Source organism: Pseudarthrobacter sulfonivorans, from assembly GCF_031454915.1.
Taxonomy (GTDB): domain Bacteria; phylum Actinomycetota; class Actinomycetes; order Actinomycetales; family Micrococcaceae; genus Arthrobacter; species Arthrobacter sulfonivorans_C.
In genome coordinates, this window is sequence record NZ_JAVDRS010000002.1 from 228,629 (window position 1) to 286,299 (window position 57,671).

Annotated in this window: 53 protein-coding genes and 1 riboswitch (2 of these 54 running past the window's edge); of the genes, 14 read left to right on the plus strand and 39 right to left on the minus strand. The window is 64.5% G+C overall.

The annotated features are described in order from the left end of the window. The 3 genes from J2808_RS04930 to J2808_RS04940 form a co-directional block, all read right to left on the minus strand. Positions 1 to 120: the 5' end (the start) of an LLM class flavin-dependent oxidoreductase gene (locus J2808_RS04930; protein WP_309812490.1), read on the minus strand. 1,317 nt of this gene lie to the left of the window's left edge; the window shows 120 of its 1,437 coding nt (coding positions 1-120); the start codon lies at positions 118 to 120; its stop codon lies beyond the left edge, outside the window. Between the two features lie 47 nt (positions 121 to 167). Next, positions 168 to 503, minus strand: coding sequence for an ABC transporter permease subunit (locus J2808_RS04935; RefSeq protein WP_309812493.1), 336 nt, complete (start codon positions 501 to 503; stop codon positions 168 to 170). 323 nt (positions 504 to 826) lie between these two features. After that, entirely contained in the window at positions 827 to 1,627 is an 801-nt protein-coding gene (locus J2808_RS04940) for a methionine ABC transporter ATP-binding protein (protein ID WP_309812496.1), read from the minus strand. A gap of 135 nt (positions 1,628 to 1,762) precedes the next feature. Beyond that, positions 1,763 to 1,856, minus strand: a riboswitch (SAM riboswitch). A gap of 154 nt (positions 1,857 to 2,010) precedes the next feature. On the opposite strand from J2808_RS04940, the gene J2808_RS04945 reads away from it, so the two are divergent. Continuing rightward, positions 2,011 to 3,039 carry an isopenicillin N synthase family dioxygenase gene (locus J2808_RS04945; protein ID WP_309812500.1) on the plus strand — a complete coding sequence of 343 codons (1,029 nt, stop codon included), beginning with the start codon at positions 2,011 to 2,013 and terminating at the stop codon, positions 3,037 to 3,039. Positions 3,040 to 3,094: 55 nt separating this feature from the next. Here the strand turns inward: J2808_RS04945 and J2808_RS04950 are convergent, their stop codons facing one another. Next, positions 3,095 to 3,520, minus strand: a complete 426-nt coding sequence (locus tag J2808_RS04950) for a CoA-binding protein (protein WP_309812503.1) — start codon at positions 3,518 to 3,520, stop codon at positions 3,095 to 3,097. A 285-nt stretch (positions 3,521 to 3,805) separates the two neighbouring features. Here J2808_RS04950 and acs point away from each other — a divergent pair, with 285 nt between their 5' ends. From acs to J2808_RS04970, 4 genes are read left to right on the plus strand one after another with little or no spacing between them, the layout of a single operon-like run. Continuing rightward, on the plus strand, positions 3,806 to 6,037 hold the full coding sequence (acs, locus tag J2808_RS04955; protein WP_309812506.1) for an acetate--CoA ligase: 2,232 nt from the start codon (positions 3,806 to 3,808) through the stop codon (positions 6,035 to 6,037). Continuing rightward, a complete protein-coding gene (gene sfnG / locus J2808_RS04960; protein ID WP_309812508.1) occupies positions 6,034 to 7,233 on the plus strand; it encodes a dimethylsulfone monooxygenase SfnG in 1,200 nt (399 codons plus the stop codon). Before acs ends, sfnG begins: the two co-directional genes overlap by 4 nt. Continuing rightward, positions 7,233 to 8,594, plus strand: coding sequence for an O-acetylhomoserine aminocarboxypropyltransferase/cysteine synthase family protein (locus tag J2808_RS04965; protein ID WP_309812512.1), 1,362 nt, complete (start codon positions 7,233 to 7,235; stop codon positions 8,592 to 8,594). The genes sfnG and J2808_RS04965 overlap by 1 nt, the downstream gene beginning before the upstream one ends. After that, a complete protein-coding gene (locus J2808_RS04970; RefSeq protein WP_309812515.1) occupies positions 8,591 to 9,085 on the plus strand; it encodes a CoA-binding protein in 495 nt (164 codons plus the stop codon). The genes J2808_RS04965 and J2808_RS04970 overlap by 4 nt, the downstream gene beginning before the upstream one ends. Positions 9,086 to 9,133: 48 nt before the next feature. Here J2808_RS04970 and J2808_RS04975 read toward each other — a convergent pair whose 3' ends face one another. From J2808_RS04975 to J2808_RS04995, 5 genes are all read right to left on the minus strand, one after another. After that, the gene (locus J2808_RS04975; protein ID WP_309812517.1) at positions 9,134 to 9,970 is read right to left on the minus strand and encodes a hypothetical protein; all 837 of its coding nucleotides are present in this window, start codon (positions 9,968 to 9,970) and stop codon (positions 9,134 to 9,136) included. Next, positions 9,967 to 10,518 carry an RNA polymerase sigma factor gene (locus tag J2808_RS04980; RefSeq protein WP_309812520.1) on the minus strand — a complete coding sequence of 184 codons (552 nt, stop codon included), beginning with the start codon at positions 10,516 to 10,518 and terminating at the stop codon, positions 9,967 to 9,969. Before J2808_RS04980 ends, J2808_RS04975 begins: the two co-directional genes overlap by 4 nt. A gap of 258 nt (positions 10,519 to 10,776) precedes the next feature. Beyond that, positions 10,777 to 11,118: a YegP family protein gene (locus J2808_RS04985; RefSeq protein WP_309812524.1), complete on the minus strand. Its 342-nt coding sequence runs from the start codon at positions 11,116 to 11,118 to the stop codon at positions 10,777 to 10,779. Positions 11,119 to 11,409: 291 nt separating this feature from the next. Continuing rightward, positions 11,410 to 12,699, minus strand: a complete 1,290-nt coding sequence (locus J2808_RS04990) for an adenylosuccinate synthase (RefSeq protein WP_309812527.1) — start codon at positions 12,697 to 12,699, stop codon at positions 11,410 to 11,412. Positions 12,700 to 12,943: 244 nt separating this feature from the next. Then, positions 12,944 to 14,008, minus strand: a complete 1,065-nt coding sequence (locus tag J2808_RS04995) for a M14 family zinc carboxypeptidase (protein ID WP_309812530.1) — start codon at positions 14,006 to 14,008, stop codon at positions 12,944 to 12,946. A 307-nt stretch (positions 14,009 to 14,315) separates the two neighbouring features. Between J2808_RS04995 and J2808_RS05000 the strand changes: the two genes are divergently transcribed. Then, a complete protein-coding gene (locus J2808_RS05000) occupies positions 14,316 to 14,951 on the plus strand; it encodes a uracil-DNA glycosylase family protein (RefSeq protein WP_309812533.1) in 636 nt (211 codons plus the stop codon). A gap of 153 nt (positions 14,952 to 15,104) precedes the next feature. Here the strand turns inward: J2808_RS05000 and J2808_RS05005 are convergent, their stop codons facing one another. From J2808_RS05005 to J2808_RS05020, 4 genes are all read right to left on the minus strand, one after another. Beyond that, entirely contained in the window at positions 15,105 to 15,527 is a 423-nt protein-coding gene (locus J2808_RS05005; protein ID WP_309812539.1) for a DUF3151 domain-containing protein, read from the minus strand. Between the two features lies 1 nt (position 15,528). Beyond that, a complete protein-coding gene (gene fbaA / locus J2808_RS05010) occupies positions 15,529 to 16,548 on the minus strand; it encodes a class II fructose-bisphosphate aldolase (protein ID WP_309812541.1) in 1,020 nt (339 codons plus the stop codon). 159 nt (positions 16,549 to 16,707) lie between these two features. Continuing rightward, positions 16,708 to 17,385, minus strand: a complete 678-nt coding sequence (locus J2808_RS05015; RefSeq protein WP_397427986.1) for a TrmH family RNA methyltransferase — start codon at positions 17,383 to 17,385, stop codon at positions 16,708 to 16,710. Between the two features lie 19 nt (positions 17,386 to 17,404). Further along, positions 17,405 to 18,412: a hypothetical protein gene (locus J2808_RS05020; protein ID WP_309812544.1), complete on the minus strand. Its 1,008-nt coding sequence runs from the start codon at positions 18,410 to 18,412 to the stop codon at positions 17,405 to 17,407. A 280-nt stretch (positions 18,413 to 18,692) separates the two neighbouring features. Between J2808_RS05020 and J2808_RS05025 the strand changes: the two genes are divergently transcribed. Then, positions 18,693 to 19,535, plus strand: coding sequence for an HAD-IIA family hydrolase (locus J2808_RS05025; RefSeq protein ID WP_397427987.1), 843 nt, complete (start codon positions 18,693 to 18,695; stop codon positions 19,533 to 19,535). Here J2808_RS05025 and J2808_RS05030 read toward each other — a convergent pair. From J2808_RS05030 to J2808_RS05110, 17 genes are all read right to left on the minus strand, one after another. Continuing rightward, positions 19,532 to 20,581 carry a thioesterase domain-containing protein gene (locus J2808_RS05030; protein ID WP_309812552.1) on the minus strand — a complete coding sequence of 350 codons (1,050 nt, stop codon included), beginning with the start codon at positions 20,579 to 20,581 and terminating at the stop codon, positions 19,532 to 19,534. The two genes, J2808_RS05025 and J2808_RS05030, sit on opposite strands and share 4 nt — an antisense overlap. 102 nt (positions 20,582 to 20,683) lie before the next feature. Continuing rightward, complete coding sequence (gene pyrE, locus J2808_RS05035) at positions 20,684 to 21,268, minus strand: orotate phosphoribosyltransferase (protein ID WP_309812555.1); 585 nt, start codon at positions 21,266 to 21,268, stop codon at positions 20,684 to 20,686. Beyond that, positions 21,265 to 22,596 carry an FAD-dependent oxidoreductase gene (locus J2808_RS05040; RefSeq protein ID WP_309812557.1) on the minus strand — a complete coding sequence of 444 codons (1,332 nt, stop codon included), beginning with the start codon at positions 22,594 to 22,596 and terminating at the stop codon, positions 21,265 to 21,267. The genes pyrE and J2808_RS05040 overlap by 4 nt, the downstream gene beginning before the upstream one ends. A gap of 56 nt (positions 22,597 to 22,652) precedes the next feature. Beyond that, positions 22,653 to 24,944: a gluconokinase, GntK/IdnK-type gene (locus J2808_RS05045; protein WP_309814154.1), complete on the minus strand. Its 2,292-nt coding sequence runs from the start codon at positions 24,942 to 24,944 to the stop codon at positions 22,653 to 22,655. Positions 24,945 to 25,014: 70 nt separating this feature from the next. Next, positions 25,015 to 26,244 (minus strand): D-mannonate dehydratase ManD, encoded by a 1,230-nt coding sequence (gene manD, locus J2808_RS05050; protein ID WP_108600586.1) that lies wholly within the window; start codon positions 26,242 to 26,244, stop codon positions 25,015 to 25,017. 44 nt (positions 26,245 to 26,288) lie between these two features. Next, a complete protein-coding gene (gene uidB, locus J2808_RS05055; protein WP_309812568.1) occupies positions 26,289 to 27,752 on the minus strand; it encodes a glucuronide transporter in 1,464 nt (487 codons plus the stop codon). Positions 27,753 to 28,051: 299 nt separating this feature from the next. Then, the gene (locus J2808_RS05060; RefSeq protein WP_309812570.1) at positions 28,052 to 29,503 is read right to left on the minus strand and encodes a mannitol dehydrogenase family protein; all 1,452 of its coding nucleotides are present in this window, start codon (positions 29,501 to 29,503) and stop codon (positions 28,052 to 28,054) included. After that, positions 29,500 to 30,906 (minus strand): glucuronate isomerase, encoded by a 1,407-nt coding sequence (uxaC, locus tag J2808_RS05065; RefSeq protein ID WP_309812572.1) that lies wholly within the window; start codon positions 30,904 to 30,906, stop codon positions 29,500 to 29,502. The genes J2808_RS05060 and uxaC overlap by 4 nt, the downstream gene beginning before the upstream one ends. Positions 30,907 to 30,990: 84 nt before the next feature. Continuing rightward, complete coding sequence (locus J2808_RS05070; RefSeq protein ID WP_309812577.1) at positions 30,991 to 32,052, minus strand: LacI family DNA-binding transcriptional regulator; 1,062 nt, start codon at positions 32,050 to 32,052, stop codon at positions 30,991 to 30,993. A 105-nt stretch (positions 32,053 to 32,157) separates the two neighbouring features. Continuing rightward, positions 32,158 to 33,324 (minus strand): Gfo/Idh/MocA family protein, encoded by a 1,167-nt coding sequence (locus J2808_RS05075; protein ID WP_309812582.1) that lies wholly within the window; start codon positions 33,322 to 33,324, stop codon positions 32,158 to 32,160. Positions 33,325 to 33,382: 58 nt separating this feature from the next. Continuing rightward, positions 33,383 to 34,243: a sugar phosphate isomerase/epimerase family protein gene (locus tag J2808_RS05080; RefSeq protein ID WP_309812585.1), complete on the minus strand. Its 861-nt coding sequence runs from the start codon at positions 34,241 to 34,243 to the stop codon at positions 33,383 to 33,385. Between the two features lie 45 nt (positions 34,244 to 34,288). Then, positions 34,289 to 35,194, minus strand: coding sequence for an ATP-binding cassette domain-containing protein (locus J2808_RS05085; protein ID WP_309812588.1), 906 nt, complete (start codon positions 35,192 to 35,194; stop codon positions 34,289 to 34,291). Beyond that, on the minus strand, positions 35,191 to 37,065 hold the full coding sequence (locus J2808_RS05090) for a dipeptide/oligopeptide/nickel ABC transporter permease/ATP-binding protein (protein WP_309812591.1): 1,875 nt from the start codon (positions 37,063 to 37,065) through the stop codon (positions 35,191 to 35,193). The genes J2808_RS05085 and J2808_RS05090 overlap by 4 nt, the downstream gene beginning before the upstream one ends. Continuing rightward, positions 37,062 to 38,003, minus strand: coding sequence for an ABC transporter permease (locus J2808_RS05095; RefSeq protein WP_309812594.1), 942 nt, complete (start codon positions 38,001 to 38,003; stop codon positions 37,062 to 37,064). Before J2808_RS05095 ends, J2808_RS05090 begins: the two co-directional genes overlap by 4 nt. A 114-nt stretch (positions 38,004 to 38,117) precedes the next feature. After that, entirely contained in the window at positions 38,118 to 39,641 is a 1,524-nt protein-coding gene (locus tag J2808_RS05100) for an ABC transporter substrate-binding protein (protein WP_309812597.1), read from the minus strand. 194 nt (positions 39,642 to 39,835) lie between these two features. After that, positions 39,836 to 40,849, minus strand: coding sequence for a Gfo/Idh/MocA family protein (locus J2808_RS05105; RefSeq protein ID WP_309812602.1), 1,014 nt, complete (start codon positions 40,847 to 40,849; stop codon positions 39,836 to 39,838). Continuing rightward, positions 40,846 to 41,706, minus strand: coding sequence for a sugar phosphate isomerase/epimerase family protein (locus J2808_RS05110; RefSeq protein ID WP_309812605.1), 861 nt, complete (start codon positions 41,704 to 41,706; stop codon positions 40,846 to 40,848). Before J2808_RS05110 ends, J2808_RS05105 begins: the two co-directional genes overlap by 4 nt. Positions 41,707 to 41,926: 220 nt before the next feature. On the opposite strand from J2808_RS05110, the gene J2808_RS05115 reads away from it, so the two are divergent. The 3 genes from J2808_RS05115 (at position 41,927) to J2808_RS05125 (ending at position 44,480) form a co-directional block, all read left to right on the plus strand. Beyond that, on the plus strand, positions 41,927 to 42,943 hold the full coding sequence (locus J2808_RS05115) for a LacI family DNA-binding transcriptional regulator (RefSeq protein ID WP_309814157.1): 1,017 nt from the start codon (positions 41,927 to 41,929) through the stop codon (positions 42,941 to 42,943). A gap of 109 nt (positions 42,944 to 43,052) precedes the next feature. Next, positions 43,053 to 43,874, plus strand: coding sequence for an ammonia-dependent NAD(+) synthetase (nadE, locus tag J2808_RS05120; protein ID WP_309812608.1), 822 nt, complete (start codon positions 43,053 to 43,055; stop codon positions 43,872 to 43,874). 96 nt (positions 43,875 to 43,970) lie between these two features. Then, positions 43,971 to 44,480, plus strand: a complete 510-nt coding sequence (locus tag J2808_RS05125; protein WP_309812611.1) for a MarR family winged helix-turn-helix transcriptional regulator — start codon at positions 43,971 to 43,973, stop codon at positions 44,478 to 44,480. A 13-nt stretch (positions 44,481 to 44,493) separates the two neighbouring features. Here J2808_RS05125 and J2808_RS05130 read toward each other — a convergent pair whose 3' ends face one another. Beyond that, positions 44,494 to 45,228, minus strand: coding sequence for an SDR family NAD(P)-dependent oxidoreductase (locus J2808_RS05130; protein WP_309812613.1), 735 nt, complete (start codon positions 45,226 to 45,228; stop codon positions 44,494 to 44,496). A gap of 199 nt (positions 45,229 to 45,427) precedes the next feature. Further along, positions 45,428 to 46,303, minus strand: coding sequence for a universal stress protein (locus tag J2808_RS05135; protein ID WP_309812616.1), 876 nt, complete (start codon positions 46,301 to 46,303; stop codon positions 45,428 to 45,430). Between the two features lie 106 nt (positions 46,304 to 46,409). On the opposite strand from J2808_RS05135, the gene J2808_RS05140 reads away from it, so the two are divergent. Then, the gene (locus J2808_RS05140) at positions 46,410 to 47,075 is read left to right on the plus strand and encodes a TenA family protein (RefSeq protein WP_309812619.1); all 666 of its coding nucleotides are present in this window, start codon (positions 46,410 to 46,412) and stop codon (positions 47,073 to 47,075) included. Positions 47,076 to 48,073: 998 nt separating this feature from the next. Here J2808_RS05140 and J2808_RS05145 read toward each other — a convergent pair. From J2808_RS05145 to J2808_RS05170, 6 genes are all read right to left on the minus strand, one after another. After that, on the minus strand, positions 48,074 to 49,096 hold the full coding sequence (locus tag J2808_RS05145) for an alpha/beta hydrolase family protein (RefSeq protein ID WP_309812622.1): 1,023 nt from the start codon (positions 49,094 to 49,096) through the stop codon (positions 48,074 to 48,076). Between the two features lie 233 nt (positions 49,097 to 49,329). Next, positions 49,330 to 50,109 carry an enoyl-CoA hydratase gene (locus J2808_RS05150; protein ID WP_309812626.1) on the minus strand — a complete coding sequence of 260 codons (780 nt, stop codon included), beginning with the start codon at positions 50,107 to 50,109 and terminating at the stop codon, positions 49,330 to 49,332. A 48-nt stretch (positions 50,110 to 50,157) separates the two neighbouring features. Next, a complete protein-coding gene (gene mmsB, locus J2808_RS05155) occupies positions 50,158 to 51,081 on the minus strand; it encodes a 3-hydroxyisobutyrate dehydrogenase (RefSeq protein ID WP_309812629.1) in 924 nt (307 codons plus the stop codon). Further along, positions 51,074 to 52,147: an enoyl-CoA hydratase/isomerase family protein gene (locus J2808_RS05160; RefSeq protein WP_309812631.1), complete on the minus strand. Its 1,074-nt coding sequence runs from the start codon at positions 52,145 to 52,147 to the stop codon at positions 51,074 to 51,076. Before J2808_RS05160 ends, mmsB begins: the two co-directional genes overlap by 8 nt. Beyond that, complete coding sequence (locus J2808_RS05165; protein ID WP_309812634.1) at positions 52,147 to 53,646, minus strand: CoA-acylating methylmalonate-semialdehyde dehydrogenase; 1,500 nt, start codon at positions 53,644 to 53,646, stop codon at positions 52,147 to 52,149. The genes J2808_RS05160 and J2808_RS05165 overlap by 1 nt, the downstream gene beginning before the upstream one ends. A 95-nt stretch (positions 53,647 to 53,741) precedes the next feature. After that, a complete protein-coding gene (locus J2808_RS05170) occupies positions 53,742 to 54,530 on the minus strand; it encodes an IclR family transcriptional regulator (protein WP_309812638.1) in 789 nt (262 codons plus the stop codon). A 200-nt stretch (positions 54,531 to 54,730) separates the two neighbouring features. On the opposite strand from J2808_RS05170, the gene J2808_RS05175 reads away from it, so the two are divergent. From J2808_RS05175 to J2808_RS05185, 3 genes are all read left to right on the plus strand, one after another. Then, positions 54,731 to 55,450: a CoA transferase subunit A gene (locus tag J2808_RS05175; RefSeq protein ID WP_309812642.1), complete on the plus strand. Its 720-nt coding sequence runs from the start codon at positions 54,731 to 54,733 to the stop codon at positions 55,448 to 55,450. A gap of 79 nt (positions 55,451 to 55,529) precedes the next feature. Continuing rightward, positions 55,530 to 56,231: a CoA transferase subunit B gene (locus J2808_RS05180; RefSeq protein ID WP_309812645.1), complete on the plus strand. Its 702-nt coding sequence runs from the start codon at positions 55,530 to 55,532 to the stop codon at positions 56,229 to 56,231. Further along, positions 56,228 to 57,412: an acetyl-CoA acetyltransferase gene (locus J2808_RS05185; RefSeq protein WP_309812648.1), complete on the plus strand. Its 1,185-nt coding sequence runs from the start codon at positions 56,228 to 56,230 to the stop codon at positions 57,410 to 57,412. The genes J2808_RS05180 and J2808_RS05185 overlap by 4 nt, the downstream gene beginning before the upstream one ends. A gap of 81 nt (positions 57,413 to 57,493) precedes the next feature. Here the strand turns inward: J2808_RS05185 and J2808_RS05190 are convergent, their stop codons facing one another. Next, positions 57,494 to 57,671 carry the 3' end of an ankyrin repeat domain-containing protein gene (locus tag J2808_RS05190; RefSeq protein ID WP_309812651.1) on the minus strand. The gene runs 356 nt beyond the window's last position, so the window shows 178 of its 534 coding nt (coding positions 357-534); the start codon falls outside the window, past its right edge; it ends in the stop codon at positions 57,494 to 57,496.

The following is a 57,671-nucleotide window of genomic DNA, read 5'->3' on the forward strand; positions in this document are numbered from 1 at the left end:
CTGCGCTTCGGGGCGCCGCCACTGGCCGCCCATGATGTGGCTGCTGGTGTTCATCACGAAGGCGCTGATCAGCAGGCGGGGGCGGGGTCCGTCGAAGCGGGTACTGGGCGTTGAAGTCATGGGAGTGCTTTCCAGGGGTTGTGGTGGCGTGCGCGTGCTGGGCAGGGTCAGAGACGCTTGTCCAGGCGCCGTGCAATGTACGAGCCGCCCAGCTGGACGATGGTGACCAGCAGGATCATCAGCACAATGGCGGTAATCATCAGCGGGGTTTCGTAGCGGTAGTACCCGTAGCGGATGGCAAAGTCGCCGATCCCGCCGCCGCCTACAAGGCCGGCCATCGCCGAATAGGAGATGAAGCTGACGGTCATGATGGTGATGGAGCTGACCAGCCCGGGCTTCGCCTCCACAATCAGGACGTCCCGGACAATTTGGGACCGGCTGGCTCCCATGGACCGGGCCGCCTCCACCACGCCGCCACCGAGCTGGCTGAGGTTCTGTTCCACAAAGCGGGCGAAGTAAGGGAATGGCGTTGATGGTCAGCGGGACAATGACGGCGGCCGTGCCGATAGTGCTGCCCACAATGAACCGGGTGACGGGAATGATGGCAATCAGCAGGATCAGGAACGGAAACGACCGGATCAAATTGACGAGCCCGTCCAGGATGCGGTGCAGCTTGGGCCGGTGCTTCAGCCCATTGGGGCCGATGGTGTAGAGCAAAACGCCCAAGGGTGTACCGAGGAGCACCGCCAGCGGGATGGCGACCAGCAGCATAGTGAGGGTCTGCCCCATGGCAGCACCGATTTCGGGCAGGACTTCGAGGATGCGGTCAAACATTGAGCAGGCCTTCCGAAACGGCTTTCGCGTGGGCGGAGCGGTCGAGTTGGATCTCGTCGGAGATCAGGTACCGGCCACTCTGTGTCGCCGGGTGGAAGCCTGGCCGCTGCAGCTCGCTGAGGTCGAACTGCTCCACAACGCGGCCCTCTTCCATGACCGCAACGTTGTCAGCAATGGCCTTGATGACATTCATTTCGTGGGTGACCACCACAATCGTGATGCCGAATTTCGCATTGACGTCGGCCAGGTACTGCAGGACCGACGCCGTCGTCCGGGGGTCAACGGCCGACGTCGGCTCGTCACAGAGCAGTACTTTCGGCTCGGTAGCAAGAGCTCGGGCAATGGCCACCCGCTGCTTCTGGCCGCCGGAGAGTTTGGCCGGATACGCTCCCGCCTTGTCGCCGAGATCCACGATTTCCAAGGTTTCGGCAGCACGACGGCGGCGCTCCGCCTTCCCGACGCCGGCGAACTTCAGCGACAGCTCCACATTCTCCTGCGCCGTGAGGTTGTTGAGCAGGTTGAAGTGCTGGAAGATCATCCCGATGTCGTGCCGCTTCGTGCGAAGCTCAGCATCGGACAGCGTCAAGAGGTCGACGCCATCCACCAGGATGCGTCCCGACGTGGGGCGCTCGAGCAGATTGATGTTCCTGAGCAGGGTGGATTTGCCCGCTCCGGAAAACCCGATGATGCCTTGGATGGTGCCCCGCTTGATGTGCAGGCTGACATCATCAACGGCCGTGAAGCGGCCGCTTGGCGAGTCGAATGAGGTGCTGACGTTCTGGATCTCAATCACAGGTCATCACCTGATGGGGCTCCGGCGCGGCTGCCAGTCTGTGCGTTCATGAATTCCTCCGGGCTTACCCGAGGAAACCCCGCAGCCCGGAGTCGTGGCTCAGCTTGTGCCGCCCACGACCGGGAACATCGAGGTTCTCCATCGGTCCTGGCAGTAGCACCCGCCCACAGAAAGGAGGGGGTTGCTGCGGCGTCACAAAGCCAGGTCTCTCAGCCGCTCGAGATGGTTACATTAAGAATCTGGCACAGGCCCGCCCCGGGAGCGAAGCCGCACGTCACACGCGGTAACCGGAACGACACTGCAGCTCACGCAATGTAAAGCGGCGCAATCTGGCTCACCGTTTGGGGTCCCCACAGGGAGCCGGCCGGTGCTAGTCTGCGAACATGTCAGATGAACGGGCGACCATCCCAGTTCTGGACCTGAGTACCGCGCGCCAGCCCTACGGTTCCTTCAGCCCGGAATTTATCGACCAGCTGCGGGACGCCGCGCACAGCGTGGGGTTCTTCCAGATCACCGGCTACGGCGCCGCGCCCGGACAGGCCGAGGAGTTGTTGGACCTCCTCAAGCGCTTCTTCAACCTGCCCCTCGAGGAGCGGATGAAGCTGGACAACCGGCTGTCACCGCACTTCCGCGGATACACCCGGATGGGCACCGAAGTAACCCAGGGCAAGGCTGACGCCCGGGAACAAATCGACTACTCCCCGGAACGCGAACCCATCCACGACTACCCTGCCGACCAGCCCTACTGGCTGCTCCAGGGGCACAACCTTTGGCCTGACGAGGCCATGCCCGAGCTCAAGCCGGCAGCCATGGCCTGGGCTGACCTGATGTCCGATGTGGGAATGGAACTCCTGCGGGGCATTGCGGTGGCGCTGGAGCTGCCCGAGGACCATTTCGACGAACCTTTTGGCGACGAACCGGCATGGATGGGAAAGCTGGTGCACTACGTTGGCGGCGTGGTGGAAGCGGCCGGCGACCAGGGCGTGGGATCGCACGCGGACTACGGTTTTGTCACCCTCCTGCTCCAGGACGAGGTGGGCGGGCTGGAAGTGCTGCCACATGGAACCACCGAATGGGCAACCGTCGAGCCCATTCCCGGAGCGCTGGTGGTGAACCTTGGCGAGATGCTGGAGGTGGCAACGGAAGGCTACCTTGCCGCCACGATCCACCGGGTCAAGGCACCGCCGCCCGGCGTGGACCGCTATTCGGTGCCGTTCTTCTGGTCCCCGAGACTGGACGCCGTGATCGACCCCGTGCCGCTGCCGCCCAAGTTGAAGGCCCAGGCCCGGGGCCTCTCGGACGATCCGACCAACCCGATGCTCGCCTCTTTCGGCCTTAACATGCTCAAGGGCAGGATGCGCGCCCACCCGGATGTCACCGAGCGCCACTACCCGGAACTGATGCAACGCTGACGGCCCACCTTATTTAGGCACCTGTTATGCGAGCCGCCCGGCTGCCGGAGGCTAGTCAGAGGTTGTATTTCCACGCCTGCTGGGCGGGGCAGACGTTCATCACCACATCAAGCCCGGCGGCCTTCGCCCGATCGGCAGCGGCCTCGTCAATAACCCCCAGCTGCAGCCAGATGGCTTTGGCCCCGACGGCGATGGCCTGGTCAACCACCGCGCCGACCTTCTGCGAATTCACAAAGCAGTCCACGACGTCGATGGGCTGCTTTTCAGCGGGAATGTCGGCGAGTGTGCGGTAACCGGTTTCGCCGTGAACTGAGTCTCCCGGCAGGTTCACGGGGATGATCTGCATCCCCAGCCTGTCGCGGATAAAGAGCGAGGTGTCGTAGGCGGCGCGCCACTCATTGGTGGTCAGGCCCACGATGGCCCACCGCCCTTTGTTTCGCATAAGGCGCTCTATGACTGCAGGATCGTTGGCGTGGCCCATGATCCAAGCCTACATCGTTCCCACATTCGCCCCTCGTCGAATATTCGAACGACCGAGGCGCCCGCGTGGCGGCGTGAACGAATATTACGTTCCCCGGACCCCGATTTGGCGCAGGGCGTGCGGTTGGGCTGTAGTGGTAGTGACCATCCCGAGCGGCTAAGAGACCTGGATCGATGAAGCCGCAGCATCCCTGGCGGCTAGCCGCCGTCACAGCTGCATCCGTTGAGGCGACCATCCTCGGCACACAGCGAAGGGTGCTACTGCCAGGACCGATGGAGCACAGCCATGACATCAGCAACTTCTTCTGCCACGCCTTTTTCTACCCCGGGTCCCGCCAGTGCCGCATCAGCGGCTGCGTCGGACACCCACCAAGCCACTTCGAACGCGACGGCGATCGAAGCAGGGCTGCGTGACGCGCCCGGCCCTTCCAGCGGCTCATCGGGATGGTCCTCGACCGAGCCCAAGGACGTCGCCGTGCACGGCGCACCGTCCGGAGGGCCGGCGCGTCACAGCAGCACCAACACCGCGCAGCAACGGCAGACAGTGGCGCGGCGCCAGCCAGCAGAGCTGCGCGAAGCCCAGCCGGACAATGTGGCATTTTGGGAGCAGCAGGCGCTCCGTCTGGACTGGGAACAGCCCGCAGGCGCCCCTTACGGCAAGCCGTGGCATACCGCACACCGCCGCGTCCCTGCCGACGCCGCCGCCGGAAAAGGCCCTGAGATCACCTGGTTTGAAGGCGGCAAGCTCAACGTCGCCTACAACTGCGTGGACCGCCATGTAGAGGCCGGCCGCGGCGACAAGGTTGCGCTCTACTTCGAGGGTGAGCCTGGTGACCGCCGCGCCATCACCTACGCCGAACTCCAGCGGGAAGTCTCCAAGGCTGCCAACGCGCTCCTGGCGCTGGGCGTCACCAAGGGCGACCGCGTGGTCATCTACCTGCCGGTCATCCCCGAAACCGTCATCATCACCCTCGCCGTGGCACGGATCGGCGCCATCCACTCCCTCGTGTTCGGCGGCTTCTCCGCCGAGGCCCTGAAGTTCCGCGTAGAGGACACACAGGCCAAGCTGCTGGTGACCACGGACGGCCAGTTCCGCCGCGGCATTGCCGTGCCCGTTAAAGACAATGCAGACGCGGCTGTCGCCGGGGACAACGCCATCGAGCACGTCCTGGTGGTCAACCGCACCACCCCGGCTGACGGGCTCGCTGCCGTTTCCATGACTGAAGGCCGCGACGTCTGGTGGCATGACGCCGTCGGAAGCGCTCCGGACGTCCACGAACCGGAGGCCTTCGACGCCGAGACTCCCCTGTTCATCATGTACACCTCCGGGACCACCGGTAAGCCCAAGGGCCTGGTCCACACGTCCGGCGGTTACCTGACGCAGGCGTCCTGGAGCTACGAGCACCTGTTCAGTAACCCGGATCCGGCCCTCCGGGACCAGGATGTGCACTGGTGCACCGCGGACCTCGCCTGGGTCACTGCGCACACGTACGAGATCTACGGACCGCTCTCCAACGGCGTCACCCAGGTGATCTTCGAAGGCACCCCGAACACCCCGCACCCGGGCCGGCACTTTGAAATCATCGAGCGGTACGGCGTCACGCAGTACTACACGGCACCCACGCTGGTCCGCTCGCTGATGGGCTGGTTCCCGGACGGCGTGCCGGACACCTACGACCTCTCCTCGATTCGCATGCTCGGCACCGTGGGCGAAGCCGTCAACCCGGAGGCGTGGCGCTGGTTGCGCCACAACGTCGGCGCAGGCACCGCTCCCGTGGTGGACACGTGGTGGCAGTCCGAGACCGGGGCCACCATCCTCTCCCCCGCCCCGACGGACACTGACTTCAAACCCGGGTGCGCGGCCCGCCCGTTGCCCGGAGTCAGCACCAGGATCGTGGACGACGCCGGCAATGCAGTGCCGCCGGGCGTCCAGGGCTTCATTGTGGTGGACACCCCCGGACCCGCCATTGCACGCACAGTGTGGGGCAATCCCCGCCGCTACTACGACTCCTACTGGAGCAAGTACGTGGAGCAGGGCTGGTTCCTCGCCGGCGACGGGGCGAAGTACGACGCCGACGGCGACATCTGGATCCTGGGCCGCGTGGACGACACCCTCAACGTCTCCGGCCACTTGCTGTCCACCATCGAAATCGAGTCCGCGCTGGTATCCCACCCGGATGTGGTGGAGGCCGGCGTGTGTCCGGTCGCCGACCCCAAGACCGGGCACGCGATTGTCGCCTTCGTCGTACTGAAGACCGGGGTTTCGACAAGCTCAACCACCGGGGACCAGCTCAAAGCACACGTCGCGAAGGCGATCGGCCCGATCGCCAAGCCGCGCGACGTCGTCGTTGTTCCTGACGTGCCCAAGACCCGCAGCGGCAAGATCATGCGCCGGCTGCTGACCCAACTTTTTGAGGGGACCGCCCTGGGCGACACCACCTCACTCCAGAACGAGCCGGCCATAGCCGGAATCCAGGACGTCCTGCGCGAGCGGACCCTAGCAAAGGAAAATTCATGACAGACATCAGCAACGTGGCCCGTCTTTCTGAGCCGCTGAAGTTCGCCTACTGGGTGCCGAACGTTTCCGGCGGCCTGGTGGTATCCACTATCGAACAGCGGACCGGCTGGGACTTCGACTACAACAAGAAGCTGGCGCAGATCGCCGAGAACTCCGGCTTCGAGTACGCGCTGACGCAGACCCGGTACGCAGCCTCGTACGGTGCGGACAAGCAGCACGAGGCAACCTCGTTCAGCCTGGCCCTGCTGGCCGCGACCGAGCGCCTCAAGGTCATCGCTGCGGTCCACCCGGGAATGTGGCACCCGGGCGTACTGGCCAAATTCATCATCACCGCGGACCACATCTCCAACGGCCGCGCCGCCGTCAACATCGTCTCCGGCTGGCTCAAGAACGAGTTCACCAACTTCGGCCTGGACTGGCTGGAGCACGACGAACGCTATGTCCGCACCGAGGAGTTTATCAAGGTCCTGCGCGGCCTGTGGACCGAGCAGGAGTACAGCCAGTCCGGCAAGTACTACAACATCACCGATTTCACGCTGAACCCGGCACCGGTTGACGTTCCCGGCCGTGCCCACCCGGAGATCTTCTTCGGCGGCAATTCCACCGCAGCCCAGGCCACGGCCGGCCGCGTGGCTGACTGGTACTTCTCCAACGGCAAGGACCTGGAAGGCTTCAAGGAAAACATTGCAGGTGTGGTTGCAGCGTCCGGCGAGACCCGCCGCGGCACTGAAGGTTCACTCCCCGCCCCACGTTTCGGTTTGAACGGGTTCGTCATCGCCCGCGACTCCGAGAAGGAGGCCCGTGACACCCTCCGCGAAGTCGTGGAGAAGGCACACAAGCCCGCAGTCCAGGGCTTCCGCGACGCCGTGCAGGAAGCCGGCGCGTCCACCAAGGACGGCAAGGGCATGTGGGCTGATTCCAGCTTCGAGGACCTGGTCCAGTACAACGACGGCTTCAAGACCCAGCTGATCGGTACCCCGGAGCAGATCGCCGAGCGGATCGTCGAGTACAAGAAGATCGGTGTGAACCTGTTCCTCACCGGTTACCTGCACTTCCAGGAGGAAGTGGCAGCGTTCGGCCAGGACATCCTGCCGATCGTCCGCGAACTCGAGGCCGACCTCGCACGCAAGAACGGCACGGAACTGGACTTGTCCGGAACCCCGGCGAGCACCACGGCAGGGCTGGTGACCGCGTAATGTCTGACCGCAAATTTGGCTTCCGCACCCGCGCCCTCCATGCCGGCGGCACTCCCGACGCCGAGCACGGCGCCCGCGCGGTGCCCATCTACCAGACCACCTCCTTCGTATTCAAGGACACCCAGGACGCCGCCAACCTGTTCGCGCTGCAGAAGTACGGCAACATCTACTCCCGCATCGGCAACCCCACCGTGGCGGCGTTCGAAGAGCGCATCGCCTCGCTGGAGGGCGGCATCGGAGCGGTGGCAACGTCCTCGGGCATGGCTGCGGAGTTCATCACCTTCGCCGCGCTGACCCAGTCCGGTGACCACATTGTGGCCGCCTCCCAGCTGTACGGCGGAACCGTCACCCAGCTGGATGTGACGCTCCGCCGCTTCGGCGTGGACACCACGTTTGTTCCCGGCACCGATCCCGCGGACTATGCCGCGGCGGTCCAGGAAAACACCAAGGCGATCTTCGTCGAGGTGGTGGCCAACCCGTCGTCGGAGGTCCAGGACCTTGCCGGGCTGGCAAAGGTAGCGCGCGACGCCGGGATCCCCCTGGTGGTCGACGCCACCCTGAGCACGCCGTACCTCGTGCGGCCGATCGAACACGGCGCCGACATTGTGATCCACTCCGCCACCAAATTCCTGGGCGGGCACGGCACCACCCTGGGCGGCGTGATTGTCGAAAGCGGCCGGTTCAACTGGGGCAACGGCAAGTTCCCCACCATGACCGAACCGGTGGCCTCCTACGGCAACGTCTCCTGGTGGGGCAACTTCGGGGAGTACGGCTTCCTGACCAAGCTCCGCTGCGAGCAGCTGCGGGATATCGGCCCGGCACTGTCCCCGCAGTCCGCGTTTCAGCTGCTGCAGGGCGTGGAAACCCTCCCGCAGCGCCTGGACGAGCACCTGAAGAACGCGCAGGCCGTGGCCGAATGGCTCGAGGCTGATCCCCGCGTAGCGTACGTGAACTTCTCCGGCCTGCCTTCCCACCCGCACTTCGAGCGGGCGAAGAAGTACCTGCCGCTGGGCCCCGGCTCGGTGTTCTCCTTCGGCGTGAAGGGCGGCCGGGCGGCCGGGCAGAAGTTCATCGAATCCCTGCAGCTGGCCTCACACCTGGCCAACGTGGGCGATTCGCGGACCCTGGTGATCCACCCGGGTTCCACCACCCACCAGCAGCTCAGCCCGGAACAGCTCGAGTCCGCCGGAGTCCCCGCGGACCTTGTCCGTATCTCCGTGGGCCTGGAGGACATCGAGGATATCCTGTGGGACCTGGACCAGGCGTTGACTGAGGCCTCGGACCCGGTGGTTGAGCTTGTCGAAACCCTGGTTTCGACAAGCTCAACCACCGAAACCTGCACGATCGGAGCACGCGCATGAGCATCGAAACCCGGACCTGGGAAGGCCCGTCCGCACCGGAGCGCCTGAACCTGCTGCGCGCAGCCAAGTCGATTGCAATCGTGGGTGCCTCGGACAAGCCGTCCCGCGCCAGCTACTTCGTGGCGACGTACCTGCAGTCGTCCACCCGGTACAAGGTGTACTTCGTGAACCCCGTCGTAAAGGAAATCCTGGGCGAACCGACCTACCCATCACTCGCGGATCTTCCGGAAACCCCGGACATCGTGGATGTATTCCGCAAGCACGATGACCTCCCCGGTGTCCTGGACGAAGCCATCGCGGCTGGCGCCAAAACCCTGTGGCTGCAGCTCGGCTCCTGGCATGAGTCAGTGGCCGCCGACGCCGAGGCAGCAGGTCTGAACGTGGTGATGGACCGGTGCGTGAAGATCGAACACGCCCGGTTCCATGGCGGCCTGCACCTGGCCGGTTTCGACACGGGCGTCATCTCGTCCCGGCGGCAGCTCCTGTCCTGACGGGAGCGATCGTCCTCAGAGCACTATCTTTCCCGAGGTAGACCCTGATTAGCGGCTGAACTTCTTCAGCCAGATTGAACCGGGGCCGGTGTTGCCGGCTCCGGTTTCTTCTGTTGTTGCCGGGTCTGTTGTTATCGGGGCGAGGAATGCTGAGGTCAGGTTGCCAACGACGGCGGGGGCTTCGCTCACGAGCTTGCCCGCCTTTTCGAGCTGGCCGGCCGGGTCACCGCCGGGCGCGGTGCCAGGCTCCCTGTCTCCCCTCGCGGTCCCGTCCTGCGAGGCGCCACGGCCCTTGGTACCGCCGGCGCCGTTCCGGGATGCCCCGCCGTCGGCCGCTGGCTTGCCTGGCGATGCCGCTCCCGGACCCGGATCCTGGCTGCGGCCTGGTCCGTTGTCCTGCGTGGCGCTGCCTGGCGCGTCGGTTTCCGGCCCGGCAGTTCCCGCGTCCGCGGCGGCCGGCCCGGCCGGAACTGACGCGTCCGGCGACCCGGGTTCGGCGGCGGCGGGCGTCCACGGCAGGACGCCGGGGATCCCCGCAATGGTCCAGGACGGCGCCCAGTCCCGCAACAGGTGCTGGACCGAACTTCTGGCATTGGCACTCGGAGCTGAGGCAGTGGCCGCCACTCCCGTGACGCCCAATCCCATGCCCGCGATGACGGCAAGGCTGACTGCAGCAGTCCGGTGCCTGCGGCGCAGACGGTGGCGTGCCAGCTGGCTGGTTGGCGCAGACAGCAGGGCCGCGAGTTCCGCGCGGGGCTCGGGAACCGGCAGGGACGCCAGGGCACCCAGCGACAGCAGCGTGGCCCGGAGCCGCGGGTCGGTTTCGCCGGCGTCGATCAGCATCTCGTCCACGGTACGGAGCAGAGGGCTGGTGCTGGACGTCATGGCATCACATATTCCTTCACTGCGGACTGCTCGCGCAGCCGGATCAAGGCACGGCGCTGGAGCTGTTTCACGGCGCCCCCGCTCTTACCCATAACCTCCGCGGCCTGCTCAACAGTGAGGCCGGCGACCAGGCGCAGGGTCAGGACTTCCCGTTGGTCGTCAGGGAGGACGCCGAGGAGATTATGTACCTCCCGCGGCGAAATTTGTTCCATGGCTTCGTCCTCGGCCGAGGACTCCTCGCGCCCGTCCAGGTCGGGTTCGAACGGGAGTTCAACAGGTGCGCGTCGCCGTCGCCGGTGATCATCCACTATCCGGGCGTGAGCCACCGAGAAAACAAAAGTCCGCAGGCCGGCCAAACCCCCGGTGACCGTCGCCAGCCGCGGCAGGACGGCCAGGAAGACTTCCTGCATAACCGCCTCCGGATCTTCTACCCCGCGGGCTGTGAGGTAGCCCAGAACCTGCGACGCATAGGATCGGTAAACGAGGTCGAAAAGCTCTGGTTCGCGGGCGCGCGCAGACAAAACGTCGTCTGTCAGCGCATGGGTCACGGACGTTGGGCTTTCGATGAAGGGGCTCTGCTTGCCCCGCTAACTTTACCCTCCGGTAACCAAGCTGCCGGCAACAGATCGTGCACCGTTGAGGAGCAAAAAGTGCCGGCCTGGAACATGATGGGGGACAAGTTCCAGACCGGCGCTACACAGAGGTAATCGTTCCGGACCTGCCGGGGGTTACGCCCTGTCACAAAATACTTTGAAAAGTTTTTTACCTCCGGCCGGAGTCACAGACGCCGGCTGGGGACGGGCCCCCTAAACCGTGCCGCGCACGGCATTGAAGTGGGCAAAAGCGCGGACCCGGCTGACGGGCGCACGCTGTACGTCACACGCCGGCTCGGCTGCCGCGGAAGGTACGGCCACGGACCGGGCCGGTACAGGAGCGGGTGCAGGGGTGCGCTGGTCACGAAGGCCGGCGGCGGAAAGATCGGTCACGAGCCCGGTTCCGGCGCACTCGCGGGTGGCGGCGATTCCAGCCGCGACGGCGGACTTGTCAGCGAAGGCCCCGGACACCGCCACAACGCTGCCATCCGGCGCCTTGAGCCGGAACCTGAATAGCGAATCTGCGTCGAGAAAAACTTCAAACATCCCGGCCATAGCAAAAATCCTTCCGGTCGGCGGGGGTCCCTCCTGGTGGCCTCGTTGTCACCAGGTAGGCCCGGACACATTCCTGCGTCATCATCCCGCGGGTCTGGTCGAACGATCTGTGTTGATCAGTTCACCTTATGTTAAAAGTCTGTCGTCCGCGCCTGCAGCCTCACAAGGCCGGCAGGGTTAACCCTGTGTAAATTGCGTCCATCCGCTCCGCGGGACAGCGGCTTACTCCCCGCAAAAGCAGCGGCGGGCCACCCCGAAGGGTGACCCGCCGCCGTCGTAGGCTCCGGTGCGTCAGTCGTTGATGAGGTCGTGGACCACGATGGTCTGGTCCCGGTCCGGGCCCACGCCGATGGCCGAGAAGCGCGTGCCGGAGAGCTTTTCGAGGGCCAGCACGTAGTTGCGGGCGTTCTCCGGGAGGTCCTCCAGGGTGCGGGCACCGGTGATGTCCTCGGTCCAGCCCTCGAAGTACTCGAAGATGGGCACGGCGTGGTGGAACTCGGTCTGGGTCATCGGCATTTCGTCGTGGCGGACACCGTCCACGTCGTAGGCAACGCACACCGGGATCTGCTCGATGCCCGTGAGGACGTCCAGCTTGGTGACGAAGTAGTCCGTGAAGCCGTTGACGCGGGAAGCGTGGCGGGCCAGGACGGCGTCGTACCAGCCGCAGCGGCGGGGACGGCCAGTGTTCACGCCGAACTCACCGCCGGTCTTCTGCAGGTACAGGCCCATCTCGTCGAAGAGCTCGGTGGGGAACGGGCCGGCGCCAACGCGGGTGGTGTACGCCTTGATGATGCCGATGGAACGCGAGATCCGGGTGGGGCCGATGCCCGAGCCAACGGACGCGCCGCCGGCCGTCGGGTTGGAGGACGTGACGAAGGGGTAGGTGCCGTGGTCCACGTCCAGGAACGTGGCCTGGCCGCCTTCCATGAGTACAACCTTGCCCTCGTCCAGTGCATTGTTGAGCTCGAGTGTGCTGTCGATGACCAGCGGCCGCAGGCGGTCGGCAAAGGAGAGGAAGTAGCTGACGATCTCCTCCACCACCACGTTGCGGCGGTTGTAGACCTTCACCAGGAGTTCGTTCTTCTGGCGCAGGGATCCTTCCACTTTCTGGCGGAGGATGGATTCGTCGAAGACGTCCTGGACGCGGATGCCCAGGCGGGCCACCTTGTCCATGTAGGCCGGGCCGATGCCGCGGCCGGTGGTGCCGATGGCGCGGCTGCCGAGGAAGCGCTCTGTGACCTTGTCCAGCACCTGGTGGTAGGGCGCAACCAGATGGGCATTGGCGGAAACGCGGAGCTTGGAGGTGTCCGCGCCGCGCGCCTCCAGGCCGTCGATTTCCTGGAACAGGGCTTCGAGGTTCACCACGCAGCCGTTGCCGATGATCGGAATCGCGTTGGGGCTCAGGATGCCGGCCGGAAGGAGCTTAAGCTCATACTTCTCACCGCCTACGACGACGGTGTGCCCGGCGTTGTTGCCGCCGTTCGGCTTGACGACGTAATCAACACGGCCGCCGAGGAGATCGGTGGCTTTGCCTTTTCCTTCGTCGCCCCACTGGGCTCCTACGATCACGATTGCTGGCATGGGATCCTCCCCCATTCGTTCGGGCCGCACAGTTTCTCCACCGAAGTGGCAGATAGGGTGCAGCACCGTTCATGAGAATGCCCCGGAGGCCACAGCCTGGCTGGGCCGCGTCGGCGGCCAGCCACGCAAGAGTCCGGGGCTCTTACCACCCAAGTTTAGCCGATACGGGACTTTGTCCACTCACGGGGCCGCCCGCGGCCCTTCGTATGCAGCAAAGGACCACGGGCAGACTTCCGGCGACGTACTACTCGCTGTCCGCTTCCTCGCCCGGGCGGGACGTCTGGGTGGCGAGGCTGTCCCAGAAGGAGGTGTCGGCGTCGGCAATCGACCCATCCGCGATGGCGGCCGCTGTGGCCGTCAGCGTGGTCACCGTCTGCTTGATCAGGTAACCGTTGCTGCGGAGACCGAGCGCGTAGCCGTCCAGGTAGTGGTCCGACATGCCCCGCATTTCGAAGAGCAGGGTGGCGATCCCGTACTCCACGGCGATGCCATTGCGGCTGATGGTCTCGGCGCTGCCACCCACATACTTGCCCAAGTGGCCCCAGCCGGTGGAGTCAACGTTGCTGAACACCACGGCGCCCAGCTGTTTGGACTTTGCCACGACGGCCGGATCGGCGTTGGGGGTGGTGGGGTAAAGGATGGATCCCGAGACCAGCTTCCCGTCGCGCTCACTTCGGGTGCCCTGGTGGTGGAGGTCAATCATGTAGTCGATCCTGTACTTGCTCATGACGTTGTTGTGCAGCGCCTGTGTTTCGGGCTGGACCTTGGCCACATGGTCCCGGTTCAGGTCCACTTCCTCGGCGTTGTACCGCGTCATATTGCGGCCTCCCTTGGCCAGGTAGTCGTCCAGAGGGAAGTTGGCGTCCCCCATCGCGCCGTCGGCGTTGAGCATGGGAACAATCAGGATGTTCACTCCATCGAGAATGTCCGCAGACTTTCCGGTGCCCAGGTGCTTAACGAATTCCAGGGCCCCCTCTGTGGTGAGCTGCTCGTTGCCGTGCTGCTGGGTCAGATAGAGGATGGTGGGCTTGGCCGGATCCGAAAGGTATTTCACCAAGTGGATATCCCGGCCCTTGACGGTCTGGCCGATCACTTCCAGCTCCATGGCTGACTGGCGGGCGTCCTGGTCCTTCAGGAAGGAGACCATCTGGTCATACGTTGCCAGTTTGGACGTGGTGATCTGGCCGTTGCCGTCATAGTTGGGTCCTTCGCCCACGGCGTTCGCCAGCGGTGCCGGTGCCGCCACGGCCGCCAGGACCAGTGCTCCGGAAACGGCGAGCGTCCTCAAGGTTGCCAGGGTTTGATTCACTGTGCGTTACCTCTTTCGAGTGCAATTAGGGTGCCACCAGCCGCAACAATCTTGTTGCGACCCGTGACAGCAGCAAACCAAGCTATACGGATTGTGTCAATGCCTGTGACTGGGTCGGCGCTCCTGCCTCATCCGGATAAAACCCCTCGTTCACCGGCGTTTCGCTTTGCGGGACTTGATAGACTGATATAGATCGACTAGGAATCGGTCCACACCACATTTCAAACCATCCCGGAATGGCTGCGTCCCCTTGCGCCCATTTTCCGGATTGGCGCAGCACCGAGCCCCGCAGGAGACTTTGCACTATATGACAGCCCTGGCCCCCGAATCTTTCCGTGAACAGCTCATGAGCCGCCGCTACGAGCCCAACGTGGCCGTCGTCAACGAACTGTGCGATTCCCTGCAGAGCGTCAAGCCCCACACCGAAGTACCCTACGTCGATCCCATGCACGACGTAGACGAGTGCCGCATCATCAGCCTCTACTCCAACATCGGCGAGGCTGACCCGTCCGGCTTCATCACCGCCGGCGACGACGACGCCGCCACCCGTATGCTCGGCATCCAGTGGAAGCTCGGCCTGCGCCCCGAATTCGTGATGCCGTGGAACGTCCACCCGTGGCACACGCCCGGCGAGGTCAACGGCAAGTTCACGCCGGACCAGATCTCCGCCGGCCTCAAGCCGCTGCTCAAGTTCCTCGCCCTGGTCCCCCGCGCCTCGGTCATCGTGGCCCACGGTACCGAAGCCAACCGCCTGGCCAACCTGCTGCTGAAGACCGAGGTGCCCATGATCTGGCGCCGCGGCCTGAAGACCTACAAGGTCCGCTCCCTCAGCGGCCGTGCGTTCGCGGGAACCCCGGCACGCCAAGAGCAGTACCTCGAAGACATGCGCGTCGCCTACACCGACGCCATGGCACGCACCGGTTTGGCCAAGGCCGCCAGCTAGTCCCCACTCCTGACATAACGACGGCGGGCGGTTACCTTTCTTCGGAAAGGTGACCGCCCGCCGTCGTCCGCTTCTTAAACCCCAACGCGGGTCACTTCCGGCCCAAAAACGCTGGTTTATTGGGCGGGAAGTGACCCCGCGTTGCTCTTCACACTACTTGGCCTCGATGGCTGCCTTCGCGGCCGGGTCCGAGTCGTTCAGGAACTTCTCGATGCGCTCGGGCTCTTCGGCTTCACCGATGGCCGCGGATGCACGGCCCAGCGAGTAGAGCGCCCGCAGGAAGCCGCGGTTGGGTTCGTGCTCCCACGGGATGGGACCCACGCCGCGCCAGCCGTTGCGGCGCAGCGAGTCCAGTCCGCGGTGGTAGCCAACGCGCGAGTAGGCGTAGGAATCGATGATGCGGCCCTCGGCCCACGCCTCCTCCGCCAGGACGGCCCACAACAGCGAGGAAGTGGGGTGTTTTTCCACCAGGTCCAGGGCTTCCTGACCTGCATCCAGCTGCTCGTAGACGTCAGTCTCGGCAGGCAGGAGCGTGGGCTCGGGGCCCATCAGGTTCTTGCGGAACTCGTCGGACATACTAGAACGTCTTTCCGGCGGAGCCGAGCTGCTTGGTTGCCTCGACGACGCGGGCGGACAGGCCGGCCTCGGCGGAGGCGCCCCAGACGCGCGGATCGTAGAGCTTCTTGTTGCCCACCTCGCCATCGACCTTCAGCACACCGGAGTAGTTCTTGAACATGTGGTCCACCACCGGACGGGTGTAGGCGTACTGGGTGTCGGTGTCGATGTTCATCTTGATCACACCGTAGGAGACGGCGTCGGCGATCTCCTGGTCCGAGGAACCCGAGCCGCCGTGGAACACGAGGTCGAACGGGCTGTCCTTGCCGAGCCTGGCGCCCACCTGCGCCTGGATGTCCTTGAGGATCTCCGGACGCAGCTTCACGCCACCGGGCTTGTACACCCCGTGCACGTTCCCGAAGGTCAGGGCCGTGATGTAACGGCCGTTCTCACCGGCGCCGAGGGCCTCGATGGTGGCCAGGGCATCCTCCACCGTGGTGTACAGCTTGTCGTTGATGGCGTTCTCCACGCCGTCTTCCTCGCCGCCGACAATGCCGATTTCAACTTCGAGGATCATCTTCGCTGCAGCGGTGCGCTCCAGCAGTTCGCGTGCGGTGCTCAGGTTCTCGTTCAGCGGCTCGTGCGAACCGTCCCACATGTGCGAGTTGAAGATCGGGTTGCGGCCAGCCTTGACTTCGGCCTCCGACGCCGCCAGCAGCGGCAGGACAAAGCCGTCCAGCTTGTCCTTGGGGCAGTGGTCCGTATGGAGGGCGATGTTCACGCCGTAGTTCTTCGCCACTTCGCGGGCAAACGCGGCGAAGCCGAGCGAACCGGCCACCATGTCCTTGGTGGCAGCGCCGGACCAGTACGCGGCACCGCCGGTGGATACCTGGACAATGCCATCGGACTCCGCCTCGGCGAAACCGCGCAACGCGGCGTTCAGCGTCTGCGAGGACGTGACGTTAACGGCCGGAAACGCATAGCCACCGGCCTTCGCACGGTCAATCATCTCGGAGTAAATCTCTGGGGTTGCAATGGGCATGGTGACTCCTATGCTGAGTTTTCGTCTATGGGTTGTGACCCTGGAGTAGACCTCTTACGGCTAGCAACCATCCTAGCCATTTCTCTGGAGCGGCAGTGTTTCGGGTCACGCGGGCGGGTAACACTTTCGCTGACTTGGCCGCCGGGGTGGCACTTCGCGCTAGGACACCGGCTGGTTGAACACGTGCCGGCGGATCCAGGCGTGCATGGCGATGGCCGCCGCCGAGGCCGCATTGATGGAGCGGGTACTGCCGAACTGCTCGATGGAGAGGGTGGCGAGTGCTGCGTCATGGACTTCGGGCGTGAGCCCGGGGCCCTCCTGACCGAACACCAGCACGCAGTCCTTGGGCAGCTCGTAGGTTTCCAGCGGCACGGAGTCCGGGAAGATGTCGATCCCGATGATGGCCAGCCCCTCCCCCTGCGCCCACGCCACGAAATCCTCCACGGTGGGGTGGTGGCGGACGTGCTGGTAGCGGTCGGTGACCATGGCCCCGCGCCTGTTCCACCGGCGTCGTCCGATGATGTGGACTTCCTTGGCGAGGAAAGCGTTTGCGGTGCGCACCACAGTCCCGATATTCATATCGTGTTGCCAGTTTTCGATGGCGATGTGGAAGTTGTGCCGCTTGGAATCGAGGTCCGCCACGATCGCGTCATGCTTCCAGTACCGGTACTGGTCCACCACGTTGCGCCGGTCGCCGTCCGCCAGTAGTTCATGGTCCCAATGGTCGCCGTCGGGCAGCTCGCCGTCCCAGGGCCCGACGCCGACCTCGGGCTTTGGCGCGTATTCCTCCTCAGGCGGTGGAACGGGCAGCGGCGGAGTTTGGGGGTGGTCAGTCACCCTCCAACTCTAGCCGGGGTCAGCCGCCCAGCTTCCAGCGGTTGGCGCGGTAGGAGTTGGCGATCTTCTCGAGCAGTTCCGGGTTTTCATTCCAGTATGTCGAGTGTCCGCTGACGCCCATCATCTGCGGGGTTCCCCATGGCGTAACGCTGAAAAGGTTCACGGCCTGGATAGTCTCGCCGCGGGCGTTGAGGCAGGTAAAGCCGATAACTACTGCCTCGGTCCGGCGGAACTCACGGATTTCCGGGGTGGTGGTTTCGAAATTGCTGGTGCACTTATGACCCACGAGGTGCTGCGGCAATTCGGCGGCGGGCATGGCCGTGAATTTCGCTTCGATCTCCTTGATGGCGGCCCGCACCTTTGCGGGCTCCTTGCCGTATTTGCCCTCTTCCGCCTCGGCGAAGAACGCGTAGGCAAGGGCGATGCCGTCCCCGTCCCTTTCCCCAGTACCCTGAGCCTTCTGCTGCATCGGGGCGCCGGTGACCGGGTCGGTGGTGATCCCGAAGGTGTCATCGCCCGTCCAGGCTGCGAGGTACTGGAAGGATGACTCGCCGGTGACAAAGCGGCTGAACAGCGGATCGCCCTCGGCAGGAATGTTCGCCGGCCCCTGCAGATCGGCCCAGCCCGGCGGGAGCGGGAATGCTCCGGCGGGCACTTCATCGGCGGCAGCAGCGGCCGACGGCGCCGCCTCTTCCGGCGTTGAGCCTTCCGGCGCCGGGCTTTCCTCCGTATTGGACGTTGCCACGGGAGCGGGTGTGTCCTCAGCTTGCGGCGTGGCGAAGGTGGGGATCACCCACGCGAACACCGCCACGAGGGCAACAATCACCACGGCGGCAATGCTGCCGAGAACAATGAACAGGTTCTTTTTGCTGTGCGGGGGCTGCGGGGCTGGCGGCTGCGGAAACTGGCCGGGGTAAGCCTGGCCGGCGTACTGCTGGCCAGGGTATGGCTGGCCCTGCTGTGGAGGCAGCGGGTTGCCCGCAGCATCCCTGGGTGGTGGCGGCGGCGCGCTGTGGTTGTTGCTCATGGCGGTCCCTTTCAGGTGCTGGCAGGCATCCTGCGGTTCGCGCGGTGCCCGGTGATTTCCGACGACGGGGACCAGCCGGCGCAGGCCGGCACGAACAAACCACCGCGGACATCCCCCGATCCGCAGCCGATGGGCACCGTGGTGCCAGCTACGAGCCTAGCCGACGGGCCCGGCAGCCCGGGCCTCCAGCGCCGCCCATGCGCACCTCCGTTGTTTCGTCCGCCCACGCGTGTTCCGGGCCCAAACAATGACAGACTGGACCAGGAATCAGGCACTTCATGTGGAGGTAGACGTGGCAAAAGCAGACCAGGTAGTGGGAAATCCGGCGGTATATCGCAGCGGCCAGGAGATCGAATGCTGGCTGACAGACATGGACGGCGTCCTGGTGCACGAAAACCAGGCCGTCCCGGGCGCCGCCGAACTGATCCAGCGCTGGGTGGACACGTCCAAGCGCTTCCTGGTGCTGACCAACAACTCCATCTTTACTCCCCGCGACCTGGCGGCCCGGCTGCGTGCCTCGGGGCTCGAGATTCCCGAGGAGAACATCTGGACCTCCGCCCTCGCCACCGCCCAGTTCCTCAAGGACCAGGTGCGGGGGTCCGGTTCCGGGAACCGTGCCTACACCATCGGGGAGGCCGGGCTGACGACGGCGCTCCACGAGGCGGGCTTTATCCTCACCGACCAGGACCCGGATTTTGTGGTGCTCGGCGAAACCCGAACCTACTCTTTTGAGGCCATCACCATGGCCATCCGCCTGATCCTGGCCGGGGCGCGCTTTATCGCCACCAACCCGGACGCCACCGGCCCGTCCAAAGACGGCCCCATGCCTGCCACGGGTGCCATCGCGGCGCTGATCACCAAGGCCACCGGCCGGGAACCGTACATCGTGGGAAAGCCGAATCCCATGATGTTCCGTTCCGCTATGAACCAGATCGATGCCCATTCCGAAACCACCGCCATGATCGGGGACCGGATGGACACGGACATCATTGCCGGCATGGAGGCCGGGCTGCACACGGTCCTGGTCCTCACCGGCATTACCCAGCGCGAGGACATCGCTGCCTACCCGTTCCGGCCCAACCAGGTGCTGAACTCGGTGGCGGACCTGAAGAACCAGATTTAGAACACGCTGACCTTCGAGCCGCCGCGGGGCAGCGGGAAGAACTCGTCCATCAGGCCCTCCACGATGGGCCGGTAGACGAGCGGGCTCCAGCCGGGACTGGCGTGCGCCGGCAGCGCCCCGGTGGTCTGACGGTCCGTGGACACCATGTGCGGGTCAAAGGCGGCCGACCAGGCGCTCCTGGCCGCCTGGTACCGGACCGTGCGGTCGTTCGGGTTGCCGATGTACGCCATCCGCGCGCCTCCCAACTGGTCCACAAAACGGTTCCCGTCAAAATGGTAGATGTACGCCGATTCGGACTGGATCAGCACGCTGGACGGCGCGATCGGAGACAGTTGCTCCCACGACTGGTCTATGATCTGGCGCCAGGTCCGCTCGTCTTTGTGGATAACACGCTCCCCCAGCTCGTAGCCGCCCCGCAGTACGGATGGGAAACGGAAGCCGCTCTCGTAAAGGAACACCACGCCGTCGAACCAGCTCTCGTCAAGCACATCGCTCCTGCTGTAGGGAGTGGAATCCAGCAGGATGAACTCCACCTCCACGCCGTGGAGTTCCCGTAGCCGCGCGGCCACCTGCGTGGCCACCATGCCGCCGAAGCTGTGGCCGTAGAAGTAGAGCTTGGTGAGCTTCTTCGCGCGGACATGCTCGATGACGGCGATGACCACCTGGTCGATATCCAGGCCTTGGTTGGAATAACCGACGGCGGCCAGCTGGCCCCGCTTGTTCAGCGCGCCCCGCAGTGCGTTCAGGATCCACTGCGCCTCTTCCCAGCTGGTCTTGAAACCAGGGAAAAGGAACCAGCTGGCATTCGGATAGTAGGCGTCAGCGAAATCGTCCGGAACCTGCAGGATCCTGTTGACCCGCCGCTCAGCCTGAACGCGGCGGGTATACAGCATGTCCGCGGCCAGCACGGCGGAGGCACCCGCCCCCGCCAGGAACCCGCGGCGCGAAAACCGCTTGAGGGCAGCGGCGTCGGCAAGCAGCCGGGCCTGGTGGGTTCCGGGCTGCTCGGGCTGTTCCAGCGGTTCTGCTTCCTCTCTGTACGGCACGTATCTACCGTAGCCACAGGAGAAGCCGCCCCCGCAACCCGGGGCGGCCTCGCCGGCGTCAGTCAGGCAAAAGCAGGCCTCTGCTGGGCATCCGGGACTTGGCTAGGAAAGGCCGAGCTCGTCCTTGCCGAAGGCGAACAGGTAGGGCACGCCGGCCTCTGCCTCGATTTTTTCCTTGGCTCCGGTGTCCCGGTCCACGATGACGGCCACGGCCACTACGTTGCCGCCGGCCTTCCGCACGCCTTCAACGGCGGTCAGGGCGGAGCCGCCGGTGGTGGATGTGTCCTCCAGCACCAGGACCTTGCGGCCCTCAACGGACGGGCCTTCCACCTGGCGGCCCATGCCGTAGGACTTCTGGGCCTTGCGGACCACAAAAGCATCTACCGGCCGGCCGGCGTCAACCGCGGCGTGCATCAGCGCGGTGCCCACGGGGTCAGCACCCATGGTGAGGCCGCCTGCGCACTCAAAGTCGATTCCGGCGTCGTCCGCCAGGGCCAGCATGACCTGGCCCACCAGCTTGGAGGCCTCATGGTGCAGCGTAACGCGGCGAAGGTCGATGTAGTAGTCGGCCTCGGCACCGCTGGAAAGGATCACCTTGCCGCGGACAACGGCAAGTTCCTTGATCAGTTCCAGCAGGCGGGCACGTGCGGCAGCGGCGTCGGCTGCAAGGTCACTGGGGGAAGTCATGGGTTCAAGTTTAGTGGCTCCGCCGTTGCTGACGGCCGCTCGGGACGCCGTGCGAACGCCGGCGCATGTTCGGGCCTGGGTCCGAAGGCGATCATCCGGGGCAGGAGCCGCCGCGCCACCGGCGAATGCCGGACCACAAAGAGGAGGAATGGGGGAACTCCGGTCCGTTTCCCGGCGAACAACGGAACGAACACTACGCGGTGCATAAAGCGTTGGACGGTCTGCAGCACCACGGTGGGCATCCGGCGCCGCCGCTGGACAGCAGCAAGATCCTTGAGCTGCACTCGTCCCCGCAGGAGGCCCGGCGCCAGCCTGGCTGCTGCCGCGACGGCATCCTGGATGGCCAGGTTGATACCCACGCCTCCGGCCGGGGACATGGCGTGGGCGGCGTCGCCGATGCACAACAGCCCGTCCACGTACCAGCGCCGCAGCCGGTCCAGCCGCACATCCAGCCAGTGCAAATCCTCAAGCGAATGGATCGAGTCCACGCGGTCCGCGAGGTCAGGACGCAGTCCGGCGACGCGTTCCCGGAACCGCTCCACCCCCTCGGAACGGATCCGAGCATCCTCCCCCTTCGGACCGAGGTAGCCCACCTGGTAGTAGTCGTCACGGAACAGCGCGATCATCGCCTCGCGTTCCCGGAATGCCGGAACGATGCCCGCCACTGCCCCTTTCTCCCAAGGATGCCGCGGAAGTTTGAACCACCACGTGTCGAAGGGAACGGGGTACTGTTTCGGCTGCAGGCCGGCTGCCCGGCGCAGCACGGAATGCCTTCCGTCGGTGGCCACCACGAGGTCCGCATGGAGTGCACCTTCAGTGGCAGCCCTGCCCGTTCCCGTCCCGTCGGTACCCGCTGCCCCGGAGCCCGTGCCCTCCGAGCCACCACGAATCCGGTAGCGGACGCCCGTGACGCGGCCGCCGTCGAACATTAACGACGTTGCTTCATGCTCCATCAGGAGCGTGAAGGTGGGTTCGCGCGCGGCCTCGCTGGCCAGGAAGTTCAGGAAGTCCCACTGCGGCATCATGGCGATGTAGTTGTACGGGGGCTTCAAGGACGCGAAATCACCGAAGGTGACCAGGCCGGCGCCCGGAATGGGGAAGGCAACGTTGTTCAGCCGGCTCTGCGGAAGTTTGCGGAAGCCCTCCCCCAGGCCCAGTTCGTCGATCAGCCGGATGGTCGAGGCATGCACAGTGTCACCGCGGAAATCCCTCAGGAAGTCGCGGTGCTTTTCGAGGACTGTGACCTGCACGCCTGCACGGGCCAGCAGCAGCCCCAGCATCATGCCCGCCGGCCCGCCGCCAACAACAACGCACCCCGTCCGCTCCATGCACTAACGCTACGCCGCACGGGGAGGGGCCGCACTCGAGTGGCTGGGACGTCGGGTTAGAGCCGTGTGTCGAAGGAATCGCAGAAGACGTTCTCGTTGAACGTCCCCTGGAACCCGGACTTGCCCATGATCTTTTCGATGGTGGCCCGGATGGCCTCCACGGATCCCGCGTGGGCGTGGATGGCGGTCTTGACCATCGGCACGTCAATGAGGTGGTTGGGCTGGTTCAGCGACACGAACACCGTGGGTACCTCGGTGACGTACCAGGGAATTTCCGCCGCCATCGGCGTGGACCACTTGATCCGGATGGCCGCTTCCTGCGCAAAGCCCTTGACGTTGGCGAAGACGAACGCGGCGTCGTACTTGTCCGCGTAGTCGCCGGTAGCCTCCTCCGAGATGACAGACATGAAGTTCACACCTTCTTCGCCGGCTGCCTTGCGCTGCGCAGCGGTCTTGAAGACGTGCACTTCGAAGCCTGCCCGCTCCAGTTCCCCGGCCACCACGTCCAGGTAGGCCAGCGGATCAGCCATGGTGAAGTCCGAGCCGCCGGAGATGCCGTAAAGGCGGATCCGTTTGTGCGTCTGCGGCGTGATGGGCAGGTTGTTCGCCGTGTCTTTGATCAGGGTGACAGTCTTGTCCGCTATTCCGGCGGCAACAGCGCGGTGCTCTGCACTGCCGATCTTGGCCAGCGCTTCGGTGGGCGGAACCAGCTCGTCGCGGGTCTTCACGTGCAGTCCCAGCGATGCCTTGAGCGCCAGGACGCGGCGCAGGGCGTCGTGCAGGCGCTGCTCGGTGATAACGCCGGACTTGTAGCCGTCCAGCATGTACGCGAAGTCCTCGGCCGCGTTGCGGAAGAACAGGAACATGTCGCAACCGGCGGCGATGGTGGCGGGCACCAGGTCCTTGCGCTTCATGGCCTGGGTCAGGCCAATCATCTGCGAGGCGTCCGTGAGGATCAGCCCGTTGAAGCCGAGCTCACCGCGCAGCAGGTCCTGCAGCAGCTCCGGAGCCAGGGTGGCAGGCTTGATGTCCGCATCCGCGATGCCCGGACGGAAGTGCCTGGACAGTTCCGGCGCTCCGATGTGGCCGATCATGATCGACTGCACACCGTGCCCGATCATTTCGCGGTACACGTGGCCGTACGTCTTGTTCCACTGGTCGTAGCCGAACGTGTTGTAGGACGTGACCACGTGCTGGTCGCGCTCGTCGAGGCCGTCGCCCGGGAAGTGCTTCATGGCGCAGACGGTCGGGGACTCGCTGATGCCGTCGAAGTATTCCTTGGCCCGCTCCACCACGATCTCCGGGGTGTTGCCAAAGGACCGGGTGGAAATGACCGTGTTCCGCCAGTTGTAGTGGATGTCCACGATCGGCGCGAAGGCCCAGTTGCAGCCAAGCGCGGCGGTTTCGACGCCGGCCACCTGGCCCATTTGGCGTGCGATGGACTTGTCCGGGTGCGACCCGGCCTGCAGGTGCGTGGACACGAAGGTGCCGTCGTCGCAGCTTCCAGCGCCGCCCATTTCCGGGTTGGATGCGATCAGCAGCGGCACCTTGGTCTTCGACTGGGCGTACCGGATGTGTTCCTGCACGGCGGCAGAGGGGCCCGGACGGTACCGCATGCCGCCCACGTGGTAGTTCTCAAGCACACCGTCGAGGTACTCCGGGGAGTAATCGTTGTTGTGGTTGATGAAGAGCTGGCCGATCTTCTCCTCCAGCGTCATTGACTCCAGGGTGGAATTCACCCAGTCAACCGCCGCGTCATCGAGGTTGAACGGCGCGGCCTTGAGGTCGACGTCGAACTGGCGGCCCTGGGTGCCAGCGGCACCAGCAGCTGAAGTTCCGTCCGCCTGCGCGGAGTTACCGACGGCGGCAGCCACCGCGCGTGCGATGCCTGCCAGCGCGTCGACCATCACCTGGGCCACCGGGCCGGCGATGTCCACCACGACGCCTGCCTCATCGGCTTCCAGCGGTTCGAGGGTGGCGAGCTGCGATTCCAGCAGCGCCGGCGGCATGAAGTGCCCGGAACGCCCTTCAGTCCGTGCCCTAAGAACCTCCTTGCTGCCATGCAGGTGCAGGAACACCGTATCCGGCGCCTGTGCCCGGATGGCGTCGCGGTAGCTCCGGCGAAGTGCCGAGCAGGCCAGGACCAGGCCGCCCTTTCCGGCTGCTGCCAGTTTCGAGCCCACCGTGGCGAGCCACGGCCAGCGGTCCTCGTCGGTCAGCGGGATGCCCGCTGCCATCTTGGCGACGTTCTCCACCGGGTGGAGGGAATCTGCGTCGAGGAACGGAATACTCAGTTCACGGGCCACCAGGTCACCGATGGTGGTCTTGCCGCAGCCGGAGACGCCCATAACGATGACGCGGGGGCCGGTGGCCCCTCCTCCTGCGGAGGGCGAAGTAGCGTTGATCACCAGTCGTGCCTCACCAGTCATGGACAGTGCCGTCTACCAGGCGGTTGTACGGCAGGTAAGCCTGCTGGTACGGGTACGCAGCTGCAGCTTCCTCGTTGAATTCGACGCCGATACCGGGCTTGTCGCCCGGGTGCAGGTAGCCGTCCACGAACGTCATGGACTGCTCGAAGACCTCGTTGGTCTTGTCGGAGTGCTGCATGTATTCCTGGATGCCGTAGTTGTGGATGGCCAGGCCCACGTGCAGCTGGGCAGCGAAGCCCACCGGGGAGATGTCAGTGGGGCCGTGAAAGCCGGACTTGATCTGGTACTGGGCGGCGAAGTCCATGACCTTCTTCAGCGGGGAAATGCCGCCGAAGTGGGTGGAGGCTGCGCGAACGTAGTCGATCAGCTGTTCCTTGATGATGGTCTGGTAGTCGTACACGGTGTTGAAGATTTCACCGATGGCCAGTGGGGTGGTGGTGTGCTGGCGGACCAGGCGCAGGGCCTCCTGGTTTTCGGCCGGGGTGCAGTCCTCGAGCCAGAACAGGTCGTACGGTTCCAGGGCCTTGCCAAGCTTGGCCGCCTGGATGGGGGTCATGCGGTGGTGGCCGTCGTGCAGCAGCGGCAGTTCCGGACCGAACTCGTTGCGCACGGCTTCGAAAACGGTGGGCAGGTGGCGCAGGTACGCGCGGGTGTCCCAGTCCTCTTCCACGGGGAAGGCGCCGCGGCCGGCGGGCTCGTAATCGTAGCGTTCGCCTGAAGCCTGGGCCTGGGCAGCCACACCGTAGACGGCCTTGATGCCCGGGACGGCGGTCTGGATGCGGACTGACTTGTAGCCCAGTTCCAGGTGTTCGCGGACGGAATCGAACAGCGACTCGATGTCCGCGCCGGAAGCGTGGCCGTAAGCACGCAGGCCGTTGCGTGACGCGCCGCCCAGCAGCTGGTAGACCGGCATGTTGGCCATCTTGCCCTTGATGTCCCACAGTGCCATGTCGACGGCGGCGATGGCCGCCATGGTGACCGGGCCGCGGCGCCAGTACGAGCTGCGGTACAGGAACTGCCAGGTGTCCTCGATCTTGTGCGGATCCTTGCCGATCAGCAGCTGTGCAACATGCTCTTTGAGGTATGCGGCTACAGCCAGTTCGCGGCCATTGAGGGTGGCGTCACCGATGCCGGTGACTCCATCGTCCGTTGTGATGCGCAGGGTCACAAAGTTACGGGACGGACTGGTCACGAACACTTCAGCGGCAATGATTTTCACGGCAGATCCTTTCGGGGACTTCAGGTCAGGGGTGGTGCTTTGAATTATTGGCCTGCGGGCTTGCTGGTGTCAGCAGGCTCGCTGGCGGCCGCGGAGGTGCTGCCGGCGGCGAGGGTGGTGGCAGCCGTGGTCCGTTCGGCAGCGTTGCTGGCGTCAGCCGGGCCCGGGTGTGCCGTTTTGGTTCGGCGTTCCTGGATTTCCTTGAGGATTTCCGCGTGCTTGGCGTCCGTCAGCGTGTACTTGGTCATAACCAAGACCGCAAGGAAAGTCAGGATGGCCGGGAGCGCACCCGCTGCGATCTGGATACCGAATACGGCCTCCGGGGTCTGGGTGACTCCACCGGACTTGTAACCGCCGAGGGCGAGTGCATAGGCGGCAAGGGCGCCACCGACAGCCTGGCCGGATTTACGGGTGAAGGAGAAGAGCGCATAAGTGATGCCCTCGGTCCGGACTCCGGTCTTCCACTCCCCATATTCAACGGTGTCGGCTTCGAGGGCCCACACCACGATGCTCATCGCCAGGACTCCCACGAGGCTAAGTACGAGGCCGCCGAAGCCGACCATGACCAGGCTGGCAGGGGTAAGGAAGATCACCACACCGCCGGAGACAGTGATCAGGGAAGAGTAGATGTAGATGTTCTTCTTGCCAATGCTGCGGACCAGTTTGGGCATAACCGCTGCCAGTGCGAATGTCAGGACGAGCTGGATGATGGACAGCACAGGGTAAAGGTCCAGCCGGCCGAGGACGTCGCGCAGGTAGTACAGCTGCACGGAGGTCAGTGCCAGGTAGCCGGAGAGGAAGAAGAAGGAGCTGATGCACAGCATCAGGAGCGGTTTGTTGCCCTTGAGGGTCTCGATGCTCTGCTTGACTGAGACGTTCGGCACGGCGCGGTGAACGCGTTCCTTGGCGGTCAGGACCGTGAAGAAGTAGAGGCCCGCGCCGATCACGACAAACACCAGGGTGATGGTGGTGAACATCGACTGCAGGTCAGCGCCAGGCTTGATGAGCGGTGCCACGAAGATGCCCAGGGCCGAGCCCACCAGCAGGCCGCCAATCATGCGGGCCGACCCCAGCTTGGCGCGTTCCCCCGGATCCTGCGTCATGGCGCCGGCCAGCGAGCCGTACGGAATGTTCACAAGGCTGTAGGCCAGGCCCAGGGCGGCGTAGGTGACGTAGGCGTACAGCAGCGTGCCGGATTCACCGAGCTGCGGGACGGAGAACGTTGCCACGCTCAGCAGGAGCAGCGGGATGGAGCCGAACATGATGAAGGGGCGGAACTTACCGAAGCGCTTGCTGTAGGTCCGGTCTACGAGCCGGCCGGCGAAGACATCGGCGAAGGCGTCAAACAACCGGACCACGAGCAGTAGGGTTCCGGCGGCCGCTGCGGAGATACCGGCGACATCCGTGTAGTACACCAGCAGGAACATGGTGGCGGTTGTGAAAGCGAGGTTGTTAGCCGCATCGCCGGCGCCATAGCCGATGATGCTGAGCTTGTTTAGCTTTTTCATGATTGGGCTCCTTTACCCTCGCCGCCGTGGAGGCCAGCTAATTATTGAAATGCTATGCAGCTGTGAATCCTTGGGCTATGCCTAACCGGCAAAATCCACATCCGACGGGAGTGCCGCCGCTTGTAACTCGTTGCTGTAATCCTAGTCACTTGGCAATAAAATGGCAAGCGGTTGCCATGAATTTCTGTTGAAACTTCATGAAACTGCAGGTCAGCGAAAACAGCTCTGCCCGGTCCAGGAACCCGGACCGGGCAGTGTACTGATCCGACAGGAAACAGGAGTGCTGCTTGGGGGCCCGGCTACGAACCTGCCGCGAATGTTCCCAGCTGGCCAGCAACCAGCTCCACGACGGCGTCGTCCGCCGCCAGGGCCGGATCAACCAGCGCCAGCAGCGCCCGAACACGCTGCGTACCTTCCAGTTTGTTCGCCTCAGCCACCTCGGCTGCCAGCGGATCATGGAACGTCTCGGCGGCCGCACTGAAATCAATCCAGGCAGCGATCATCCGGGCGGCAGCAACGCCGGACCTGCCCTGGGCACGCTCGGCCAGCAGGACCGGCACGGCGCGCATGCGCAGTTTAGTGCTGCCGTCCATGGCAATCTGGGCCAGGTGGTGGGCGATGCGGGCGTTGCTGAAGCGGGCCAGCAGGGCGTCCCGGTATGCCGGGATCTGCAGGTCCGCGCCGCCGGAGGACGCCCCTGCGGCCGCACCTGACAGGTTCACCTCAGCCTCGTCCCAGAAGCCTTCTACAGCCTTGCGGCATTCCGCGTCCGCGAGGGCGTCGGCCACGGTGGTGTGTCCGCGGAGCTGGCCGGAGTAGGCCAGCAGGGAATGCGCGCCGTTCAGGAGCCACAGTTTGCGGTTCTCGAAGGGCTCGATGTGGTCAACGAAGACCGCGCCGGCATCCTCCCAGCGCGGACGCCCGGCGGGGAACTCGCCGCTGAGCACCCAGCTTGTAAACGGTTCAGCCACTACCGGCGAGTTGTCCCGGTAGCCGCAGGCGGCCTCGACGGCAGCGATGTCCGCTTCCGTGGTTCGCGGCGTGATGCGGTCCACGGATGTGCTGACGAAGCTGACGTTCGCCTCAACCCAGGCTGCGAGATCCGCATCCCAGGCAGCGGCCAGCCCGGCCACGGCGTTGCGCGCCACGGTGCCGTTGTTGGCGAGGTTGTCGCAGCAGACCACGGCGATCGGCCCGGCACCTGCGGTCCTGCGCGCTGCAAGCGCAAAGACCAGCCGGCCCAGCGGCGTCGTCGGGTTTCCGCTGCCGGAAGCCAGCAGCGCAAGGTCCGCTTCAACGTCGGGCGCCTTGGTGTCCAGCTGCCCGTCGGCCCCGAGCCGGTACGCGGCTTCGGTGACCGTCAGGGTGACCATGGCGGTAGAGGGTGCTGCAACGAGCTCGGCGAGCCGCGTCACGTCCGCGCCGTCCACGGCTTCAACAATGCTTCCGACGACGGCGAACGAGTCGCCGCTGTCAGCGCGCTCCACGACGGTAAACAGTCCGTCCTGCCCGGCGAGTGCCACGGCAGCGTCGGGCCGCCGGCCGGTGAAGGCCGCAATGCCCCAGTCCGCGGCGTCGCCGGCCTGGCTGGTGTACCAGGCCTGGTGCGAGCGGTGGAAGGCGCCAAGTCCGAGGTGGACGATCCGGACCGGCGGCTTGGGAGCCGTGTGCAGTGTCCGGTTCAACTGGGGAAGGGCGCCGGAACTGGCTGCGGAGGGCGTCTGTCCGGCGTTTGCCTGTTCGGTTGTCACAGTTTGAAAACCCTTCGCGGGGACGAATCGACGATGTCCACGATGAGTTCGTGGGCACGTTCTTCACTGACACGGTGCTCGGCCACGAGGCGGGCCAGGAAGGAGGCCTCGATCCGGCGGGAGGCGTCGTGGCGGGCGGGGATAGAGCAGAAGGCGCGCGTGTCGTCGATGAAGCCCGAGGAGCGGGAGAACCCGGTGGTCTCCGTGACGGCGGAACGGAAACGCAGCATCGCATCCGGGGCGTCCAGGAACCACCATGGTGCGCCAAGGTAGACGGACGGGTAGAAACCGGCCAGCGGTGCCAGTTCGCGGGAGAAGACGGTCTCGTCCATGGTGAAGAGCACCAGGTGGAAGTCCTTGGCTGTGCCGAAGTCCTGCAGCAGCGCACGGATTCCCTCGGTGTAGTTCACGGCGAACGGAATGTCGTGGCCCGTGTCGGCACCGAAGCCCTCGAACGTAGGCGTGTGGTGGTTGCGGAAGGAGCCCGGGTGGATGGTCATGACCAGCCCGTCCTCTACCGACATGCGGCCCATCTCGTACATCATGTGGGCTTCGAAGGTGTCGCGGTCCTCGGCCGTGGCCTTGCCGGCGCGGGCGAGTTCGAACAGCCGCTCGGCCTCGGCGCGGTCCAGCTTGAGCGTTGCCGGGTGGGCCACGCCGTGGTCTGCCGAGACTGCGCCATGCTCCACGAAGTATCTGCGGCGGTTTTCCAGCGCCGTGATGTAGGCGGTGTACCCGCTGGCACCGTCACCGGCAGCGTCGATCAGGCGGTCAACATTGGCGCTCCACGTGGGATGGGCAATGTTCAGGTACTGATCCGGGCGGAAGGTCGGCAAAACACGGCCGTCGAATGTGGGGTCCTCGGCGATGGCCTTGTGGCTGGCGAGGTTGTCCAGGGGATCATCGGTAGTGGCCAGGACCTCGATGTTGAAGTCCTTGAAGAGCTGGCGCGGACGGAAGCCGGGCTCAACGAGCTTGGCGGCAATGGCGTCGTAGCTGGCGTCAGCCGACATGTCACCGAGGTCTGCGCCCAGCTTGAACACGGCGTCAAACTGGTTGCGCAGCCAGTACCCGGATGCGGTGCCTTCGAAGAGCGGCCAGGCCTCGACGAAAGTGCGCCAGATGTCGCGCGATTCGGGCGTGGTGGCGCCGCCGGCGCGGAGCTTGTCCAGCGTGACGCCACTGGCGTGGATCAGGCGGGTGACGTAGTGGTCCGGGCTGACCAGCAGCGCCGCCGGATCCGGGAAGGGCGTGTTGTGCTCGATGACAGCAGCGTCAACGTGCCCGTGCGGGGAGATGATGGGGAGGTCCTGGACACGCTGCAGGAGGTCGCGCGCAATGCTGCGCGTTCCTGGATCGGCGGGCAGGAGCCTGTCTGGGTTGGCAGCAATCGACTGTGACATACGTCAATAATCCGGCTTGGTCAGTGCTTTTGTCAACCGGTTGCCATAAATTGCCAAAATGCGGAACACGGCCGTCCAATGCGCTTACAGTGGGGACAGGATCCGTCCGCTTGAACCCCTCAACACAAGCTCAGTCTCCACACTCAGCGTGCCGGCCGGTTCCCCGTTCCCGTGCAGGAGGTCCAGCAGCCGCGTGGCGGCCCCCGCGCCGCACTCCCCCAGCGGCGAACGCACGGTGGTGAGCGGCGGCGTGGTGAAGTCTGCGCCGAAGATGTCATCGAAACCGACGATGCTGATCTGGTCCGGCACAGTGATGCCCGCCGCCTGGAGCTCCTGCATCAGCCCAATGGCCAGGAGGTCGTTGTAGGTGAGTACTGCAGTAGCACCGCTGGCGCGGACATCACGCGCCACCTGCCGGCCGCCGTCGACCGTTGGTTTGGTGGATTCGAGCCGGACGGCCTCGAGCCGGGACCAGTCGCAGGCTGCCTGCACACCGTCCCAGCGCTGTTCCGACATCCAGGACTCGGGCGGGCCCGCCACATAGGCCACCTTTTGGTGGCCGTGGGCGGCCAGGCTGCGGACTGCCTCGCTGATCCCTTTATGGACGTCCGGCACCACGCACGGCACGCCCTCGACTTCGCGGTTGATCACCACCACGGGTTTGTCCTGGGCCAGTGCGCGGATGTTGTCATCATCCATACGGGGGCTCGCCAGGATCAGCCCGTCCACCGTGGCCATGAGCCGCCGGGCGGCAGTCAGTTCGGTTGCCGGGGACTCCGCCGATTCGGCAAGCACCAGGGTGTAATCGCGGTCCGTCGCGGTGGCCTCGGCGCCGCGGATGATGTCGAAGAACGTCGGGTTGGTGATATCCGCGACGATCAGGCCGAAGGTGTTTGTCTTGCCCGTGGGAAGGGCCCGGGCGAACGGATTGACCTGGTAGTTCAGCTCGGCGGCAGCATCCTCGATGAGCTTCTGTGTTTTGGGGCTGACCCGGCCAGGCTTGCTGAGCGCCCGGGAAACCGTGGAGGCGTTGACGCCGGCAACCCTCGCGATGTCATAGATGGTCGCGTTGGATTTGCCATCCCGGCCATGTTTCTTGAACGGACCGGCAGTCGGGGCAGCATCCGGCGTCTTGGGTTCAGTCACCGCCCCATCTTAGCGATGAAAGCGCTTAACCTGGTCGCGGCTGTGGCCGTTTTGGGTGTCCAAAACGGCCACAGCCGCGGCTCAGTATGCTGCTCACTCAGGAGGTTAGGCGCGCTGCGGGAACTTTCCCTCGTCGGCGATGCGCTTGTTCAGCTCCGCCAGGAACTCATTCTCATCGAAGTCCAGTCCCACTTCCTTGCCCGTCCACGCTGAGAGGTGGATGGCGTTGGCGAGGCGGACTCCGTTGATACCGTCCGAGCCCGGAGCGAGCAGCGGTGTGCCGTCAAGGATGTTGGCGGCGAAGTTCTCCAGGACACCGGAGTGCTGGGCGCCCCAGGCAGATTCGAACTCGATGACCTCGGACGTGTAGTACTCTTCCGGGTTCAGTTCGCCCATAAAGAGCTTGCGGACATCGTCCATGTCCATGCCTTCGCTGAGCTCGCGCTCGGGCTTGTGCAGGCGGGTCACGGTGGCGGTCTTGCTGTTTTCGACCACGATCTTGCCCTGGTCGCCCAGGATTTCGAAGCGGTCAGTGCCGGTCAGATCGTGCGTGGCCGTGACAAAAACGCCGGTGGCACCGTCGCCGTAATCAACCACTGCCGTCACTTCGTCCTCGACGGCGATGTCGCGCCTGAAGCCGAACGCAACCTTCGCGTAAACCGACTTCGGCACTCCACAGATCCACTGCCACAGGTCCAGCTGGTGCGGTGCCTGGTTGACCAGGACGCCGCCGCCCTCGCCGCCCCACGTTGCACGCCACTCGCTGGAGTTGTAGTAGCCCTGCGGCCGCCACCAGGTGGTGATGATCCAGTTGGTCCGGCGGATCTTGCCGATTTCGCCGTTCTGCACGATCTCTTTGAGCTTCTGGTACAGCGGGTTGTTGCGCTGGTTGAACATGATCGCGAAGGACAGTTCCGGCTTGCTCGCGGCAAACTCGTTCAGTTCCTTGACCTGCTTGGTGTACACGCCGGCTGGCTTCTCCACGAGGGCGTGGACGTTGCGTTTGAGGGTTTCGATGCCCATTTCGGGATGCAGGAAGTGCGGGACGCACGTCACCACCGCGTCAACGTCGCCGCTCTCCAGCATCGCGATGTAGTCCGCGTAAAAGGGAACGTCCGGGTAGGTGTCCGAAGCGATCGCCTTTTTGGCCGGATCGATATCGCAGATGGCGCCGATCTCCATATTCGGGACCAGGCCGTCCGTGATGAATTTGGCGTAGGCGCCGCCCTGCTGGCCCAGGCCGATGATGCCGAGGCGTACTTTCTTGCTCACAGTAATTTTCCTTTTTCGTTGGTTGAGCTTGTCGAAACCGGATGGTTGGGATAAGCGGTTAGAAGAGCTCGGACTGGCCCAGTGCAATGAGGTTGTCGTAAGAGGTCTGCAGCGCTTCCCAGACCGTCCTGCCGTAAAGTTCGTCCTGCTCCACGAGCAGGTACTCGGCGCCGGCAGCCTGCGCGGCCGGGATGATGGAGGCGAAGTCCAGGTTGCCTTCGCCCACTTCGGCGAACTGGACAACGTTCTTGAACTCCTGCATGAAGCCCTTGAAGTCCCCGGCTTCCAGCAGCCCCATTGCCGACTCCGGCATTTGGCCGATCCGGTAGTCCTTCAGGTGGACCATCGCAGTGCGGCCGGCGTACTTTTCCAGGGTCCTGACAGGGTCCAGACCGCCACGCTGTACCCAGTGCACGTCAATTTCCATGCCCATGGCCGGGGAATTCTCCGCAATGATGTCCAGCATGAACTTGCCGTCGAACTTCGCGAACTCGATGTGGTGGTTGTGGTAATACAGGCCCAGGCCCTGCTCCTGCAGCCGTTCGGCGTATCCGTTGGCCTGCTTGGCGAAGTCAACCACCGCGCCGATAGACGTCATTGCCTCGAACGGGAGCATGCCGATCCGTAGGAGCTTCGAATCCAGACGCTTGGCGTCGTCCACAATCTTGTCGAAGTGCTCCGCCAGTGAATCGCCCGGACGGCCCTTGGGGGTCTCCATGGCCACGGAAAGTGCTGCGATGTCCATGCCCAGCTCGGTGCGGGAACGGTCCAGTTCAGCCACATTCTCCGGCGTCATCGGGATCTGGGAGATCTCGACGGCGTTGTAGCCGATTCCGCTGACCTTGCGGAGCGTTTCGAACGCCCCGATCTCGGTGAAGCTGTCCCTCAGCATCATTGCCTGTACGCCAATTTTGGCCACGATATTCCTCCGTTGTTGTTGCGGTTGAGTTAGTTCTGCACGGCCTTAGGCGGGGACGCCAGCCTGTTCGGCCTGCTGCCGCTGCTCTTCAAGCAGGCGGTGGCGGTCGGCGCGGCGCTTCTCCTGGCGGTCCGGATCCGGCACCGGGGAAGCGAGGAGTAAACGCTGTGTGTAGGGGTGCTCAGGGGTGCGAGTGACAACCTCTGCCGGCCCCTGCTCCACGATTTCTCCACGGTACATCACAGCCACACGGTGGCTGATGTGGCGGACCACGTCAAGGTCGTGCGAGACAAACAGGTACGAAACGCCGGTGTCCTTCTGGATCTGCAGGAAGAGGTCCAGAACGCGGGCCTGGGTGGAGAGGTCCAGGGCGCTGACAGGCTCATCACACACGATGAGCTTGGGAGAGAGTGCCAGGGCGCGGGCGATCGCCACGCGCTGGCGCTGACCGCCGCTGAACTCGCGTGGAAGCCGGTGGAGGGCGTCGGACGGTAGACCTACCTGGTCCAGGAGTTCCTTAACACGCTTTTTGGCCGCGGCCGGTTCCATGCCCTGGACTCCTAGGGGTTCGGCGAGGATGTCGCCAATTTCCAGGGCAGGGTTCAGCGACGTATACGGATCCTGGAAGACCACCTGCATGTCGCGGCTGAGGATGCGTCGCTGCTTCCTGGTGGCGTGGCTGATGTCCTGGCCCTCGAACGTGATCTTGCCGCCGCTTACAGGCGCCAGTCCCAGCACCGCCCGGCCCAGGGTGGTCTTGCCGGAGCCCGACTCCCCCACCAGGCCCAAGGTCTCGCCCTGGCCGATGCTGATGTTAATGTCCGTCAGGGCGCGGAACTTCCTGGCCCGGAAGCCCTTGCCGGGGTAGTCCACCACGAGGTTTTCCACCCGCAGGAGTCCGCTGCGTGCCGGGGCTGATTCCGCGGCGTCCAAGGCTGCAGTTTCGGTCACAGTACGTTCTCCTTGGCAGTTGACGACGCCGTTGCTGACGAAGTGGATGGCACCAGCATGCTCATGGGTTCCTTACCTTCGAGCATGGAAGCCAGCAGGGTCTGGGTGTAGGTTTCTTTCGGTTCGCGCAAGATGTCCCGCACGGGGCCTTCCTCCACGAGCCGGCCGTTCTGCATGACCACAACGCGGTCGCAGAGGTCAGCCACAACTCCGAAGTTGTGGGTCACCAGGATGACGCCCACGCCGAGGCGCCGCTGGAGGTCGCGGATGAGGTCCAGCACGTCGGCCTGCACGGTCACGTCCAGGGCCGTGGTGGGCTCGTCCGCTATGATCAGGTCCGGCTCGCAGCTGATGGCGCCGGCGATCAGTACACGCTGGGCCATGCCGCCGGAGACCTCGTGGGGGTAGGCCTTGAAGGTGCGTTCGGGGTTGACAATTCCGACGTCGGAGAGCAGCTTCATCGCCCGCGTGGTGGCTTCCGCCTTGGAGATTCCCAGGACCCGCACCATGGGGGTGACCAGCTGGTAGCCGATGGTGAACGCCGGGTCCAGGTTGCTCATGGGTTCCTGCGGGATGTAGGAAATCCGTTTGCCGCGCAGCTTGGACAGCCGGTCCTGGTTCACTTTGTCTTCGCCGGGTGCCACGGTGTAGTTACCGTCGAATTGGATGGCGCCGGCCTCGATGCGTGCGGTGTCCGGCAGCAGGCCCAGGATCGAGAACGCCGTCTGGGACTTACCCGAACCGGACTCGCCCACAATGCCGAGGATTTCACCGCGGTCCACGTGGAAGGAGACGTCGTCCACGACTTTCTTGATAGACCCGTCTGCCTGGGGGTATCCGACGCCAAGGTTGGTGACCTTGACGAGGTGGTGTTCGGTTCCTGCTTCGACGGCGGCAATGGTCTTGCGCGCTGCCTTGGTGGCGCTGGCGGCGGCAGCATTTTCCGCTTGATGTGCTTTCTGCCTGCCGTGCTTGATCTTCTCGCCGTCTTCCAGAGCGTCGCGGATGGCGTTGCCCAGCAGGACCAGAGCGCCGATGGTCAACGCCATCGCAAACGCGGGCCAGAACAGCAGCGTCGGGGTGAGGTAGACGTTCTTGAAACCTTCAGAAAGCATCACGCCCCAGGTTGCCTTGGCGGGATCACCCAGGCCCAGGAATTCAAGCCCGGACTGGATGGCGATGGCCACCCCGGCGATCGCGGCCGTCTGGATGATGATGGGCGCGCGCACCACGGAGAAGATATGGCGGGTGATGATCCGCATGTCGGAGAGCCCGGAGACCCGGGCGGCATCGACGTAGAGCTCGTTGCGGACCGACTGCACCGCTGAGCGGGTCAGACGGAAGTAGGAAGGGCTGATCAGGACACCGAAGGCGATCATGGCAATCCAGACCGACGGCCCAAAGGCAGCGCGGATGGTCAACAGGACAATCAGGCCCGGCAGGCTCATGAGGATGCTGACGACCCAGTTGGAGACCGCTTCGAACCTGCCCGCGTAGTAACCGGCCACCAGACCGGCGGGCAGGCCGATGGCGATGGCGACGGCGGCGCACAGGAGCGCCGAGGTCAGGGTCAGCTGGGCACCAAAGAGCAACCGGCTCCAGACATCGCGTCCCGAGCTGTCCGTGCCCAGGATATTGACCTCGTCCGGGGCGGCGAGAGTCTTGGCAATGTTGGCGAAGTTCTCGTCGAACGGTGCCAACACATCGGCAAAAATGGCCATAACGGCCATCGCAAGGAGGATGACGATGGCAACGACGCCCATGGGATTCTTAAAAAGGCGCTTGAGGACTGTTGACCGGACGACGGTACCGGTCTGGCCCGACGTGCCGGGTGACGGCGTCAGGGCTGAGGTTTCGACGGACTCGGTCACGAGGCACGCACCTTCGGGTTGAGCCAGCCGTTGAGCAGGTCAACGATGAGGTTGACCACAATGACAACGGCGACGGTGTACATAACAACGCCCATGACCACGGGCTGGTCGCTCTGGCTGGTGGCGGCTACGGCGAGCGGCCCCATGCCGGGAAGAGCGAAGATCTGCTCGATGATGACCACGCCGCCGAGCATGCCGATCAGCTGAAGGCTGAGCACGGTCAGGCCCGCCGGAGCGGCGCTGCGCAGGACATGCTTGAACAGGACCTCGCGCTCACCGATGCCGCGGCTGCGCAGGGTACGGACGTAATCGCGTTCGAGCTGCTTGATGACGGCGCTGCGGATCTGCTGCGCACCGCCGGTGACACCGTTGATTAGCAATGCGATCACCGGCAGCGTCAGGGAAAGCACCCAGGCGTCGGCTCCGACACCGGGCGAAATAGTGCTGGTGGCCGGGAACAGACCCATCTGGATGGCCAGGATAGTCACCAGGATGATGCCGATGACGAACCCGGGAACGGAGTCACCGATGATGGCGCCGACCTGGACCACGCGGTCCACCCAGCCACGCTTCACGGCCGCGGCAACCCCGATGAGGGTGGCGATGAGGGCGATCAGGATCATGGCCACGGAAACCATGGTCATGGTGACCGGAATGCGCGTGGCGAGCGCGTTGGCAACGGGTTCAGATGTGAACCAGGACGCTCCCAAGTCCCCCTGCAGGGCGCCCGTGAGCCAGCTGAAGTACCGGGTGATGACGGGCTGGTCGAGCCCCAACTCGGCTTCTTTCACGGCCAACTGCTCCGGTGTTGCCTGGTCTCCCAGGATGTTCCGGGCAATGCTGCCGCTCGATACGTAAAGCAGGGAAAAAACGAGGATCGAGACGGCGAGTAGGGTAACGACTCCGCTGCCGAGGCGTTTGAGGATGAATGTGATCATTGCTGGCTCCATTGAACTGGCATGGATTGGTGGCCCGGTCCGGCAGTCCACGCTGGTGGACTGCCGGACGTGCAGGTATGTTGTGTGGCTACTTGCCCGGTAATTCCTGGCGGGTTACTTAGCCGGCGAGTAGTTGTAGATCGACGGAACGGCCTGCTGGACCTGCGGTTCCACGGTGATCTTCGAGTTGTGGTAATACATCTGGTTCACCCGGAACATCGGGGCAAACCACGCCTGCTCCACTACGTACTTGTTGACTTCCTGGGCCGCCTTGCCCGCATCCTTGCCGGAGGTCTGGACGGCGTCGATCTTGGCCTGCAGCTCGGGTGTGGTGTTCTTGAACGCGTTGTACAGCGCCTTGGTGGAGATGATCTGGTTGACGGCAACCCACGGCTCGCCCTGGAAGAGCGAGAAGAACATGGTGGTGAACTTCTGGGCGGCGATATCGCTGGTGAATGTGTTCGTAATGGCGGAGCCGACGTTCAGGGTGATTCCCACATCCGAGAGCTGCTGCTTGATGACTGCGAGCTGGGTTTCGAAGCCCGGAACCGACGGGACCTCAACGACGACGCCGGTCTCGTAGCCTGCTTCCTTCAGGAGTGCTTTGGCCTTGGCCGGATCGTAGCTGTAGTAGTTCTCCAGCTCTTCGGTCCAGGCGCCGCTGGCCTTGCCGAACGGCTGCGACGTCGGGGTGCCCTGGCCCAACAGGACCTGGTCCACGATGGTCTTGCGGTCAAAGGCGTAGTTGATGGCCTGGCGGACCTTGACGTTCCCCAGTGCGGGGTTCTTGGTGCCGTCCCGGTCCAGCAGCAGGAGACCCTGCCAGTCCACCTCGGTGGCGACGAGGTTCATCTTGGCGCCTTCAGCCTGCTTGCCGGTCTTGGGATCCAGCAGAGTGGCGTCCACCTGTCCCGAAACCAGGGCGTTGGTGCGGGCGGTGGGGTCAACGAGGGTCTTGAAGGTGACCTTCTCGAATTTCTGGATGTCCTTATTCCAGTAGTCCTTGCGGGCGGTGAACACAGACTGCGAGTCCTTGACCGTGGAGGCCTTGTCCATCACGTACGGGCCGCTGCCTACTGGCTCGGTCTTGATGGCCTCGGTGCCGAGCGCCTTCGGGCTGCCCATCAGGCCGGCCGCCTGGCTGAGGTAGAACTCAAGCGAGGGATCCGCGGCGGTCAGGTTCAGTTCGATGGTGTCGGCGTCCACTACTTTGACGTCGGACACGGCGGTCAGCTGGGCCATCTGCGGGCCGTTGGCCTTCTTGAAGTGGTCCAGATTCGCCTTGGCTGCCTCGGCGTCGAACTTGGCGCCATCGCTGAAGGTCACGTCGGTGCGGAGGTCAACGGTGAGCTTGGTATTGGCCTCGTTGTACTTCCACTCGGTGGCCAGCATGGGGCTGAGCTTGCCGTCCGGCTGGCGCAGGATCAGGGAGTCGTAGGCAGCCTGGTACGGCTGAAGGTAGTGGCCGACGTGGGCCTGAGCCGGATCCCAGGAGCGGATTTCCTGTACGGCGCCCAGTGTCAGTGATGCCGTCTTGGCTGTGGCGCTGGTACCGGACGGGGCACCCCCGCAGGCTGTCAGCGCGAGGCCTGCGCTGACGATGAGAGCGGCTGCTGCCGCCTTGGGACCTAACTTCATTGTTGGCTCCTGAATCTGTGAGACGTGAGAGGTACGAATCCGGCCGGTGTGGCGTGCACCACACCTACCTTCCGAGATTCAGAGTACGCAAGATTGCCAACTTTGGCAACCGATTGTCAAAATTGTTGCAACTTCTAATCCGCCGACCTCTAGATGAATCGTTCTAAAGACTACAACCGGTTGCCCTGGACAGTTCAGTAAACGTTTGCTGCCGTATCCGGGTAGCTCTGCCGGTAGATTTCCTTGACGATCCGCAACGATTTCTCTGCCTCTTCCGGGTCAATCCAGAACGGCCCGGCATTGCCGAGGCGGGCATAGAAATCGCTGATGAGCAGCTCGTGCGAGACGCCCCAGTACGCGCGCCCGCCGGACTCCACCACACGCTCGGGCACTACTTCCACCCGGCCGTCCGCATAAGTGACGGTCAGGTCCCCGCGAAGACTGAGGGTCGCTTGTTCCGTGACGATGTCCAAAGTAACCGGCGCGTTCACGGCGTTGGCCAGCGTGGCATAGAAGGCACTGCGGACGCCATTTGCATGCACCGCCACGAATTCCGCGGTGTCCTCCACCTCAATGGTGTCGCCAAGGAACCTGGTGGACGCGTGACCGGACAGCGACACAACGTCACCCACCAGCCACTGCAGCAGGTCCACGGTGTGGATGGCCTGGTTCATCATGAGCCCGCCGCCACCGCCCTCCCAGGTGCCGCGCCAGGGCCGGCTGCGGTAGTAGCCGGCGTCGCGGTGCCACATCACAGTGGCCGAAGCTCCCAACACGGCACCCAATTCGCCGGAGGACAGCAGGGCGTGCATGGCCTGGGCGGTGGAGTTGTAGCGGTTCTGGAAGCAGACGGCGATCTTGGCGGTGCTCGCCTTGGCGGCGTCCACCAGTCGGCGGCCCTCCTCGAGCGTGTGCGCCAGCGGCTTTTCCACAATCACATTGACGCCTCGGTCAAGGCAGTCAGCGGCAATGGCGGCATGCGTATTGTGCGGTGTGGTGATGTGCACAACGTCCGGACCGATGGCCTCAATGAGGCTGGCGTGGTCCGCGAATCCCGGAACACCATAGGCGGCCACGGCAGCCGCAAGGCGGCCGGGGTCCGTGTCACAGACCCCGGCCAGCCGTGCACCGTCGAGCTTTGCGATGGCCTCGAAGTGGACAGCCGAAACGTCACCGCAGCCGATGACCGCGGCCTTGAAGCCGGTCACGAAAGGTCGATCCCATTCTTGGCAGCGAGCGATGCGAAGGCTCGGGCTGCGGTGCCGAACGCCACCGGCCCGGAGAAGCCGCCCAGTTCATGGTGGCTTGCCAGGTGCGGCTCAAGGGAAGCGAAACCGGCATAGCCGTCCGCTTTCAGCGCGGCAATCGTGGCATCCAGTTCGCCGTCGCCCTCGCCGGACGGCACAACTTCACCGGTGGCCATGATGGCGTCCTTGACCTGGAGGTATTCGAGGTAGGGGCGAAGCATTGCGTAGCCTTCGGTGTAGGGCCGGACGCCCACCTGGACGAAGTTCGCGTTGTCCCACGCCACGCGCAAGGCCGCCGAATCGACGGACTCCATGATGTCCAGGACGCGCTGCGGCGTATCGCCGTAGATGTCCTTTTCGTTCTCATGCAAAAGCACGACGCCGGCGCTTTCGGCTTCAGCCGCCAGTGCCCGCATGCGCGTGATGACGTCGTCGCGGATTTCTTCCGGGGTCTGCGCTTCACTCCGGAAGAAGGAGAAGATGCGGATGTACTTGGTGTCCAGGCCCTTGGCCACGGAAATGATCTGGCGGAGGCGCTCCACCTCGTGCTCCACCGGCAGGGTGATGTCCACCTTGCCGATGGGGCTGGCCACGGCCGAGACCTTCAGGCCCTTCGCGTCCAGGATTCCCTTGAGCTCGGATACCTGCTCGGGGGTCAGCTCGGAGACGTTCACGCCCCACGCGCTGCGTACCTCGATGTAGCTGGCGCCGAGGGCCAGCATGACAGCAGCCTGGACTACCGGATCAGGATCCACTTCGTCGCCGAATCCTGAGAGTTGCCAGACGGTCCTGGTTGCTTCGGTAGCCGTTTCGGTCACAGGGATCTCCTTAGGGTTTGCCCGCGACGGGACAGCCTTGATGCCGCTCCGGCGCGCGGGTGACTTGGTTCACAAAGTTCTGCACTAAGTCTAGATGCCTCCGGAAACAATGACAACCGATTGCCAAATGTTGATATCTTGTGGCAACCTAGAGGAATCAGGGCTGTGGCTATCGTCACAATGCCCCGTATTGTCCCGTTCAGAGAGGAACGCCATGGCGATGCAAGCAGCCGGAACAGACCGTCCTGCCACCATCCACGACATCGCCGCCATGTGCGGGGTGGCCGCGTCCACTGTTTCCCGCGCACTTTCCACTCCGGACCGGGTCAACATCCGCACTCGTGCGCGCATCGAAGCGGCCGCCGCCCAGCTGAGCTACACCCCGAACAGCCAGGCCAAAGCCTTGAGTTCCGGCCGCACCGGCGCAGTGGGCGTCCTGGTCCCCGACATCACCAATCCCTTCTACTTCGACCTGATCAGGGGCACCCAGCTGCAGCTCAAGGCGGCCGGCTACACCCAGTTGCTGGTGGACACGGAAGAGTCGGACGAGGTGGAAGCCAGCAGCATGGAGCAGCTGCGCAAGAGTGCTGACGGCATCATCGTCACGGCGTCCAGGCTCAGTGACGAGGCACTGCTGGCTGCGGCAGCGAAGATTCCGATCGTTACCATCAACCGCGATGTGGCCGGAGTGCCCGCGGTTGTTATTGACACGCCGTCGGCCACCAGCCAGGCTCTGGACCACCTGATTTCGCTGGGCCATACGCACGTCGCCTACATGGCCGGTCCTCTCACGTCGCAGTCCAGCACACGCCGCTGGACTGCTTTGGAGGCCGCCGCCGAGGAACGCGGCGTGGACGTTCGCCGGCTCGGTCCGTTCGCCCCCAAGACGCAGTCGGGCGCCGCCGCCGCCGACGCCGCCGTGCACTCCGGCGTGACCGCTTGCATCGCCTTCAACGACCTCATCGCCATTGGTATGCTCCAGCGGCTGCGCGAGCGCGGCATCCGGGTCCCGGAGGACATGAGCGTGGTGGGCTGCGACGACATCTTCGGTGCCGACTTCTGCAATCCCCCGCTGACCACCATGGCCTCCCCGATCGAGCAGGCCGGCCGGGTGGCCGTGTCCATGCTGCTGGCCCAACTCAACCCGCTGGCAGGCGGCGGCAGCCGCAGCCGTTCCCTGATGCCCACGCACCTCACGGTCCGCGGTTCCACCGGGCCGGCGCCTGCAGTTTCGTGAGGCCCGCATCAAGGTCAGGCCAGAAGCTAAGTGAGGCCCATCCCCGGAATACGTCGTCCCAGAGGGACACAGTTGAGCGTTGTTGACACCGCTGACTAGGCTGGATCATATGCGCGAACTCCAGGCCACCATCATCGAAGAAATGGGCGTGCAGCCCCGGATCGACCCCCTCGGGGAGGTGCGCAAGCGCGTTGATTTCCTGAAGGAGTACCTCCGGGCCACCCAGACCAAGGGCTTTGTCCTGGGTATCTCGGGCGGATTGGACTCCTCGCTCGCCGGGCGGCTTGCCCAGCTGGCCGTCGAGGAACTGGAAGCCGAGGGAGTGGAGGCCAATTTCGTGGCGGTCCGCCTGCCGTACGGCGTCCAGCACGACGAGGACGACGCTCAGGCCGCTTTGGACTTCATTCAGGCCAAGACCGAGTGGACGTTCAACATTTCCGCTGCGGTGGATGGCTTCGAGGACGAGTTCGAGAAGACTGTCGGAAACGGGATTTCCGATTTCCATAAGGGCAACACCAAGGCCCGCACCCGCATGATCGCCCAGTACGCCCTCGCCGGCGAACACAACTACCTGGTAATCGGCACCGACCATGGCGCAGAGTCCGTTACCGGGTTCTTCACTAAATTCGGTGACGGCGGCGCGGATATCCTGCCGCTGTTCGGCCTGAACAAACGCCAGAACCGTGAACTCCTGGCCGAGCTGGGTGCGCCCGCGCGCGTCTGGGAGAAGGTGCCCACCGCGGACCTCCTCGATGACAAACCGGGCCGCACTGACGAGGACGAACTCGGCGTCACCTATGACCAGATCGACGACTACCTCGAAGGCCGGGATATCCCCGAAGCTGCTGCAGAGCTGATCGAGCAGAAGTACCTCCGCACCCGCCACAAGCGGACCGTCCCGGTCACCATCTTCGACACCTGGTGGAAGTAGGCTGCACCGCGCCACCTTCCATACCCTTGGAAGTCCTAGTATATTGCTGGTGAGATAACCACACGGCCATTGGCCCCAGCACTGACAGGAGGCACCGTGGGCAGCCCGCTCCCCCGCGATCCGATCGCCGAGGCCCGGCAAAACTGGGAACGCCACGGCTGGGGAGATGTCGCAGCACCCATGGCGGCCATCACGGCGATCATGCGGACCCAACAGATCCTGCTGGCACGGATTGAGACGGTGCTCAAGCCCTTCGGGCTAACGTTCGCGCGCTATGAATTGCTCGCGTTACTGAGCTTTGCCCGCAGCGGCGCGCTGCCCATGAACAAGGCCAGCGCGCTGCTGCAGGTGCATCCCACTTCGGTGACTAACGCCGTCGACCGCTTGGAGCAGGCGGGCCTGGTGGCACGCTCCCCGCACCCCACCGACGGACGGACCACGCTGATCGAACTCACCGCCGAGGGCCGCACCCTGGCGAAACGCGCGACGGCGGCGCTCAACTCCGAAGTGTTCGCCAAGTCCGGTTTCAGGGACGACGATGTGGAGCACCTGCTGAGAGTCCTGGGCGATTTCCGCAAGGCAGCCGGCGACTTCACCGAGGAATGACGGATCCTGGCTCTCATGTGGGGGCTAGGCCTGTATGGCTTTCCAGCTTTTCCAGAAGAATCCCCTGGAATGCGGAATCCGCCGCAGCCTTGTGGGCCCTTTGGACCTGCCGGTGATACCAGTAGCTCCCTGATCGCGGTTCGATCGTCTCCGCCGCCGCGGTGGCAAGCCACTCCTGAGTCCGGCGCCCTACCACAAGACTGTCAGGCGCTCCGGCGCCACCCATCCGGGTGGGAACCCAACCCGGATCAACAGCGTGGGCCATCATCTGCGGATATCTGGTGAAGAACGCCATCGCCAGTGCAGTCAGATAGAGCTTGCTGTCCTCGTAAGCCCTGCCGTGGCGTGGTGTCCTGCTGAAGTCCATGGCTGTTGGGTCTGCCGATCCGGACAAGTGCATCGAACTGCTGAGGAAGATTGCCCGCTTCGGCGGTGTCATCAAAACGGTCAAAACATACGGGGCCACGACGTTGACGGCGAGCACCTCGGGGCCACGCAGGACCCCTGCGTTGTGAATGACGGCGTCGAAGCTGCCAAGATCGTTCGCCTGTTTCGCGAGATGAACTGTTTCGTCCAGGCTTCCAAGGTCGCCAAACAAGACGTGTTCCACCCGCTCATGAACATCCTGCCGGGAAAGGCGCTCAGGGTTGCGGGCGTGGAGTACTACATCGTGGCCCGCATCGGCGAGCGCGTTCACGGTTTCCAGCCCCAGCCCGGAGGAAGCGCCTGTGACGAGTATCAGTGACATCGGTTGGATCCTGTAGGCAACCCAACCCGCTCCGGGGCCACGTGGCCCCGCCGGGAGATAGGAGATTCGCGTACTTCCGCCCGATTGTCCATGCACTCCACCATAGGTCCGGGCCGTCGCCGGAGGGAGTCCCTGCGAGGACCTCCAAAATGGCGTCTCCGGGCACTGTCGAAAGACCTGCTCGCCCGGAAGACCGGGTCTACGTGTCCTCGGACGTGGCCCTGCGACGGGAAACCAACACGGGACTGTGGGCATGGTGAAGCACAGCGTGGGCCGTGGAGCCTATGGTGCCCTTGATAAGTCCATGTCCTTTGGTCCCTACAACCGTGATTCGTGCCCCTTGTGATGCTTTGACCACGGCCCGGGAGAATGAAGCATCCACCAGCAACTCTCCGGCCACCGCGATCGCGGGCGCTTTGTGGCGGGCCTGGCTCAGCACAGAGTCAAGCATCGCCTCAGCGTCCGGGTAGGCTTCCACGGGCTCGCGCAACCGTCGGTACCCGACGGGTTCGTGCAGTACGTGAACGATCATGAGTTCGGCGCCTGTTGCTGCTGCGAAGAGGCAGGCATCGTCGAGGGCCGCCGGTGATCCCGAGTCGTCGACGGCAAGCAGGACTCGACCATCGGGGTGGTCATCTGCGCGGATCACTGCCACAGGGCATTCTGCGGTTGCGGCCATCTCCAAGCTGACGGACCCCACCAGCAAGCCCATGAACCCGCCAAGGCCCCGGCTTCCGAGCACCAACATCTCAGCACCGGCCGAAATGCGGGCCAGATGATCGCGTGGCATTCCGTGCAACAAGGTGGTGTGGACCTCCAGCGTGGGGACAGTCTCCTTGACGAGCGCCATCCCCTCTTCGAGGACTTTTTGGGCGGCCCGTTCCAGACCGCTGTCGGCAACACCAGGAACGGGACCCCTGTTGTTGAACAACAGGACCCACAGGGAACAGTGCACAACCTGGAGGGAACAGTCCCGCAGGGTCGCGTGCTTGGCGGCCCATTGCACGGCGTGGTTTGATTCTTCGGATCCGTCATAGCCAACCACGATCGTCTTCGACGGGCGCTCGTTCGTCATGGCCAGAGCCTACGCTGGCACCGAGAACGGCACCAGAGCGTAACGCCCGCTTGTATGGCGCAAGACGCTGCTAGGCTCCGATGCTGACACCTCAGGAGGAAACACCGTGGGCTTTGCCAATGAACTCAGGAACCAGTACGCCGGGGACTGGGACGCCGCCGTCAACCATCCGTTCGTGGACCAACTACTGGACGGGTCCCTTTCCGATGACAACCTGCGCCGCTACCTCGTAGAGGATTACCAGTTCTGCGATGCCTTTACGGCCCTCCTGGGCCAGGCGGTGGCATCGGCGCCTTCGCTGCCTTCGCGGCTGGTGTTTGCCGGGGTTCTCGGGGCATTCGCTTCGGACGAGAATACGTACTTCCTGGATTGCTTCAATGATCTCGGCGTTCCGGAGGCGGATCGAACCGCACCCGCACTGGGATCTGCCACCCGCGATTTCGACAACCTGATGCGGACCGCCCTCGCCACCCGTTCCTACCCGGAGGTCTTGGCAGTGTTGCTGGTTGCTGAGTGGCTCTACGGAGACTGGGCAGCCCGCGCCGGTGACCCAAGCGAATGGCCGGTTCAAGCCAAGCATGCCGAGTGGATCCGCCTCCACAACAACCCCGAATACAACGCATGGGTGACGTGGCTCCGCGACGAGTTTGACGCCGTCGAGCCTTCTGACGCCGCAGCTCGTGAGCGCGTTGCCACCACCTTCGCGGAGGCAGTGCGGCTGGAGCGCGCATTCTTCGACGCTGCTCTTGTGCCGGCTGACGCTTCGGTTTAGCTGAGCTCCACCAGGCCTTGGTCGTAACTGTTCACGTCCGCGAGCTTCAACAGGGCCGGGTCATGTCCCGCCGGGAACACGCCCCGGACTGAGCCCTTGGCCTACGGGCATCACCACAAGCCGGACTGCGTCCACTTCTCCGGCAGCGAAGAACGTCTCTCCGAGCGACAAGCTCCCCCAGAGGACGATGTCCTTTGCGGACTCCCGCTTGATGCGACGGATGGCCTCGATCGCATCGCCGGATTCAATGGTCGACGGCGGGAAGTCGCCCCCAAGGGGCCTCCTTCAGCTGGCGTGAAAATACATGAGGTCGCAGGCCGTTGAGTGCGGGCGCAATGATCTCGCCTTCGGAGGCAGGCGTAGGCCAGTATTCCGCGAAGTACCTGTAAGTGTTGGCACCCAAAACCATTGCTTCCACGCCACCGAGCCATTCGAGTTGGGCACGGTCAAACTCGGCCGTACCCCCTTCCAAGAGTTCGTAGGCCTTGAACTCGTTGTTGGTGTCGGCGGCGTATCCGTCAGCTGTAACAAATCCTGGACAATCAGCTGTGCCATGAGCGACTCCTCGATCCGGTGATGGGCCGCAGGAGCTTGCGCCGCGAAAAATGAGTCGACAACCCCTTCGTGGTTCCTGCCCGGTTGCAGACTTTGACCTACTCACCGGCTTTGTTACCATTGCGAACACCACGATGGTGAACGACCAGTTACAGGACTTCCAAGCTGCGGGCCGGCGACCACCGGGCGGGTTTCTTGCAGGCATGGTTGCCAGCATTGTCTGCTTCAGACTGGTATCCATCGCAGGTGTCGTCGTCGGGATCTGGCATTTCAAGTGATCCCTTGGACAACGCGGGAACGATCGGCATGCTTATCCTGCATGCTCTGGTGGGTATTTGGACCATTGGAATTCTCCGGCTGAAGAAGGTTCCTGTCCCAAATTCCGACGTTTGAAAGTCCGCTTAGGGTACGGCCCTGACTTGCGCTTCTGTGGGTGCCCGGATCTAGCTCTGTTCAGTCAAGATCGTCTTGGTAACCCAATTTGTAAGTTCGTTGGTAAAAGAAGAAGGCGAGGCATTCCACTCCTGGGTATGGTGAGCCTCAGGTAGTGAAATCAATGTGACGGTGGCCGGATTCGCACGGTGAAACGCGGCCGAGATCTCCCAAGGAACCTCTTGGTCTGCGGTCGAGTGCAAGACAAGGGTTGGGACTGCCACGCGGTTAGCTTCGTCCACCCAGTCGAGTGCATCGAAATCGATCGGTTCCTCCAGCCCGAGCATCGTCGCGAATGCGGAAACCTGCAACAGGCCCATAACAAGGCCAGCACCAATCGCCGGCACCCCTGCCCGGACCGCCCCTGCTGCGATCGCCTTTCGCCAGCTTGTGACAGGACCTACCAGGACGAGTCCTACGATCCGGTCACGGTGGGCGCTGCGCTCAGATGTGAGCAGCGCAATGGTCCCACCCATTGACCAGCCGGAAAGAATGATGCGTCTGGCTCCACGAGCGACGGCGTAGGACACAGCGCTGTCCACATCACGCCATTCCGTTTGCCCAAGGTGACTCGATTCCGCCTGTCGTGGAGTGACCTCGGCGTCACTGCGAAATGTGGGCACCAGGGACGTGAGCCCCAATGAACTGAAAGCGTGGACATCTCGGAGCATGATCGAGCGGTCCGTCCAGCTGCCATGGATATGGATCACCCATATCTCCGTGTTCTCCGCTTCAAATAGCCATGCAGGCGCCGCACCGTACCCCGTGGGGACGTCCACTTCCTCGTAGTGTTCGCGGACAGCGCTGGGTTCGAAAAACACATCCGGGGTCCAATCAACGATTGGTCCGAGAAGTCCCGGAGCGGAGCCAATCGGATCAATCTGCCGTTCTACGTATTTTTGATCCTCATTGATCAGCGTGATCTCACCGACTCGCGTGTACGTCTCTGTCACGGGGTCGAACACACCGAAGTCGCCCGGGGCTTTGGTGTAGTCATCCAAGTCGATGCGGATTCGTTGTCCGTCATCTGTCATCTCTGCCCGACGGTAGTCCTTTGGACCCCGCGTGACGATCCTGCGGGCCATAACGACCGCGAACCAAGCTAGACCGGCAGCTGGCGCAAAGAACGCCAGGGCGGTCAGAATGCGCCGTGTAGTCAGCATTAGGTCTTCATCCTCCGGCGCCGATCGAGGCAGAACAACGGACGCCAGACATCGTAACGTTTGTGTCCTCGGATCCTTGTGTTATGCCCACTCCCACGAACAGGCTACCGGTGCTTGAACTCCGGCTGGCGCTTCTCGCTGAATGCGGCCATGCCTTCTTTCTGGTCCTCCGTGGCGAATAGGGAGTGGAACACGCGGCGTTCGAACAGCACCCCCTGCGCAAGGCCCAGCTCAAAGGCCGCATTCACGGCTTCCTTGGCCAGCATGGCGGCCGGCTTGGACTTGGACGCTATCACCTCTGCAGCTTTCAGTGCTTCCTCCACCACGGACGCGGCGGGCACTACCCGTGAAACAAGTCCCGCACGTTCGGCCTCCGCGGCATCCATCATGCGTCCGGTGAGGACCATGTCCATGGCCTTGGCCTTGCCCACAGCGTGCGTCAGGCGCTGGGACCCGCCCATGCCCGGGATGACGCCGAGGTTGATCTCCGGCTGGCCGAACTTCGCATTGTCACCGGCGATGATGACATCGCACATCATGGCCAGCTCACAGCCGCCGCCCAGGGCGAAGCCGGACACCGCGGCCACCACCGGAATGCGGAGCCGGGTCAGGCTTTCCCAGCCCCGAAACCAGTCCTCCGCGTACATGTCCATGTAGCCCTTCGAGGACATTTCCTTGATGTCCGCCCCCGCTGCGAAGGCTTTCTCGGACCCGGTGATCACCACGGCACCCACGGCGGGATCGGCGTCCATGGCAGCGGTTGCGGCGACAATTTCCTCCATGGTGGCCTTGTTGAGGGCGTTGAGCGCCTGTGGCCGGTTGAGTGTCACCAGACCCACCCGGCCACGAGTTTCCACCAAAATGTTTTCGTACTGCTGCGCCAAGCCGTGCCCCTTTTTGTGTCTAGGTAATAAGTTGTCGAAGCGCCAACGCTACGTGGCGGACTTGTCCCGGATGTCCGTAATAATGCCCGAAAAGTCGCGTCCCGCGCCGCCACTCGCCGCGAACTCATCGTAGATCTCCGACGCCAGAGGCCCCAGCCGGGCAGCAACGCCGGTGCTTTCCAACGCATTAAGGGCAAGCCGCAGGTCCTTGGCCATCAGTGCACCGGCGAATCCGGGCTGGTAGTCGCGGTTGGCCGGGCTGTTTGGCACTGGCCCCGGAACAGGACAGTTGGTGGTCAGCGCCCAGCACTGGCCGGAGGCGTTGGCGGCGACGTCGAACAGCGCCTGGTGCGTCAGTCCGAGCTTTTCGCCGAGCACAAAAGCCTCGCTGACGGCAATCATGGAGACGCCCAGGATCATGTTGTTGCAGACCTTCGCGGCCTGCCCTGCACCGTGGTCACCACAATGGACAACGCGCTTTCCCATCAGCTCCAGAACGGGCTTCACGGTGTCGAAATCCGCGGGCAAGGCACCCACCATAAACGTCAGGGTTCCGGCCTCGGCACCCACCACACCACCGGAAACTGGTGCGTCCACGGAGCGGTGCCCGGCGTCCAGGGCGATCGCGGCGGCCTCGCGGGCCTCGTCAACATTGATGGTGGAGCAGTCCAGGAACATGGTGTCCGGCGCCGCCACGGACAGCAGGCCGGGCGTACCGTCCACGCCGCGGTAGGCGTCCAGGACGTGCTGCCCGCTGGGCAGCATGGTGAGCACAACGGCGGCGCCGGTCACCGCCTCCGCCGCGGAGGCGGCCATGGGGACGCCGTGCGCCTTGGCCGCCTCCACGGCCGCCGGCACGGGATCGAAGCCCACCACACTGTGCCCGGCCTTGATCAGGTTGGCCGCCATGGGACCGCCCATGTGGCCCAGTCCCAGGAAAGCGATGGTGCCGGAAGCTGCGTTGTCAGACATGGTCGGACTCCTTTGAGTGGAGGTGGAGCTCACGGTCGCCCAGCGGCGCGAAGTAGCGCTCGACGTCGGCAGGTGTCACTTCGGCGAGGGAAGCGGGCTTCCACTGCGGGTTGCGGTCCTTGTCCACCACCTGGGCCCGGATGCCTTCACGGAAATCTGGGCCCGACAGGGAGCGCACACCCACGCGGTATTCCTGCGCCAGCGTTTGCTCCAGCGAGAGCCCGCGCACGCGCCGCAGGGATTCGAGCGTGAGCTTCACGGCGGTGGGTGACTTCGCCTGGATGGTGGCGGCAGCGTCCGCCGCTTCACCGCCGGCGGCCCGGAGGCGGCGGACAATCTCCTCCGCGTCATCGGCCGCATAGGCGGAGTCGATCCACTCGCGCTGTTCCGCCAGCGCCGAGCCCGGCGGTTCCTGCACAAAGCGCCCGACGGCGGCATCCGCCGTCGAGCTTTCCAGCGCTTCCGCCAGCGCGGGGAGGTCCGCGGACGGCACAAAGTTGTCAGCGAGCCCGAGGAACAGGGCGTCAGCCCCGCTCAGGTGGGCGCCGGTGAGGGCCGCGTGCGTGCCGGACTCCCCCGGCGCGCGGGACAGCAGGAGGGTGCCGCCGACGTCCGGTACAAATCCAATGGTGGTTTCCGGCATGCCCGTGCGGGTGCGCTCGGTAACCACCCGGACCGAACCGTGCGCCGAGATCCCCACGCCGCCGCCGAGGACCAGGCCGTCCATAAAGGCCACGTACGGCTTGGGGTAGCGGGAAATGAGTGCGTTGAGCCGGTATTCGGCGCTCCAGAACTCCGCGGTGGCACCGCCACCGTGGAGCATGTCCTGGTAGATGGCCACGATGTCGCCGCCGGCGCACAGGCCACGGTCGCCGGCGCCACGGACCAGGACGGTGGCCACGGCGTCGTCGTCAGCCCAGGCTGTGAGCTGTTCGAACATGGCTTCAACCATGCCGGCGTTCAGCGCGTTGACGGCCTTGGGGCGGTTCAACGTGATGACGCCCAGGTGTCCGCGGCGTTCAAACAGGACGTCGGCCGCTTGCTCCGAGCCGGGGGAAGCAGTCATCAGCTGCCGGCCGGCATCACGAAGCTGGCGCCCTGGCGGATGCCGGACGACCAACGGGTGGTGACCGTCTTGGTCTTGGTGTAGAAGCGGAACGCGTCCGCGCCATGCTGGTTGAGGTCACCGAAGCCTGAGGCCTTCCAGCCGCCGAAGGTGTAGTACGCGATCGGCACCGGGATGGGGACGTTGATGCCCACCATGCCCACTTCCACGCGGCTCGCGAAGTCGCGGGCGGCGTCGCCGTCGCGGGTGAAAATTGCGACGCCGTTGCCGAACTCGTGCTCGGAGCAGAGCCGCAGCGCCTCGTCGTAGTCGGCGGCGCGCAGGACGCTGAGGACCGGGCCGAAGATCTCCTCTTTATAGATTTTCATGTCCTTGGTGACGTTATCGAAGAGCGTGGGGCCCACCCAGAAGCCGCCGTCGTAGCCGTCCACGGTGAGGCCGCGGCCGTCGGCCACCAGTGTTGCGCCTTCGTCCACGCCGGACTGGATGTAGCCCTCGATCCTTTCCTTGGCGGATGACGCCACCACGGGGCCGAAGTCCGAGTCCTTGTCCAGGCTGTGTCCCACCCTGAGGCCCTTGACGCGCTCCGTCAGCTTGGCCACCAGGGCATCCGCTGTTTCCTGGCCAACGGGCACGGCGACGGAGATGGCCATGCACCGTTCCCCGGCGGACCCGTACCCCGCACCGATCAGGGCGTCGGCAGCCATCTCGAGGTCGGCGTCGGGCATGATCACCATGTGGTTCTTCGCCCCGCCGAAGCACTGCGCGCGCTTGCCGTGCGCCGCAGCCGTGGCATAGATGTACTGGGCGATCGGCGTGGAACCCACAAAGCCGATGGCCTTCACCCGCGGATCCTCCAGGAGCGCATCAACGGCTTCCTTGTCCCCGTTGACCACGTTGAACACGCCATCGGGCAGCCCGGCTTCGCTGTACAGTTCCGCGAGCCGCAGCGGGACCGAGGGATCGCGCTCTGACGGCTTGAGGATAAAGGCGTTACCGGCAGCGAGCGCGGGACCTGACTTCCACAGCGGGATCATGGCCGGGAAGTTGAACGGGGTGATCCCGGCGACCACTCCCAGCGGCTGGCGCAGAGAATGGACATCGATGCCCTGCCCCGCACTGTCCGAGAACTCGCCCTTCAGCAGGTGCGGGGCGTTGGCGGCAAACTCCACCACTTCGATGCCGCGCTGGATATCGCCTTTGGCATCCGGGAGGGTCTTGCCGTGCTCAGAGGACAGCAGCGTGGCGAGCTCGTCCATGTTCTCGTTGACCAGGTCCACAAACCTGAGCAGGATCCTGCCCCGCCGCTGCGGGTTCATGGCCGCCCATTCGAGCTGGCCCTTCTCGGCGTTGGCCACCGCGTTGGCCACTTCCTCTTTGCTGGCCAGCGGCAGCCTGGCCTGCACCTGGCCTGTGCAGGGGTCAAAGACGTCGCTGAAACGCCCGGACGTGCCGTCGACCCGCTGGCCGCCGACGTAGTGTGAAAGCTCGTGCACCATCGAATGCTCCTTTGCATGTGGGGTCATCCCTGAACCCGAATCTACTCGGACTTCCTACTAATTTCTAGGGGGCCTCCGGGCCGGCGCGCCGGGGCTCAGGCCGGCTGCGTTACCCTCTCCGCGGGCAACCTGGCGCTCATTCGGTGGGCTTCCTCCATAAGCAGTTTGCCCAGGAGTTCCTGCCGTTCCGGGCGGAACCGGGGCTCGATGCCGGTGAGCGACAGTGCACCCACCGGACGGCCCTGCTGGTCAAACACGGCGGCCCCCATCCCCCAGCTGCCTTCGAAAACCAGGCCCGGGTTCACTGCATAGCCATGCAGCCGTGTCAGCTCGAGGTTGCGGCGGACCACGTCCTCGCGGTGTCCGGCAGCAAAGGTTCCGGCATGCTGATCCCAGTTCGACAGGATGGCTTCCTGTTCCTCGTCCGGCAGGAACGCCATGATCGCCGTCCCCGCCGAGGCCACACCGAACGGAAACCGGACGCCCTCGTGCAGGACGAACGAGCGCACCGGGAAGCTGCCCTCCTCGCGCATGACGCAGACCGCCTCCTGACCTCGGCGGATGGAATAGAAGGCGCTCTCCCCTGTCTCCTCGGCCAGCCGGCGCAGGCTGGGCCGGGCGATGTCCTCAAACGGGAACCGGGCGGCGGCCACGGATCCGAGCAGGAAAATCTCCGGGCCCAGGATCCAGTTGCCGGTCCGGGCATCGTGGTCCAGGAGCCCTTCGGCGGCAAGGGAGGCCAAAAGCCGGTGGACGGTGGGCCGGGTCAGGCCTGACTCCCGGACCAGGCCGGCAAGGGAGCTGCCCTCCGGCTTCCGGCCGACCAGCCGGAGCAGCGATGCCACCCGGCCCACCACCTGCGTCCCTTGGACTGGATTGGTCATTTCGGCCTCCTGCTTGAAGAATTCCTCCACAATGTGGACACATCTGAGTCTAGCGTCCACGTTCTGAAATATCCGCAGGACTGGGTTGACTACGCCATTGACCCGCTTCGCAGACCACCTTAGGCTCCTTCATCAGGCCCACTGTCCACAAAGTGGATATCACCAAAGGCGCTCTGACCGCTCGATGACGAGGAGATGGAATGTCCAAACTTAAATCCAACGCCGCTGCTGCCCTGCAGGATCTGCTCCGGGACGGCATGACGCTCGCCGTGGGCGGTTTCGGCCTGAGCGGCATCCCGGCAGACCTGATCGAGGCTGTCCGCGATTCCGGCGTCGAGGACCTGACGGTGGTGTCCAACAACATGGGTGTGGACGGCAAGGGCCTGGGCATCCTGATCGAAGCCGGCCAGGTCCGCAAGGTCATCGCCTCCTACGTCGGGGAGAACAAGCTCTTTGCCGAGCAGTACCTCGCCGGAAAACTCGAGGTGGAATTCACCCCGCAGGGCACCCTGGCCGAGCGCCTGCGCGCCGGCGGCGCCGGCATCCCCGCGTTCTACACCAGGACCGGAGTGGGCACCCTGGTGGCCGAGGGCAAACCGCTGGCGGAGTTCGACGGCGAAACGTACGTCCAGGAGCGCGCCATCCGCGCCGACGTCGCACTGGTCCACGCGCACACCGCAGACACTGACGGGAACCTGATCTACCGGTACACGGCACGGAACTTCAACCCGGTGGTTGCCACAGCCGGCACGGTCACCATCGCTGAGGCCGAAGTCATCCTGGCGCCGGGTGAACTTGACCCCAACCACGTCGTCACCCCGGGCGTCTTCGTCCAGCACCTGGTCCAGGCGAGCGACCGGGTCAAGGACATCGAACAGCGGACCGTCCGCCCCCGCGCCGCGGCAGCAGTCCCGGCCTGACCTTCCGGCCGGAACATCGCGACCTGCGCGTCCCGCGCGAACCACACAAGCACGCAACCTTAGACCCAAGGAGAACCCCATGGCCTGGACCAGGGATGAAATGGCTGCCATCGCGGCCGAGGAACTGAACGACGGCGACTACGTCAACCTGGGCATCGGCATCCCCACGCTGGTGGCCAACAACCTGCCCGACGGCGTCCGCGTGGTCCTGCAGAGCGAGAACGGCCTGCTCGGCATGGGCCCCTTCCCGTATGAAGGAGAGGAAGACGCCGACCTCATCAACGCCGGCAAGCAGACCGTCACCGTGCTCGACGGCGGCAGCATCTTCGACTCCGCCACGTCCTTCGGCATGATCCGCGGCGGCCACGTCAAGGTGGCCATCCTGGGCGCCATGCAGGTCTCCGGCAACGGCGACCTCGCCAACTGGACCATCCCCGGCAAGATGGTCAAGGGCATGGGCGGCGCCATGGACCTCGTGGCCGGCACCCCCCGCGTTGTGGTCCTGACCGAACACAACGCCAAGGACGGCACGGCCAAGATCGTGACCGAGTGCACCCTGCCGCTCACCGGGCTGAGCTGCGTGGACCGGATCATCAGCGACCTCGCAGTCTTTGACCTTGTGCCCGGGGAAGCGCGCGACGGCGGCGGGCGGCAGCTCACGCTGACCCGCCTTGCGCCCGGCGTCACCGTGGAGGAGATCCGTGAAAAGACCGAGGCTGCCTTCACGGTAGCCCTCGACGAGCCCGTCGAAGAAACGGCACTGGAAGGAGCCACGGCATGAGCCTGAAGGAACAGTTTGGCAAGGATGTCCTGCTCACGGGCTGGGGCCACAGCCGGTTCGGCAAACTGACGGAGGAGACCCTCGAGTCCCTGATCGTCCAGGTGGCCACCGAAGCCATCAGCAACGCCGGCATCGAGGCGGGCCAGATCGACGAGATCTACCTGGGCCAGTTCAACTCCGGAATGATGCCGCTGGCCTTCCCGTCCTCCCTGGCACTGCAGGTCTCCCCGGACCTGGCCAACGTCGCCGCCACCCGGGTGGAGAACGCCTGCGCCTCCGGCTCGGCCGCCTTCCAGCAGGGCACGAAGTCCTTGCTGGCCGGTACCGCCAGGACCGTCCTGGTGATCGGCGCCGAGAAGATGACCCACGCCGGCGCGGACGTGGTGGGCGCAGCCCTGCTGGGCGCCGACTACGACATGGCCGGCCAGACTTCCACTACGGGTTTCACGGGCCTGTTCGCCGATGTCGCCAAGCACTATGAAAAACGGTACGGGCCAGTCTCTGACGTCCTCGGCACCATCGCCGCGAAGAACCACCTCAACGGCGTGGACAACCCCTACGCACAGCTCCGCAAGGACCTCGGCGAGGAATTCTGCCGCACCGTTTCGGACAAGAACCCCATGGTGGCCGACCCCCTGCGCCGCACCGACTGCTCCCCCGTGTCCGACGGCGCCGCCGCCGTTGTGCTCTCCACGTCGCCAACAGGCGGGGCGACTGCGCCGGTACGGCTCGCGGGCTTCGGCCACGCCAACGACTTCTTCCCCGCCGAACGCCGCGACCCCACGGCTTTCGCGGCAACGCGCGTGTCCTGGCAACGCGCGCTGGCGATGGCCGGCGTCGGGCTTGAAGACCTGGACTTCGCAGAAGTCCACGACTGCTTCACCATCGCCGAACTGCTCATGTACGAGGCCATGGGACTGACCGGACCCGGCCAGGGCGCCCGTGCCGTGACAGAAGGCTGGGTCTTTAAGGACGGCAAGCTGCCCATCAACGTTTCCGGCGGGCTTAAGGCCAAGGGCCACCCCGTAGGTGCCACCGGCGTCTCCCAGCACGTCGTCGCCGCCATGCAGCTCACCGGCACCGCCGGCGACATGCAGCTGCCCACGGCCCGCCGCGCCGCCGTCCAGAACATGGGCGGCGTAGGCATCGCCAACTACGTCAGCGTGCTCGAGGCCGTCTAAGAAGCAACGCGGGGTCACATTACGCCCTTGCAGATCAGATTATCGGGCAGAATCTGACCCCGCGTTGGACTTGGGGTGCGGCTAGCGGGCGCGGACCAGGGTGGCGATCTCCACAAAGCCCAGTCGTTCGGCGTTCTCCAGGGCGGTCCGCCCCTGCGGATCCCGGATGCCAGGGTCACCGCCTGCCTCCAGCAGCAACCGGACCACTTCCTGCTGCCTGGGCCCGCCGTTGTTGAGGAGGATGGCCTCCTGCATGGCC

Coding starts and splice junctions, on each gene's coding strand:
- J2808_RS04945 (WP_309812500.1), top strand. CDS start 2,011: ATGTCAGATGAACGGGCGACCATCCCAGTTCTGGACCTGAGTACCGCG.
- J2808_RS04950 (WP_309812503.1), bottom strand. CDS start 3,520: ATGGGCCACGCCAACGATCCTGCAGTCATAGAGCGCCTTATGCGAAAC.
- acs (WP_309812506.1), top strand. CDS start 3,806: ATGACATCAGCAACTTCTTCTGCCACGCCTTTTTCTACCCCGGGTCCC.
- sfnG (WP_309812508.1), top strand. CDS start 6,034: ATGACAGACATCAGCAACGTGGCCCGTCTTTCTGAGCCGCTGAAGTTC.
- J2808_RS04965 (WP_309812512.1), top strand. CDS start 7,233: ATGTCTGACCGCAAATTTGGCTTCCGCACCCGCGCCCTCCATGCCGGC.
- J2808_RS04970 (WP_309812515.1), top strand. CDS start 8,591: ATGAGCATCGAAACCCGGACCTGGGAAGGCCCGTCCGCACCGGAGCGC.
- J2808_RS04975 (WP_309812517.1), bottom strand. CDS start 9,970: ATGACGTCCAGCACCAGCCCTCTGCTCCGTACCGTGGACGAGATGCTG.
- J2808_RS04985 (WP_309812524.1), bottom strand. CDS start 11,118: ATGGCCGGGATGTTTGAAGTTTTTCTCGACGCAGATTCGCTATTCAGG.
- J2808_RS04990 (WP_309812527.1), bottom strand. CDS start 12,699: ATGCCAGCAATCGTGATCGTAGGAGCCCAGTGGGGCGACGAAGGAAAA.
- J2808_RS05000 (WP_309812533.1), top strand. CDS start 14,316: ATGACAGCCCTGGCCCCCGAATCTTTCCGTGAACAGCTCATGAGCCGC.
- J2808_RS05005 (WP_309812539.1), bottom strand. CDS start 15,527: ATGTCCGACGAGTTCCGCAAGAACCTGATGGGCCCCGAGCCCACGCTC.
- fbaA (WP_309812541.1), bottom strand. CDS start 16,548: ATGCCCATTGCAACCCCAGAGATTTACTCCGAGATGATTGACCGTGCG.
- J2808_RS05020 (WP_309812544.1), bottom strand. CDS start 18,412: ATGAGCAACAACCACAGCGCGCCGCCGCCACCACCCAGGGATGCTGCG.
- pyrE (WP_309812555.1), bottom strand. CDS start 21,268: ATGACTTCCCCCAGTGACCTTGCAGCCGACGCCGCTGCCGCACGTGCC.
- J2808_RS05040 (WP_309812557.1), bottom strand. CDS start 22,596: ATGGAGCGGACGGGGTGCGTTGTTGTTGGCGGCGGGCCGGCGGGCATG.
- J2808_RS05045 (WP_309814154.1), bottom strand. CDS start 24,944: ATGGGCGTCTCCGGCTGCGGCAAGACCACCATCGGTGACCTGGTGGCC.
- uidB (WP_309812568.1), bottom strand. CDS start 27,752: ATGAAAAAGCTAAACAAGCTCAGCATCATCGGCTATGGCGCCGGCGAT.
- uxaC (WP_309812572.1), bottom strand. CDS start 30,906: ATGTCACAGTCGATTGCTGCCAACCCAGACAGGCTCCTGCCCGCCGAT.
- J2808_RS05095 (WP_309812594.1), bottom strand. CDS start 38,003: ATGATCACATTCATCCTCAAACGCCTCGGCAGCGGAGTCGTTACCCTA.
- J2808_RS05100 (WP_309812597.1), bottom strand. CDS start 39,641: ATGAAGTTAGGTCCCAAGGCGGCAGCAGCCGCTCTCATCGTCAGCGCA.
- J2808_RS05115 (WP_309814157.1), top strand. CDS start 41,927: ATGCAAGCAGCCGGAACAGACCGTCCTGCCACCATCCACGACATCGCC.
- nadE (WP_309812608.1), top strand. CDS start 43,053: ATGCGCGAACTCCAGGCCACCATCATCGAAGAAATGGGCGTGCAGCCC.
- J2808_RS05130 (WP_309812613.1), bottom strand. CDS start 45,228: ATGTCACTGATACTCGTCACAGGCGCTTCCTCCGGGCTGGGGCTGGAA.
- J2808_RS05135 (WP_309812616.1), bottom strand. CDS start 46,303: ATGACGAACGAGCGCCCGTCGAAGACGATCGTGGTTGGCTATGACGGA.
- J2808_RS05145 (WP_309812622.1), bottom strand. CDS start 49,096: ATGACAGATGACGGACAACGAATCCGCATCGACTTGGATGACTACACC.
- mmsB (WP_309812629.1), bottom strand. CDS start 51,081: ATGTCTGACAACGCAGCTTCCGGCACCATCGCTTTCCTGGGACTGGGC.
- J2808_RS05160 (WP_309812631.1), bottom strand. CDS start 52,147: ATGACTGCTTCCCCCGGCTCGGAGCAAGCGGCCGACGTCCTGTTTGAA.
- J2808_RS05165 (WP_309812634.1), bottom strand. CDS start 53,646: ATGGTGCACGAGCTTTCACACTACGTCGGCGGCCAGCGGGTCGACGGC.
- J2808_RS05170 (WP_309812638.1), bottom strand. CDS start 54,530: ATGACCAATCCAGTCCAAGGGACGCAGGTGGTGGGCCGGGTGGCATCG.
- J2808_RS05175 (WP_309812642.1), top strand. CDS start 54,731: ATGTCCAAACTTAAATCCAACGCCGCTGCTGCCCTGCAGGATCTGCTC.
- J2808_RS05180 (WP_309812645.1), top strand. CDS start 55,530: ATGGCCTGGACCAGGGATGAAATGGCTGCCATCGCGGCCGAGGAACTG.
- J2808_RS05185 (WP_309812648.1), top strand. CDS start 56,228: ATGAGCCTGAAGGAACAGTTTGGCAAGGATGTCCTGCTCACGGGCTGG.